The organism is Rubrobacter marinus, from assembly GCF_011492965.1.
Lineage (GTDB): Bacteria > Actinomycetota > Rubrobacteria > Rubrobacterales > Rubrobacteraceae > Rubrobacter_F > Rubrobacter_F marinus.
On record NZ_CP045121.1, the window covers coordinates 1,236,626 to 1,293,311 of the forward strand.

General features: G+C 69.4%; 52 protein-coding genes, 1 tRNA gene and 3 pseudogenes (2 of these 56 cut by a window edge). 31 read left to right on the forward strand and 25 right to left on the reverse strand.

Annotation, left to right across the window (positions count from 1 at the left end; all coding sequences use genetic code 11):
- The 4 genes from GBA65_RS06425 to GBA65_RS06440 form a co-directional block, all read left to right on the forward strand.
- On the forward strand, window positions 1-457 hold the 3' portion of the coding sequence (locus tag GBA65_RS06425) for an MBL fold metallo-hydrolase (RefSeq protein ID WP_166395860.1). Its footprint begins 536 nt before the window's first position; the window shows 457 of its 993 coding nt (coding positions 537-993); the start codon falls outside the window, past its left edge; it ends in the stop codon at window positions 455-457.
- Window positions 458-493: 36 nt separating this feature from the next.
- Window positions 494-1,093, forward strand: coding sequence for a glutathione S-transferase family protein (locus GBA65_RS06430; protein ID WP_166395861.1), 600 nt, complete (start codon window positions 494-496; stop codon window positions 1,091-1,093).
- A gap of 38 nt (window positions 1,094-1,131) precedes the next feature.
- Complete coding sequence (gene trhA, locus GBA65_RS06435; protein WP_166395862.1) at window positions 1,132-1,764, forward strand: PAQR family membrane homeostasis protein TrhA; 633 nt, start codon at window positions 1,132-1,134, stop codon at window positions 1,762-1,764.
- An 80-nt stretch (window positions 1,765-1,844) separates the two neighbouring features.
- Entirely contained in the window at window positions 1,845-3,428 is a 1,584-nt protein-coding gene (locus GBA65_RS06440) for a succinic semialdehyde dehydrogenase (RefSeq protein ID WP_166395863.1), read from the forward strand.
- Here GBA65_RS06440 and GBA65_RS06445 read toward each other — a convergent pair.
- Complete coding sequence (locus GBA65_RS06445; RefSeq protein ID WP_166395864.1) at window positions 3,421-4,812, reverse strand: hypothetical protein; 1,392 nt, start codon at window positions 4,810-4,812, stop codon at window positions 3,421-3,423. The two genes, GBA65_RS06440 and GBA65_RS06445, sit on opposite strands and share 8 nt — an antisense overlap.
- A 494-nt stretch (window positions 4,813-5,306) precedes the next feature.
- Between GBA65_RS06445 and GBA65_RS06450 the strand changes: the two genes are divergently transcribed.
- Window positions 5,307-6,176 carry a sigma-70 family RNA polymerase sigma factor gene (locus tag GBA65_RS06450; protein WP_166395865.1) on the forward strand — a complete coding sequence of 290 codons (870 nt, stop codon included), beginning with the start codon at window positions 5,307-5,309 and terminating at the stop codon, window positions 6,174-6,176.
- 109 nt (window positions 6,177-6,285) lie between these two features.
- Here the strand turns inward: GBA65_RS06450 and GBA65_RS06455 are convergent, their stop codons facing one another.
- The 5 genes from GBA65_RS06455 to GBA65_RS06475 all read right to left on the reverse strand — a co-directional run bounded on the left by GBA65_RS06455 (window position 6,286) and on the right by GBA65_RS06475 (window position 10,362).
- Window positions 6,286-6,555 carry an ATP-dependent Clp protease adaptor ClpS gene (locus GBA65_RS06455; protein WP_228281714.1) on the reverse strand — a complete coding sequence of 90 codons (270 nt, stop codon included), beginning with the start codon at window positions 6,553-6,555 and terminating at the stop codon, window positions 6,286-6,288.
- A 79-nt stretch (window positions 6,556-6,634) separates the two neighbouring features.
- The gene (locus tag GBA65_RS06460; protein WP_166395867.1) at window positions 6,635-7,429 is read right to left on the reverse strand and encodes an enoyl-CoA hydratase; all 795 of its coding nucleotides are present in this window, start codon (window positions 7,427-7,429) and stop codon (window positions 6,635-6,637) included.
- Between the two features lie 31 nt (window positions 7,430-7,460).
- Window positions 7,461-8,018: a DUF1697 domain-containing protein gene (locus GBA65_RS06465; protein ID WP_207956198.1), complete on the reverse strand. Its 558-nt coding sequence runs from the start codon at window positions 8,016-8,018 to the stop codon at window positions 7,461-7,463.
- 88 nt (window positions 8,019-8,106) lie between these two features.
- Complete coding sequence (locus GBA65_RS06470) at window positions 8,107-8,781, reverse strand: PhzF family phenazine biosynthesis protein (protein ID WP_166395868.1); 675 nt, start codon at window positions 8,779-8,781, stop codon at window positions 8,107-8,109.
- A 6-nt stretch (window positions 8,782-8,787) separates the two neighbouring features.
- Window positions 8,788-10,362 carry an acyl--CoA ligase family protein gene (locus GBA65_RS06475; protein WP_166395869.1) on the reverse strand — a complete coding sequence of 525 codons (1,575 nt, stop codon included), beginning with the start codon at window positions 10,360-10,362 and terminating at the stop codon, window positions 8,788-8,790.
- Between the two features lie 127 nt (window positions 10,363-10,489).
- Here GBA65_RS06475 and GBA65_RS06480 point away from each other — a divergent pair, with 127 nt between their 5' ends.
- The 4 genes and pseudogenes from GBA65_RS06480 to GBA65_RS06495 all read left to right on the forward strand — a co-directional run bounded on the left by GBA65_RS06480 (window position 10,490) and on the right by GBA65_RS06495 (window position 14,570).
- Window positions 10,490-11,365, forward strand: a complete 876-nt coding sequence (locus GBA65_RS06480; protein WP_166395870.1) for an aldo/keto reductase — start codon at window positions 10,490-10,492, stop codon at window positions 11,363-11,365.
- A 198-nt stretch (window positions 11,366-11,563) separates the two neighbouring features.
- Window positions 11,564-12,926 (forward strand): annotated as a pseudogene (locus GBA65_RS06485) (GH1 family beta-glucosidase).
- A gap of 388 nt (window positions 12,927-13,314) precedes the next feature.
- On the forward strand, window positions 13,315-13,926 hold the full coding sequence (locus GBA65_RS06490; RefSeq protein WP_166395871.1) for an SRPBCC family protein: 612 nt from the start codon (window positions 13,315-13,317) through the stop codon (window positions 13,924-13,926).
- A 176-nt stretch (window positions 13,927-14,102) separates the two neighbouring features.
- Window positions 14,103-14,570 (forward strand): hypothetical protein, encoded by a 468-nt coding sequence (locus GBA65_RS06495; protein ID WP_166395872.1) that lies wholly within the window; start codon window positions 14,103-14,105, stop codon window positions 14,568-14,570.
- Between the two features lie 38 nt (window positions 14,571-14,608).
- Here the strand turns inward: GBA65_RS06495 and GBA65_RS06500 are convergent, their stop codons facing one another.
- The 7 genes from GBA65_RS06500 to GBA65_RS22870 form a co-directional block, all read right to left on the reverse strand.
- Window positions 14,609-14,887, reverse strand: coding sequence for a hypothetical protein (locus GBA65_RS06500; RefSeq protein ID WP_166395873.1), 279 nt, complete (start codon window positions 14,885-14,887; stop codon window positions 14,609-14,611).
- Between the two features lie 28 nt (window positions 14,888-14,915).
- Complete coding sequence (locus tag GBA65_RS06505) at window positions 14,916-15,176, reverse strand: hypothetical protein (protein WP_166395874.1); 261 nt, start codon at window positions 15,174-15,176, stop codon at window positions 14,916-14,918.
- A gap of 82 nt (window positions 15,177-15,258) precedes the next feature.
- Entirely contained in the window at window positions 15,259-15,597 is a 339-nt protein-coding gene (locus tag GBA65_RS06510) for a 4a-hydroxytetrahydrobiopterin dehydratase (RefSeq protein WP_166395875.1), read from the reverse strand.
- Between the two features lie 10 nt (window positions 15,598-15,607).
- Entirely contained in the window at window positions 15,608-16,066 is a 459-nt protein-coding gene (locus GBA65_RS06515; protein WP_228281914.1) for an MOSC domain-containing protein, read from the reverse strand.
- A 114-nt stretch (window positions 16,067-16,180) separates the two neighbouring features.
- Window positions 16,181-17,554, reverse strand: coding sequence for a sensor histidine kinase (locus GBA65_RS06520; RefSeq protein ID WP_166395877.1), 1,374 nt, complete (start codon window positions 17,552-17,554; stop codon window positions 16,181-16,183).
- Between the two features lie 9 nt (window positions 17,555-17,563).
- Window positions 17,564-17,845: a winged helix-turn-helix domain-containing protein gene (locus tag GBA65_RS22865; protein ID WP_207956199.1), complete on the reverse strand. Its 282-nt coding sequence runs from the start codon at window positions 17,843-17,845 to the stop codon at window positions 17,564-17,566.
- On the reverse strand, window positions 17,842-18,258 hold the full coding sequence (locus tag GBA65_RS22870) for a response regulator transcription factor (protein WP_207956200.1): 417 nt from the start codon (window positions 18,256-18,258) through the stop codon (window positions 17,842-17,844). Before GBA65_RS22870 ends, GBA65_RS22865 begins: the two co-directional genes overlap by 4 nt.
- A 181-nt stretch (window positions 18,259-18,439) precedes the next feature.
- Here GBA65_RS22870 and GBA65_RS06530 point away from each other — a divergent pair, with 181 nt between their 5' ends.
- The 6 genes from GBA65_RS06530 (at window position 18,440) to GBA65_RS06550 (ending at window position 24,885) form a co-directional block, all read left to right on the forward strand.
- The gene (locus GBA65_RS06530; RefSeq protein ID WP_207956201.1) at window positions 18,440-20,722 is read left to right on the forward strand and encodes an HAD-IC family P-type ATPase; all 2,283 of its coding nucleotides are present in this window, start codon (window positions 18,440-18,442) and stop codon (window positions 20,720-20,722) included.
- Window positions 20,719-20,943, forward strand: coding sequence for a hypothetical protein (locus GBA65_RS22875; protein ID WP_207956202.1), 225 nt, complete (start codon window positions 20,719-20,721; stop codon window positions 20,941-20,943). Before GBA65_RS06530 ends, GBA65_RS22875 begins: the two co-directional genes overlap by 4 nt.
- A 410-nt stretch (window positions 20,944-21,353) precedes the next feature.
- Window positions 21,354-22,472, forward strand: a complete 1,119-nt coding sequence (locus GBA65_RS22880) for an intradiol ring-cleavage dioxygenase (RefSeq protein WP_207956203.1) — start codon at window positions 21,354-21,356, stop codon at window positions 22,470-22,472.
- Window positions 22,473-22,586: 114 nt separating this feature from the next.
- On the forward strand, window positions 22,587-23,036 hold the full coding sequence (locus GBA65_RS06540) for a hypothetical protein (RefSeq protein ID WP_166395878.1): 450 nt from the start codon (window positions 22,587-22,589) through the stop codon (window positions 23,034-23,036).
- The gene (locus GBA65_RS06545) at window positions 23,033-23,920 is read left to right on the forward strand and encodes an FAD:protein FMN transferase (protein ID WP_166395879.1); all 888 of its coding nucleotides are present in this window, start codon (window positions 23,033-23,035) and stop codon (window positions 23,918-23,920) included. Before GBA65_RS06540 ends, GBA65_RS06545 begins: the two co-directional genes overlap by 4 nt.
- The gene (locus GBA65_RS06550) at window positions 23,917-24,885 is read left to right on the forward strand and encodes a ferric reductase-like transmembrane domain-containing protein (protein ID WP_166395880.1); all 969 of its coding nucleotides are present in this window, start codon (window positions 23,917-23,919) and stop codon (window positions 24,883-24,885) included. Before GBA65_RS06545 ends, GBA65_RS06550 begins: the two co-directional genes overlap by 4 nt.
- Here GBA65_RS06550 and GBA65_RS06555 read toward each other — a convergent pair.
- A complete protein-coding gene (locus GBA65_RS06555) occupies window positions 24,882-25,535 on the reverse strand; it encodes a hypothetical protein (RefSeq protein ID WP_166395881.1) in 654 nt (217 codons plus the stop codon). The genes GBA65_RS06550 and GBA65_RS06555 overlap by 4 nt on opposite strands.
- Before the next feature lie 178 nt (window positions 25,536-25,713).
- Window positions 25,714-25,953, reverse strand: coding sequence for a hypothetical protein (locus GBA65_RS06560; protein ID WP_166395882.1), 240 nt, complete (start codon window positions 25,951-25,953; stop codon window positions 25,714-25,716).
- Window positions 25,954-26,271: 318 nt separating this feature from the next.
- Between GBA65_RS06560 and lexA the strand changes: the two genes are divergently transcribed.
- Together lexA and GBA65_RS06570 are read left to right on the forward strand one after the other, a co-directional pair.
- Window positions 26,272-26,880: a transcriptional repressor LexA gene (gene lexA, locus GBA65_RS06565; protein WP_166395883.1), complete on the forward strand. Its 609-nt coding sequence runs from the start codon at window positions 26,272-26,274 to the stop codon at window positions 26,878-26,880.
- A 285-nt stretch (window positions 26,881-27,165) separates the two neighbouring features.
- A complete protein-coding gene (locus tag GBA65_RS06570) occupies window positions 27,166-28,785 on the forward strand; it encodes a glycosyltransferase family 39 protein (RefSeq protein ID WP_166395884.1) in 1,620 nt (539 codons plus the stop codon).
- A 26-nt stretch (window positions 28,786-28,811) separates the two neighbouring features.
- Here GBA65_RS06570 and GBA65_RS06575 read toward each other — a convergent pair.
- Window positions 28,812-28,897: transfer RNA gene (locus GBA65_RS06575), tRNA-Leu, on the reverse strand.
- A 182-nt stretch (window positions 28,898-29,079) separates the two neighbouring features.
- On the opposite strand from GBA65_RS06575, the gene GBA65_RS06580 reads away from it, so the two are divergent.
- The 10 genes from GBA65_RS06580 to GBA65_RS06625 all read left to right on the forward strand — a co-directional run bounded on the left by GBA65_RS06580 (window position 29,080) and on the right by GBA65_RS06625 (window position 40,128).
- Window positions 29,080-30,354, forward strand: coding sequence for a branched-chain amino acid ABC transporter substrate-binding protein (locus GBA65_RS06580; protein WP_166395885.1), 1,275 nt, complete (start codon window positions 29,080-29,082; stop codon window positions 30,352-30,354).
- Between the two features lie 78 nt (window positions 30,355-30,432).
- Entirely contained in the window at window positions 30,433-31,527 is a 1,095-nt protein-coding gene (locus GBA65_RS06585) for a branched-chain amino acid ABC transporter permease (protein WP_166395886.1), read from the forward strand.
- Window positions 31,524-32,723: a branched-chain amino acid ABC transporter permease gene (locus GBA65_RS06590; protein WP_166395887.1), complete on the forward strand. Its 1,200-nt coding sequence runs from the start codon at window positions 31,524-31,526 to the stop codon at window positions 32,721-32,723. Before GBA65_RS06585 ends, GBA65_RS06590 begins: the two co-directional genes overlap by 4 nt.
- Window positions 32,716-33,510: an ABC transporter ATP-binding protein gene (locus GBA65_RS06595; protein WP_228281716.1), complete on the forward strand. Its 795-nt coding sequence runs from the start codon at window positions 32,716-32,718 to the stop codon at window positions 33,508-33,510. Before GBA65_RS06590 ends, GBA65_RS06595 begins: the two co-directional genes overlap by 8 nt.
- A 3-nt stretch (window positions 33,511-33,513) precedes the next feature.
- Complete coding sequence (locus GBA65_RS06600; RefSeq protein ID WP_166395888.1) at window positions 33,514-34,221, forward strand: ABC transporter ATP-binding protein; 708 nt, start codon at window positions 33,514-33,516, stop codon at window positions 34,219-34,221.
- 96 nt (window positions 34,222-34,317) lie between these two features.
- Window positions 34,318-34,869 (forward strand): hypothetical protein, encoded by a 552-nt coding sequence (locus tag GBA65_RS06605; protein WP_166395889.1) that lies wholly within the window; start codon window positions 34,318-34,320, stop codon window positions 34,867-34,869.
- Between the two features lie 67 nt (window positions 34,870-34,936).
- On the forward strand, window positions 34,937-37,444 hold the full coding sequence (locus tag GBA65_RS06610) for a DNA polymerase I (RefSeq protein ID WP_166395890.1): 2,508 nt from the start codon (window positions 34,937-34,939) through the stop codon (window positions 37,442-37,444).
- A 95-nt stretch (window positions 37,445-37,539) separates the two neighbouring features.
- Entirely contained in the window at window positions 37,540-38,898 is a 1,359-nt protein-coding gene (rpsA, locus tag GBA65_RS06615) for a 30S ribosomal protein S1 (RefSeq protein ID WP_228281717.1), read from the forward strand.
- A gap of 38 nt (window positions 38,899-38,936) precedes the next feature.
- On the forward strand, window positions 38,937-39,545 hold the full coding sequence (gene coaE / locus GBA65_RS06620; protein WP_166395891.1) for a dephospho-CoA kinase: 609 nt from the start codon (window positions 38,937-38,939) through the stop codon (window positions 39,543-39,545).
- Window positions 39,517-40,128 carry a lytic transglycosylase domain-containing protein gene (locus tag GBA65_RS06625; RefSeq protein WP_228281915.1) on the forward strand — a complete coding sequence of 204 codons (612 nt, stop codon included), beginning with the start codon at window positions 39,517-39,519 and terminating at the stop codon, window positions 40,126-40,128. The genes coaE and GBA65_RS06625 overlap by 29 nt, the downstream gene beginning before the upstream one ends.
- A 238-nt stretch (window positions 40,129-40,366) precedes the next feature.
- Here the strand turns inward: GBA65_RS06625 and GBA65_RS06630 are convergent, their stop codons facing one another.
- Together GBA65_RS06630 and GBA65_RS06635 are read right to left on the reverse strand one after the other, a co-directional pair.
- The gene (locus GBA65_RS06630) at window positions 40,367-40,750 is read right to left on the reverse strand and encodes a calcium-binding protein (RefSeq protein ID WP_166395893.1); all 384 of its coding nucleotides are present in this window, start codon (window positions 40,748-40,750) and stop codon (window positions 40,367-40,369) included.
- A 161-nt stretch (window positions 40,751-40,911) separates the two neighbouring features.
- Window positions 40,912-41,235, reverse strand: coding sequence for a hypothetical protein (locus GBA65_RS06635; RefSeq protein ID WP_166395894.1), 324 nt, complete (start codon window positions 41,233-41,235; stop codon window positions 40,912-40,914).
- Between the two features lie 401 nt (window positions 41,236-41,636).
- On the opposite strand from GBA65_RS06635, the pseudogene uvrB reads away from it, so the two are divergent.
- Window positions 41,637-43,566 (forward strand): annotated as a pseudogene (uvrB, locus tag GBA65_RS25800) (excinuclease ABC subunit UvrB).
- A 35-nt stretch (window positions 43,567-43,601) separates the two neighbouring features.
- Here uvrB and GBA65_RS06645 read toward each other — a convergent pair.
- The 3 genes from GBA65_RS06645 to GBA65_RS06655 all read right to left on the reverse strand — a co-directional run bounded on the left by GBA65_RS06645 (window position 43,602) and on the right by GBA65_RS06655 (window position 44,916).
- Window positions 43,602-43,805, reverse strand: coding sequence for a hypothetical protein (locus GBA65_RS06645; RefSeq protein WP_166395895.1), 204 nt, complete (start codon window positions 43,803-43,805; stop codon window positions 43,602-43,604).
- A 55-nt stretch (window positions 43,806-43,860) separates the two neighbouring features.
- Entirely contained in the window at window positions 43,861-44,157 is a 297-nt protein-coding gene (locus GBA65_RS06650) for a hypothetical protein (protein WP_166395896.1), read from the reverse strand.
- A 498-nt stretch (window positions 44,158-44,655) separates the two neighbouring features.
- Window positions 44,656-44,916: a hypothetical protein gene (locus tag GBA65_RS06655; protein ID WP_166395897.1), complete on the reverse strand. Its 261-nt coding sequence runs from the start codon at window positions 44,914-44,916 to the stop codon at window positions 44,656-44,658.
- A gap of 233 nt (window positions 44,917-45,149) precedes the next feature.
- Here GBA65_RS06655 and GBA65_RS06660 point away from each other — a divergent pair, with 233 nt between their 5' ends.
- Entirely contained in the window at window positions 45,150-46,484 is a 1,335-nt protein-coding gene (locus tag GBA65_RS06660) for a helix-turn-helix transcriptional regulator (RefSeq protein WP_166395898.1), read from the forward strand.
- Window positions 46,485-46,532: 48 nt separating this feature from the next.
- On the opposite strand, the gene GBA65_RS06665 is transcribed toward GBA65_RS06660, so the two are convergent.
- The 3 genes from GBA65_RS06665 to GBA65_RS06675 all read right to left on the reverse strand — a co-directional run bounded on the left by GBA65_RS06665 (window position 46,533) and on the right by GBA65_RS06675 (window position 50,405).
- A complete protein-coding gene (locus GBA65_RS06665) occupies window positions 46,533-46,817 on the reverse strand; it encodes a PH domain-containing protein (RefSeq protein ID WP_166395899.1) in 285 nt (94 codons plus the stop codon).
- A 124-nt stretch (window positions 46,818-46,941) separates the two neighbouring features.
- On the reverse strand, window positions 46,942-48,351 hold the full coding sequence (locus GBA65_RS06670; RefSeq protein WP_456115079.1) for an ammonium transporter: 1,410 nt from the start codon (window positions 48,349-48,351) through the stop codon (window positions 46,942-46,944).
- 323 nt (window positions 48,352-48,674) lie between these two features.
- Entirely contained in the window at window positions 48,675-50,405 is a 1,731-nt protein-coding gene (locus GBA65_RS06675) for a PucR family transcriptional regulator (RefSeq protein WP_166395900.1), read from the reverse strand.
- Window positions 50,406-50,579: 174 nt separating this feature from the next.
- On the opposite strand from GBA65_RS06675, the pseudogene uvrA reads away from it, so the two are divergent.
- Window positions 50,580-53,428: pseudogene (uvrA, locus tag GBA65_RS06680) on the forward strand (excinuclease ABC subunit UvrA).
- 122 nt (window positions 53,429-53,550) lie between these two features.
- Here the strand turns inward: uvrA and GBA65_RS06685 are convergent.
- The gene (locus GBA65_RS06685; protein WP_166395901.1) at window positions 53,551-56,037 is read right to left on the reverse strand and encodes a sensor domain-containing protein; all 2,487 of its coding nucleotides are present in this window, start codon (window positions 56,035-56,037) and stop codon (window positions 53,551-53,553) included.
- A gap of 275 nt (window positions 56,038-56,312) precedes the next feature.
- Between GBA65_RS06685 and GBA65_RS06690 the strand changes: the two genes are divergently transcribed.
- Window positions 56,313-56,686: the 5' portion of an alkaline phosphatase family protein gene (locus GBA65_RS06690; protein ID WP_166395902.1), read on the forward strand. The gene runs 7 nt beyond the window's last position; only the first 374 of its 381 coding nucleotides appear in the window; it begins with the start codon at window positions 56,313-56,315; its stop codon lies off the right edge, out of view.

A 56,686-nucleotide genomic window follows, 5' to 3' on the forward strand; every position in this document is an offset into this window, starting at 1 on the left:
GGGGCACGCGGATCACCAGGTCGTGCTGCACGACGAGGGGCGCAGGATCCTCTTCGCCGCCGACCACGTCCTCCTGAAAATAACGCCGAACGTCGGCCTCTGGCCCGAGACCGCCCCGAACCCGCTCCTCCGCTACGAGGAGAGCCTCCGCTCGATGCGCGACCTGCCCGTCGAGCTCGTCCTGCCGGGGCACGGCCCGATCTTCCACGACCTGCGTGGCCGGGTGGACGAGCTTCTGGCCCACCACGAGGAGCGCCTCGGGGAGATGCTCCGGGAGGTCGAGGACGGGCCCAGGACCCCCTTCGAGGTCTCGCGCAAGGTCTTCCGCTACGGCCTCTCGATCTACGAGCGCTGCTTCGCCCTCGCAGAGACGCTCGCCCACCTCGACCACCTCGTCCTGCAGGGACGGGCGGAACGCGTCGAGTCCGAAGACCTCGTCCGCTTCCGGGCGTCGTAGGATAGGGAGGTTTCGGACCCGGCGTAGGGGACAGCCATGATCCGCCTGCACGACAACCTCTCCTCGGGCAACGGCTACAAGGTCCGGCTCCTCCTGGCGCAACTCGGCGTCGCGTACGAGCGGATCGAGTACGACATCGACCGCGGGGAGACGCGCACCCCGGAGTTTCTCCGGGGGATCAACGCCAACGGCCGCGTCCCCGTCCTGGAGACCGAAGGGGGAGAGTTCCTCCCGGAGTCGAACGCCATAATCTTCTTCCTCGCGGAGGGCACGTCGTATCTGCCGGACGACCCGATGGGGAGGGCGCGGGTGCTCTCCTGGCTGTTCTTCGAGCAGTACAGCCACGAGCCGAACGTCGCGACGCCGAGGTTCTGGGCGACGCACGGCATAGAGATGACGGAGGAGCGCCGGATCTCGCTGCGGCAGAAGCGGGAGCTGGGCCGCGCCGCCCTCGGGGTGATGGAGGGCCACCTCGCGGAGAACGATTTCTTTGTCGGGGGGCGCTACACGATCGCGGACGTGGCCCTCTACGCCTACACCCACGTCGCCCCGGAGGGCGGCTTCGACCTCGAGCCGTACCCCTTCGTGCGCGCCTGGATCCGGCGCGTCGCGTCCCAGCCCGGGTACGTCCCATAACGGAGGGCTAGCTTGGGCCGCGGGACACGGCCCCTCCCGTGGTGGTCCGGGAGGAGGTCGCCAACAGCGTGACGCACGGGCTGGGGCTCCTCGCGAGCATCGTGGGCGCCGTCGTGCTCGTCGCTCTGGCCGCCGAGAGGGGGGAGGGCTGGCACGTGGTCAGCGCCGCGGTCTACGGCGCGACGCTGGTGGGGCTCTACGCCGCCTCGACCTTGTATCACGCGCTCAAGGGGACGAGGGCGAGGGACGTTCTCAGGCTGCTCGACCACTGCGCGATCTACCTGCTCATCGCCGGCACCTACACCCCCATAACGCTCGTGAGCCTGCGCGGGGGCTGGGGCTGGGCGCTCTTCGGCGCCGTGTGGGCGCTGGCGGTCGCCGGGATCCTCTTCAAGGTCTTCGCCACCGGCCGCTTCGGCTACCTCTCGACCGTCGCCTACGTCCTTATGGGTTGGATCTGCATCCTCGCCCTGAGGCCCATCCTGCTCCTCCTCTCGCCGGGCGCCATCGCCCTGCTCCTCGCCGGCGGCCTGGCGTACACGGTGGGCACGATCTTCTACTCCTGGGAGCGCATCCCGTACTCCCACGCCGTCTGGCACCTGTTCGTGATCGCGGGCAGCGTCTGCCACTACCTCGCCATCGCCCTCTACGTCCTGGCCCCGTCGGCCTAGGGGGTGGGGGAGAGGTTTCTGCCGCCGCGCCCCGGGCAACATGACCGGGACGCGACGAACGCGAAGAGAGGGCCATTCACATGCAGGTCGGACGAGCGGCTTACGGTACGAGAGGACGCATAGACGCGGCGCTCCTGGAGCGCCTCGGGGAGCGGGTCACCCTAGCGGGCGGCGACCGCGAGGAGATCGAGGTCGAGGCCCCGTTCACCGGCGAGGTCCTCGGGAGCGTGCCCCGGGGGACCGGGGACGACGTCCGGGAGGCCGCCCGCCGGGCACGCGCGGCGCAGAAGTCTTGGGCCCGGACGAGCTTCGAGGAGCGCGCCCGGATCTTCATGCGCTTCCACGACCTCGTGCTAAAGCGCCAGGACGAGGTCTTGGACCTCGTGCAGCTCGAGAGCGGCAAAGCTCGCGGCCACGCCTTCGAGGAGGTGCTGGACGTCGCGATCGTCGCCCGCTACTACGCCCGCACCGCGAAGGGCCACCTGCGCCCCCGCCGGAGGCAGGGCGCCTACCCGCTCCTCACCTCGACGCGGGAGTACCACCACCCCAAGGGCGTCGCCGGCTTTATCGTGCCGTGGAACTACCCCCTCACCCTGGCCGTCACCGACGCCATCCCGGCGCTTATGGCCGGCAACGGCGCGGTCGTCAAGCCGGACGCCCAGACCCCGTTCGCGGCGCTGTGGGCCGCGGAGCTTCTCCTCGAGGCCGGCCTCCCGCGGGACCTGTTCGGCGTCGTCACCGGACGGGGGGCCGAGCTCGGGGCTCCCCTCATCGAGAGCGTCGACTTCCTCATGTTCACCGGCAGCACCCGGACGGGCCGCACGGTCGCGGCCCAGGCCGCCGAGAGGCTCATCGACTACTCCATGGAGCTCGGCGGCAAGAACGCCATGATCGTGCTCGGCGACGCCGACCTGGAGAAGGCGACGGAGGGCGCGGTGCGCGCCTGCTTCTCCAACGCCGGCCAGCTCTGCATCTCCATCGAGCGCCTCTTCGTCCACGACGGGGTCTACGAGCGCTTCGCCGAGGCCTTCGCCCGGAAGACCCGAGCCCTGAAGCTCGGCGGCGCCCTGAACTACTCCGCCGAGATGGGCTCCCTCGTCTCCGGGAAGCAGCTCGAGACGGTCGAGGGTCACGTCCGCGACGCGGTGGAGAAGGGTGCCGCGGTCCTCGCCGGCGGCCGCCCCCGCCCCGACCTCGGCCCCTACTTCTACGAGCCCACGGTCCTCGCGCAGACCACCGCCGGGATGACGCTCTTCGCCGAGGAGACGTTCGGCCCGGTCGTCTCCCTGCAGCGCTTCTCCTCCGTCGACGAGGCGGTGGAGAGGGCGAACGACAGCCCCTACGGCCTGAACGCCAGCGTCTGGACCGGCGACGAGGCGCGCGGGCGAAGCCTCGCCACCCGCCTCCGGTCCGGCACCGTGAACGTGAACGAGGCCTACGCCGCGGCCTGGGGCTCGACCGACGCCCCGATGGGCGGCTTCGGGGACTCGGGGGTCGGGCGCCGCCACGGGGCGCACGGCATCCAGAAGTACACGGAGGCCCAGACCGTCGCCGCGCAGAGGGTCCTCCCGGTTGCGCCGCCCCCGGGGCTCGGCGCCGAGCGCTACGCCCGGGTCGCGACGGCGGCCCTCAGGGTGCTCTCGCGCCTCCCCGGCCTCAAGTAGCCCCGAGAAGGAAGGTCAGGAGCGTGAGGTAGGCCGCGCTCGCGACGGTGAGGACGATGGCGAACTTCCAGTTGCGCTTCGGCCCGATCTCCAATGGGTGCAGCTCCGAGAGCCGGGCGAGCATCGTCACGGAGTTCGAGAAGGGCGTCAGGAGCAGGGCGCACTGCGACCCGAGCAGGATCGCCACGGCCCACAGCGCGGGCGACGGTCCCTCGCTCAAGGGGAAAGCGGTGTTGATGAGCAGCACCAGCGGCACGACGTGTATGCCGGCCATGAACCCGAGCCCCAGGATGAGCGCGAGCGCGGGCGCGACGAGCGATGGCGGAAGGGCCCCCAGGGCTTCCCCGAGCGGGGCGAGCGCGCCGAGCGCCTCCAGCGAGAGCACCAGGATGCCCGCCGAGACGAAGATGGCGAACTCCGCGTGCGAGGAGACGAGAGAGCCGCGCACCTCGTCGTTCAGCCTCTGCAGGGGGGACGTACTCCGGAGCAGCACGGTCGCGAGGACCGCGATGGACGCGACCACCACCGCGACGGTGATCGCGATGGCGGCCGTCAGGGAGAGCCCGGGGAGGAGCCGGTTCGCCACCGCGACCGCCGCGACGAGCAGCACGGGGTAGAGGAGCACCGCCGCCGCCCCCCGGTTCAGCGGCGTATCCGGGATGTCCTCGATCTCCCGCTTCCCGCGCTGAGCGACGACGAGCAGCACGACCATGCCCACCACCACGAAGGGGAGCGAGACGGCCAGGAGCGCCCCGTAGGCGACCCCGGTCAGCTCGATGGTCGTCGCGGTCAACAGGTTCAACGTGGTCCACAAAGGGACGAAGGAGAAGGCGCGACCCGCCCACGTCAGCGCCTCCAGGCGCGCGGCCGGCGCCCCGCGCCGTGAGATCACGTCCACGAGCACCAGGGAGCCGACGTCGAGGACCGCGCCCAGGACGTGCCCCAGCACCCCCGCGGTCGGGCCGGGGCCCACCCCCCTCCGCGTCAGCGCGCCCATGAGCGCCCGGATCTGGGCGGTGTAGCGCGCCGCCCGGATCGGGTACCCCGCCGCGCTCAGGACCAGCAGCACCGCGACCACCCCGAAGTACGCCGGGAGCCCCCCGACGAACTCCCCGGCGTCGAACTTCCCCGTGACGATCGCCACCCCCAGCGCCGCGAGAGCGACGAGGGCGAGCCCCTTGTGGAACGAGCTCGAGAAGGGCACGGACGCCGCGTAGAGGATCAGGCCGGACCCCAGAAAGACCGCCGTCGCGACCCCCCAACCCGGCGCGAAGGCCGCCACCGCGTAGGCGACCAGAAACACGGCCCCGAGCGGCGCCCGCGCCGCGTCGAGCCAGCGCCGCACCGCCCCCGAAGAAGCCGGCCTGTCGCCATCCTCCGTCACCCTCACCTCCGTCCGTCGCGCAAATCCTTCGACCTACCACGCGATTCTACAGGCGGATGCCAGGCCCCACGCGAAAGTGATCGCGGTCACGAGACCACCAGCGAACCGGCAGCGCTTGATGTAGGCTGCTCCCAATACCGGCGACCCCGGACGCCGCATCCCGGTGCCCGAAACAGTGCGCAACCAGCAGGTTTGAAATCGGTGATTGTGGGTAAGAACTATTATTGTTATGGTTCTCATGGCGAGCAAGGGGTTTGGCCGATGGGCAGGATCGAGGGGTCAGCCGGGGGTTGACGTATCGGCGGGAGGGTGTATACTTCGTGAGTGGAGTTAGCACTACAATCTGTTTTTTGTTTCCCTAAACCCGGTTAAACAAATCAGGGCGGTACCAACCAGGTAGTGTGCTTTCGGATGGGTTCGTGAGCGAGCCATCTGGAGACGGTGCGGTTGAGGTGTCGTGGGCCGGGCGGGGCAGTTTCTCAGGAGGAGAGAGTATGGCAGCTAAAAATGACAAGAACGCGGTGCGTGACGCCGAGACGCCGGAGCTTCTGGCGAAGTACCTGGCGCACATCGGCCAGGGCGACCTCCTCACGCACGCCGAGGAGATCGACCTCTCCAACAGGGCCAAGGCCGGGGACAGGAGGGCGCGCCAGAAGCTGATCGAGAAGAACCTCAGGCTCGTCGTCAGCGTCGCCAAGAAGTACCGCGGCATGGGGCTCCCCTTCGAGGACCTCATCCAGGAGGGGAACATCGGCCTGATGAAGGCCGTCGAGAAGTTCGACCCCGACCGCGGCTTCCGGTTCTCCACGTACGCCACGTGGTGGGTGAGGCAGGCGGTGCAGCGGGCGGTGGCCGACAAGGGGCGCACCATTCGGGTGCCGGTGCACATGACCGAGAAGATCCGGAAGATGGCTCGCGCCTACAACGAGCTCTCCGCGGAGCTCGATCGGTCGCCGACCGACGCCGAGGTCGCGGGCAGGCTCGAGTGGAGCGTGAGTGACGTGCGCGACGTCAAGGACGCGATGCCGGACGCGACGAGCCTCAACCAGCCCCTGGGCTCCGACTCCGACGCCTCCGAGATCGGCGAGTTCGTCGAGGACGAGCGGGCCTCGGACACGGCCGGTGAGGTCATGCGGGAGATGGAGACCGAGGGCCTCGGGGCCGCCATCGAGCGGCTCCCGGAGCGCCAGCGCTACGTCCTCGTGCGCCGCTACGGCCTCGACGAGCGCGACCCGGCCACCCTCGCGGAGCTCAGCGATGAGCTGGGCGTCTCCCGCGAGAGGGTCCGCCAGCTCCAGCGCGAGGCCGAGCGTATGCTCAAGAGCGGCGAGTACGGCCATCTCCTGGCCGGCGCCGCGGCGTAACCTCGAAGCACAGATGATTTGCGAGAAGGGAGTCCCTTGCGGGGCTCCCTTTCTCTTGCCCGGCGGAGTTGTTGGAGCATCGCCGGTCGGGCGGGGGCGGCTCTGGCGTCTAGTCCGAGGCGGGCTCGACGGTCGCGGACATCGAGCCTTTGGAGCGTGGGATAAGGGGGTCGGGGCCGAAGGCGTGGATCTGGTCGCGCTTGAGCTCGGCCTGCTCCAGGTTCGTGGTCGCCACGACGACCCGGCCGGTCAGGTGCACCTGCATCGCCATCTTCAAGCCGCGCCTCAGGGGGTGTCCGAAGATCGACTTCAGCATCCGGACCACGTAGTCGAAGCTGTGATCGTCGTCGTCTAGCAGGACGACGTTGTAGGGCGGCATCCCTTCCGTCTTCCGCTTCGTCTCTTCCCGAGGTCTGGTGATCGTGTCCGTCATCGTCGCTTGAAGGGGCTTGCGGGGGCTAGCGGCCCTGCCACTCCGGCTTGCGCTTCTCGAGAAAGGCGCACATGCCCTCCTGGGCGTCGGCGAAGGTGGCGTTAAACGACATGACCTCCTTCGTGTAGGCGTAGGCCCCATCCGTGGGCATCTCCGACTGCTTGTAGAAGGCGGCCTTGCCGACGCCGACGACGAGCGGGCTGGCCTCGGAGATCTTAGCGGCCAGGGCGTCCACCGCGCCGTCGAGCTCCTCGGGGGGGACCACCCTGTTGACGAGGCCGATGCGCAGCGCCTCGTCGGCGGGGACGAAGTCGCCGGTGAGGAGCATCTCCATCGACTTCTTCTGTCCGACGGCGCGGGAGAGCGCGACCATCGGGGTCGAGCAGAACAGCCCGATCTTGACGCCCGGGGTGGCGAAGCTCGCCTCGGACGACGCGACGACCAGGTCGCAGGTCGCGGCGAGCTGGCATCCGGCGGCGGTCGCGATGCCGTGGACGCGCGCGATCACGGGTTGCGGGACGGACCGTATGGCGTCCATCAACTCGCAGCAGACGTCGAAGGTGTGGCGGTAGAAGTCCGGGTCCTGCCCGACCATCTCCGACAGGTCGTGCCCGGCGCAGAAGCCGGGGCCCTCGCCCGCGAGGACCACGACGGAGATGCTCTTGTCCTCGCCGATGGCCTCGAAGCAGCTCGTGAGCTCCCTCATGTGGTCGAGGGAGAGCGCGTTGCGCCTCTTCGGACGGTTCATGGTGACGCGAGCGGTGCTGCCGTCCCTCTCGTACAGGATGTGCTCGTAGGCGCCTTGCTCGGCTTCTATCATCGCCGACCTCCTTGTCGTCGGTACGGGGTTCCTATGGCTGGTGTCGTGGGCCGCATCGCCTCGCCATCTCCACGACCTTGCGGACCGTCCGCCAGTTTCGGCCGGTTACCGGGATGCCGAGCCCCTTCTCTACCCTTGCGGCGAGCCTGGACCTTCCTATGCCGTCGGGCGCGTGCAGGTAAAAGACGCCGTCCTCGAGAGCGAACCGCTCGCGATCGCTCCTCGCCACATCGAGGGCGTCGAGGTCCGGGTCCGTCGGCGTCGAAACCGGAAAGTACAGGTGCAGCGTCTTGGCCTCCGGTTCCGCTTCGGGGAACGGGTTGGACTCCATGGCCTTCTCCAACTCCTCCGGCCTCAGCAGCATCACTAGAGGCTCGAAACCGTGGCTGCGCCGGATCTCGGCCCTTATCCTTTTCGAGAGCGTCCGCGCGTCTTCTTCGTTCCGAAAGACCGCGTTGCCGCTCTGGATGTAGGTCTCGACGTCCCGTGAGCCGAGGCCCTCCAGCAGGGCCACGAGTTCCTTCATCGGCAGCACGTTGTTTCCGCCGACGTTTATGCCCCTGAAGAGCGCGACGTAAGTGTTCACCACCACACCTTACCGAGCGGCGATCGGTTTGCCTACGCTCGATCCGCAAAGCCGGACCCGGATGTCGACACCTCTCACGCGGGGCAGCCTCCTAAACCTCCTCCTCACGCACCTCGACGGGCTCCACGCGCCCCCCGAACTCGACCGCGCCGTCCGCCAGCGGCCGGGCGTGGATGCGGGAGCCCCTTCCCTGGCGGATGGAGATCGTCCGGCCCAGCGCCGCGCAGAGCCGCGCCGCGAACGACCCGGTCGCCTCGTCCTCGACGATCCCGAGCTCCGAGACGAAGACCCTCACGCGCACCCGCCCCTCCGCCTCGTCCTCCCACGCCCACGCCCCCACGAGCTCCTTCCCCTCCGGCGGCCCGTCGAGGGAGTCCACCTCGGCGGGGGAGGGCAGCTTCAGGAGCTCGAACGGCGGCGACCACTCGGGCCGTCCGGTGACGAAGACGGAAGCGCCCTCCACGCGCACCGCGACCTCGCCTGCGGGCGGCCGGAGCGCGGGAACCTCGTAGCCCTCCCGGAGGAGGGTCCAGGCGGTGCCGACGAGGGGGTGACCGGCGAACGGGAGCTCCGCCGTCGGGGTGAAGATGCGGAGCTTGCCACCCTCCGCGTCGTCCACGAAGACCGTCTCCGAGAAGCCGAGGCGGGTGGCGACGGCCTGGCGGGCGCTCTGGGGGACTGTGGGGCCGTCCAGGAAGACCCCGAGCGGGTTGCCGCCGGAGCCGTCCTCGCCGACAAAGACCTTGAGGACGTGGAGGTTCGGCATCGAGGGTTAGTTCACCTTCCTGTCGCGGCCGGACCACTCCTTGTCGCGAAGGACGAACTTCTGGACCTTGCCGGTCGCGGTCTTCGGGAGGTCGCCGAACTCGATGGCGGCGGGGGCCTTGAAGCGTGCGATCCGCTCCTTGACGAAACCTATAAGCTCCTCTTCCGTCGTCTCCTGGCCCTTCTTGAGGGTGACGAAGGCCTTCGGGCGCTCGCCCCACTTCTCGTCGGGGATGGCGACCACGGCGGATTCCATCACCGCCGGGTGCTTGTCTATCGCCTGCTCGATCTCGATCGTCGAGATGTTCTCGCCGCCGGAGATGATCACGTCCTTGGAGCGGTCCCGGATCTCGACGTACCCGTCCGGGTGCCAGACGGCGACGTCGCCGGAGTGGTACCAGCCGCCCTCGAAGGCTTCCTCGGTCGCCTCCTCGTTGTCCAGGTAGCCCTTCATGACCATGTTGCCGTGCATGACGATCTCGCCCATCGTCTCCCCGTCGCGCTTCACGTCGTTCATGTTCTCGTCGACGACGCGCACGAGGTCGGAGGTGACGTAGCCCTGGCCCTGGCGCGCCAGGAGGCTCGCGTGCTCCTCGGGGTCCTTCTCCTCCCACTCCTTGCGGGGGGCGCTGGTCGTGATCGGGCCGTAGGTCTCGGTGAGGCCGTAGATGTGCAGCGGGCGGATGTTGAGCTCGGCGAGCTGGGAGATCAGGGTGGGCGACGGCGGGGCCCCGGCGATGGCGGCCGTCACCTTCGAGTCGAGCTTCCCGGCCTCCTCGGCGTTGACGATGCCGATCTGCACGGTCGGGGCGGCGCAGTAGTGGGTTATGCCCTCCTCCTCGAACTTCTCCCAGATTCTCGGGGGCTCGACCTTTCTGAGGCAGACGTGCGTCCCCGCGACCGCCGTGACGGCCCACGGGTAGGTCCAGCCGTTGCAGTGGAACATCGGGAGGGTCCACAGGTACTTCGTCTCGTAGCCCATCCCGGTCTCGATGGCGTTGCCCAGGGCGCAGAGGTAGGCCCCGCGGTGCGAGTACATCACGCCCTTCGGCCTGCCGGTCGTGCCGGAGGTGTAGTTGACGGAGATCGTCTCCTCCTCGTCCTCCAGCACGCTCTGGACGGGCTCTGTCGAGCCCCCGGCGAGGTAGTCCTCGTAGGGATCACCGGCCTCGCCGGTGTCGTCTATGCGGACCCTCTCTATGCCCTGGTCCACCCCTTCGAGGAGACCTTCCAGCTCCGCGTCGGCGAAGACCATCCGCGCCCTGGAGTGCTCGACGATGTAGGCGACCTCGTCCTTGCCGAGGCGGGTGTTCACGGCGACGAGGACGAGCCCCGCGGCCGGGACGGCGAAGTGGGCCTCCAGAAGCGGCGGGATGTTCGGGCAGAGGAAGGCGACGCGGTCCCCCTTGCGAAAGCCCGCGTCCTTCAAGCGCGAGGCGAGGCGGTTTACCCGCTCCTCGAGCTCCCTGTAGGTGTAGCGGCGTTCGCCGTGGACGACGGCGGTCTTCTCCGAAAACATGTAGGCGCTGCGCCTCAGAAAGCTCACCGGCGTCAGCTCGGTGCGGTAGACCTTCTCGCTCATGGGGGATCCCCTTCCCTGTCTCACGACCCTTCCCGGGCTCCGCCACAGTATAGGGGCGTGCTCCCGAGCGGGGCCTTATACAAGAGGGGTAAGATGCCGTGGGACACGCGAGAAGGGGGTCGGGGGCATGGAGAAGCGCAGGCTGGGCCGCGTCGGGCGGACGAACTCGGTGCTCGTCTTCGGCGGGGCCGCTCTTTCGGAGGTCACAGAGGAAGAGGCGGACCGCGCGATCTCCCTCGCCCTCGACGCCGGGATCGACCACTTTGACACCGCCGCGGGCTACGGCGACTCGGAGCTCCACTACGGGCGCTGGATGGGGGAGATGGGGCGCAGGATCTTCCTCTCCACCAAGACCGGCGAGCGCGAAGGGGACGCGGCGCGGCGCGAGATCGAGGCCTCCCTCGAACGCCTCCGCGTGGACAGCGTCGACCTCATACAGCTGCACGCCGTCGGCGACCTCGCGGATCTCGACCGGGCAACGGGCCTCGACGGCGCCCTCCACGCCGCCGTCGCGGCGAGGGACGAGGGCCTCGTCCGGGCCATCGGCATCACCGGCCACGGCCACGAGGCGCCCGCCACGCACCTCGAAGCTCTCCGCCGCTACCCGTTCGATTCCGTGCTCACCCCCTGGAACCACGTGCTCGGCCGGGACGAGGCCTACCGCCGGGACTTCGAGGCGCTGGTGGAGGAGGTGAGGCGCCAGGACGCGGGGCTGCTGACCATCAAGACGGTTTCCAGGAGAAACTGGCCCGAGGGGGACCCGCTGGGCGAGCAGCGCTACGCCACCTGGTACGAGCCCTTCGACGAGCGGGAGAAGGTCCGAGCCGCCGTCGCGTGGGCGCTCTCCTACGCGGAGATCACCGGCCTCCCGACCGTGGGCGACGCACGCCTCCTGCCGCTCATGATCGAGGCCGAGAGGGAGCGGATGCCCCTCGAAGAGGCGGAGGAGGTGCTCTCCGGCGCCGCCGGATACTCCTCGCCCTTTATCTCCGTCCCGTTCTAGGTGGGCGCGGACGCGACGCCTGGTAATCTCCGAGGCCGAACGAGAGCTACCCTAGAGGAAGGACGCCGTGCAGAGCCGGGAGCCCGGTAGGCCGCAGGTGCAGACTACGCCCATCGGCGCCTCGGGATGGGCCAATGGACCGGGGCCACGGGATGAGGGGGATGCTACGGCGATCGGGGAAACAGGAACGGGGGCGGCGTGAGCTTTCCGGAGGGATTTCTGTGGGGCGCGGCGACCGCCGCGTACCAGGTCGAGGGGGCCGTGCGCGAGGACGGGCGGGGCACGTCCATCTGGGACACGTTCAGCCATGCGCCGGGCAACGTATTCCACGGCGACACCGGCGACATCGCCTGCGACGGGTACCACCGCCTCGACGAAGACCTGGATCTCATGGCCGAGCTCGGGCTCGGGGCCTACCGATTCTCCGTCGCCTGGCCCGCGTACAGCCGGACGGCTCGGGCCGGCAAACGGCAAGGGCCTCGACTTCTACAAGCGGCTCGTCGAGGGTTTGAGGCAGCGCTCCATCGAGCCGGTGCTCACGCTCTACCACTGGGACCTGCCGCAGGCCCTGGAGGACAGGGGCGGCTGGACGAGCCGGGAGACCTCTTCGAGGTTCGCCGACTACGCAGGCATCGTCCACGAGGCGCTGGGTGACGGCGTGGGGTTCTGGATCACGCTGAACGAGCCCTGGGTCTCCGCGTGGCTCGGTTACGGCGCGGGCGTCCACGCCCCGGGGCACCGCGATCCGGCCAAAGCCCTCGCCGCCACGCACCACCTCCTGCTCGGTCACGGCCTCGCGGTCGAGCGGATGCGCGCCGCCGGGGGCGATAGCCGTATCGGCATAACCCTCAACCTCTCGCCCGTGCGCCCGGCCAAGGCGGAGAGGCCCGCCGACGTGGGCGCCGCCCGGAGGGTGGACGGACACGCCAACCGCCTGTACCTCGATCCCGTCTTCCGCGGCTCCTATCCGGAGGACGTCCTGGAACGCTTCCGCCACGACGCCGATCTCTCCTTCATCCGCGACGGGGATCTGGAGAAGATCTCGGCCCCCCTCGATCTCCTCGGCGTGAACTACTACATGCGCCACACCGTTCGGGAGGCGGAGGGCCCGAGACCGGGGAGCATCCTGTTCCCGGGAGCGCGGGCGCGCACGGTCACGCCGCACGGCGCGGAGACGACGGCGATGGGCTGGCCGATCGAGCCGGACGGCCTCACGGAGATCCTGGTCCGCTTGAAGGACGAGTACACGGACCTCCCGCTCTACGTCACCGAGAGCGGCGCCGCCTTCCACGACTACGCCGACCCCGAGGGCGGGGTGGACGACGAGGAGCGCGTCTCCTACCTCGACGCCCACTTCCGGGCCGCCCTCGCGGCCATCCGCGAGGGCGTAGACCTCGAGGGCTACTTCGTCTGGTCCCTTCTGGACAACTTCGAGTGGGCGGAGGGGTACTCGAAACGCTTCGGCCTCGTCCACGTCGACTACCCCACCCAGCGCCGCACCCCGAAGGCGAGCGCCCGCTGGTACTCCGCGGTGATCCGCCGCAACGGCGTCGCGGGCTGACACCGGCAGGCGGGCAGGAGGTCGAGATCTGGGCCCTTGACCTCCTGCCCGCCCCGGGAACTATTGCCTGGTTGCATATAGTTGCGTCCGGCAGCTTGTTTGACAGAACGAAACTACTTCTTTATTCTCCCCGGTACGGCAGGAGCTTGGGGGCTTTTGCTTGGGGAAAGGAAAAGTGCGTTGGGGGGCGTCGTCCAAACGGCGCCCCCCGCGCGTATCGAGACGGTGGCTCGGGTGAGGGTCGGCGCGCTCTGGGCGTTTGCGCGAGGTTTCGTGGGTCTGGGGTCTACGTCGCCGTTGCCGCTCTTCGCGGGGTGAGCGTCTGTTTTGCAGTTCTCGGGTGCGGGTAGGAGTCAGGGGACGTACGGAAGCTGTGATAGGAGGATGTATGCCTCAGCGGGTGGAATCCAGCGTGGTGGTAGAGGCGCCGGTCTCTCAGGTCTTCAACTACTGGAGGACCCTTGAGAACCTGCCGAACTTCATGAGCAACATCGAAGAGGTGCGCAGCGTGGGCAACCGCCGGACCCATTGGAGGGTCAAGGGGCCCCTGGGCGCCAAGCTCGAGTTCGACGCCCAGACCACCCAGGAGCAGGAGAACCAGACCATCGCCTGGGAATCCCTGGACGGCAACATCGAGACGTCGGGTGAGGTCAGGTTCCAGGAGCTCGGGGAGAACAGGACGCGGGTCGAGGTCTCGATGAACTACGCCGATCCTCCCGGCGGCAGGCTCGGCGAGGTCGGCTCCAGGCTCGTGGCGAACCCGCAGGTCATGGTCGATCAGGACCTCCAGAACTTCAAGGAGATCATGGAAGGCCGGGCGACGCCGGAGGAGATCCAGCAGCGCCCCGCCGCCGCGACCGCCCAGAGCGGCCTGGTCGCGTTCATTACCTCGGGCACGGGCCTCGCGGTCGTGGGCGGGCTGGCGTTGCTGCTGCTCCTGCGCCGCAGGCGCGGCGGCGGTTCCCGGGGCAAGAAGTCCCGCATCGTCTTCGAGTTCTAGCGCGACGGTAGGCTCGTAGCAGCGGCCGGCGCCCCCTTTCGAGGGGCGCCGGCTTTTTCTTGGGCGGGATACAATCCCCGGGTGCACACCGACGCCCACGCCTTCTACACCTGGCTCGTCGCCAAGCACGGCGTCGGGGCCGGTCGGGCCGCCGGGGTCGCGGGGCCGCCGGGGCCGTGCTCCCAGACGTCCCCGCGGGCTTGGCGGCGGTCTACTACGGGACGGTCTACCTGCTCGGCAGGGACGTGCCCGCGGGCGACAGCATGCTGGACGCCGTCTTCTTCAAGGGGCCGTTCGGCGCCACGGGCTCGGCGCTACACTCCGTCGTGCCGCCGGCGGCGGCGCTCCTGGTCTACGCGTTGGCGAGGTCGGGACGGGTGGGCACGGACCCGCGCCGTATTCTGCTGTGGTTCCTCGTGGGGTGGATAGGGCACACGATCGCGGACTTCGTCACACACGTCGACGACACGCGGCCCCTCTTCTGGCCCCTCTCGGGGTGGGAGTGGTCCAGCCCGGTCTCGTACTACAACCCCCGGTACTACGGGCGGGAGTTCTTCTTGCTCGAGCACGGGGGGATGCTCGCGATCTCGCTGTATCTGCTCTACCGGAGGGTGCGCGGGCAACGAAAACGGGGCCCCGGTTGAGGGGCCCCGCGTTCGCTGCTCCCTGCTGAGGCTGGCGTCTAGCCGCCGAGGGAGAGGTTGGAGAAGATCAGGACCTTGCGCTCCATGTCGAAGTAGAGCACGTCCGTGCTGTTGAACAGCTCCATGAGGACGTCCGCGTCCTCGGCCGGCGGCCGGATGGCGTACTCCTCGGCGCCGTTGTCCAGGATAAGCTGGAAGGAGAACTTGCCGGGCTGGCCGCGGCCCTCCTCGTTCCAGTTTGCGTGGACGTCGGTTACCTGGCGGACCTTGATCGCCGACTCGGTGTTACGCTCCGCCTGGGGCTTGCTCTCGGACATGTGTTCGCTCCTTTGGTCGGGTCTCTGTTTAGCCGAGCGGGATGTTGCTCGGGATAAGGACCTTGTTGGTCATGTCGAAGTACACGGTCTCGGCCCTCTTGAGGAGCTCGATGTGCACCTTGGCGTCCTCGGCGGTCGGGGCGACCACGTACTCCTCGGCGCCGTTATCCATGATCAGCTGGATCGTGAAGTGGCCGGGCGCGCCGCGCTCGGGCCCTTCCGTCCAGGATGCCTGCACGTTCGTGACGCGCCGAACCTGGATGTTCTGCTCGACGTTCTGCTCCGACACGAGTTCCTCCCTCTTCCGTCGCTCTTCGTCTCCGCTGTTATTGCCCACAGGCGCGCAACCGAAACCTGCGGGCGGAGCCCCCTCAGGCGGAGCCCGCGCCGAGCGCGTCCACCTTCGCGGCGAGGACGAAATCGTTCTCGCTGAGGCCGTCTATGGCGTGCGTCCACACGCGGATCTCGGCGTAGCCCCAGCCGAGGCTCAGGTCGGGATGGTGCCCCTGCTCCTCCGCGATCCCGCCCACCCGGTTCGCGAAGCGCAGGGCGTCGCGGAAGTTGCGGAAGGAGTACCGGCGCCTCAGGTGATGGCCCTCGACCACCTCCCACCCGGGCACCCGGGCGGCGAGGGCGGAGACCTCTTCTTCCCGGAGGGTCGGCGTCTCTGCGGTGCACGGTACGCACGTCCTGCTCGCGAGGTCGGACACGGGGGCCTCCTTAAAGCACCTCGATGGGATCCTCGGCCCGGATGGCGCCGCCCTCGACGACGCGGGCGCAGATGCCGCCGCGGCGCCTCAGGGCCCTCGTCATCCCCGGCTCCGTAAGCTCCTGGACGTGGCGGCAGGGCGGGCGCGGCCTGTCGTACTCCAGGACGGCCTCCCCGATCCTGAAACGCGTCCCCTTCAGGTCCTCCAGCCGCACCCCGCGGGTGATGAGGTTCCGCCGGTGCTCGCCGTTCTGTACCGCGAGGCCTTCCTCGTCCCGGATCTCGTCGAGGTCCTCCCCCTCGATGAGCGTCACCTCGCAGACGTCGCCGTACTGCGTCCAGTAGCCCGTCCCCTTGCAGTAGCGGTCACCCTCGAGGCCGCCGCCCACGAGCGCCCTGACCTCCGGCACCCGCCGCATGTCGACGTTGCCCTCCGGCGCCACGTAGATTTCCTCGACACTACCAGGCATCACGACCGTCCTTTCCAGGGGTAACCAGCTCGGCTCCATCCTACCCCAGCCCCCGCGCGGGGACCGCCGGAGCGGGAGGAGCGCGGGCCGGCGAAGGAACCGGCCGCGACCCGTCTACCGCGTGGGCAACCGGAGGCGGAAGACGGCCCCGCCGTCGCCCCGCGGTAGGTTCCCCGCGGAGAGGTCTCCGCCCTGGGCGCGCGCGAGGTCGCGGGCGATGGAGAGGCCGAGGCCCGTGCCGCCGCCCGCGCGGGTGCGCGCCTCCTCCGCCCGGTAGAAGCGGTCGAAGATGCGGCCCATGTGCTCGGGCGGGATGCCGGGCCCCGTGTCCTCGACGCTCGCCTCCGCGCGGCCGTCGGTCTCGCGGCCGGAGATCGTTATGACGCCGCCCTCGGGGGTGTGGCGCACGGCGTTGTCGATAAGGGCGGCGAGGATCTGGCCGGTGCGCTCGGGGTCGCCGCAGGCCGGGAGGAGGTCCGGGACGTCCACCTCGAGCCTCACGCCCTCGATCGCGGCCCTCTTGAGGAACCGGCCGGCCGCCTCCGCCGCCACCACCGCGAGGTCGAACGGCTTGTGGTCGACCTCGAGCCGCTGCGCGTCGAGCCGGGCCAGGGTCAGGAGGTCGGAGAGCAGCGCGTTCATCCGGTCGATCTCCGAGAGCTGATCTTCGAGGACCTCCCCGTTCTCGGGCGCCCCGGGGTTGCGCCGCATCATCTCGGCGTTGACCTTGACGAGCGCCAGCGGCGTCTTCAGCTCGTGGGAGGCGTCGGCGACAAAGGTCCGCTGGCGCTCGAAGGAGTCCTCGACCGGCTGCATCGCCCGGCGCGACAGGTAGAGCCCGCCCGCGCCCGCCAGCAGGAGCCCCCCGACGCCGGCCGGGACCAGGACGAACGCGAGATCCCGGACGCTCTCCCAGACCTCCCGCGCGACTGCGCGGCCTGCACGACGACCACCCCGGCGTCCTTGGGGTCGGTTACGGGGACGCTCACCACGCGCATCCTCCCGCCCCGGGGCCCTCGAACGTCTCCCTTCTCGTCTCCCCCTCGCGCGCCGCCGCCTCTGCCGCACCCTCGAACGGGAGGCCGAGCGAGGAGGCGGACGGGCTCGCCTCGAAGGTCCTGCCCGGACCGTCCCTCGGGGGGCGACGGCTGCGACGCCGACGTCCGGGTCCACGGACGCGCGGATCGGACCGATGGGCGGGCTCGGGGGACCATCGCCGCGCTCGCGGTCCCCGTGGTGCTCGCCTCTCGGGGGCCGCTCCCCCGGGGGAGGTTCCTCCGGCTTCCTCTCGTCGCGGTCGGGCGGATCGAGGAGGCGGCTCTGCACGTAGTCTCGCGTTCCGAGGGCCTTCTGCTCCAACAGCTCGTCCTGCTGGGCGGCGACCCTGCCGGCGAAGCTCGCCAGCACGACCGCGCCGAGGATCGTTAGGATCAGGGCGAAGATGCCGACGTAGCCGAGCGTCAGGCGCTTGCGGATGCCCTCGATCACCCCGTCACCTCAGGGCCGCGCGTCGAAGGTGTAGCCGACGCCGCGGATGGTGCGGATGCGGGACGGCTCGCCGGGGCGGTCGAGCTTCCTGCGCAGGTACGAGACGTAGAGCTCCACCACGCTCGTCGAGACCTCGCCGGGGACGTTCCAGACGGCGTCGAGCAGAACGGAGCGCGTAAAGACCTGCCCGGGGCGCTGCATGAGGGCCGCGAGGAGCGCGAACTCCTTGGCCGTCAGGTCCACCCGGTCCTCCCCCCGGCGCACCTCGTGGCGGACGGGGTCGAGGGTCACGTCCCCGACCCGGATGGCCGCGCCGCCGTCTCCTGCGCCGTCCGTGCCCCCCGGGGCCTCCTGGTCAGGGCGCGCACGCGGGCGAGGAGCTCCGGGAGGGCGAAGGGCTTCGGGAGGTAGTCGTCGGCGCCCGCGTCGAGGCCCTCGACCCGGTCCTCCACCTGTGTGCGCGCGGTCAGCATCAGGACGGGGGTGTGGACGTCCGCAGCCCTCAAGCCGCGCACGACCTGGACCCCGCTGCGGCCGGGGAGCATCCAGTCCACGATCAGGAGGTCGAAGGAGTCGTCGAGGGCGCGGGCGAGCCCGGTGCGGCCGTCCCCGACGGCCTCCGCCGCGTATCCCTCCTCCCGCAAGACCCGGGCGAGCGCCCGCGCCATCTTCTCCTCGTCCTCCACTATAAGAACGCGCGCCATCCCCGAATACTAGCCTACCCTCTCCTCCCGAAGCCCTTTCCTATGAAAACTCATAGCGCCGCCAAACGTCCCTCACGGGATGGGGGACCAGACTACTGCCGGACGGACGCTATGCGTTAAAGTGCGGCGTTGCCGAACGGGTAAGAGCAGGGGGCGTATATTCTTGGGCGAGGTCCGGGGTTTGACCGAGGGAGAGGTGCGGGCTCGCAGGGCACGGGGGCTCGGCAACGATGTCGAGGCGAGGACCGGCCGTTCGTACTGGGACATCGCCCGCGCGAACCTGTTCACGACGTACAACAACATACTGTTCGTCATCGGCGTCGCCCTCGTCGCCCTGGGGCGCTACTACGACGCCGCGACCAGCGTGGGGATCGGGCTGGTCAACGCCCTGATCGGGACCGCCCAGGAGGTCAGGGCCAAGCGGCAGCTGGATCGGATCGCCCTGGTCTCCGCCCCGAAGGTCACGGTGGTACGGGAGGGCCGCGAGAGGGACGTCGACCCCGCCGAGCTGGTGGTCGGCGACGTCGTGAGGATCGGCGCCGGGGACCAGGTCGTCGTGGACGGGGCGATGGTCGGGATCGGCGTGCTGGAGATGGACGAGTCGCTCCTCACAGGGGAGCCGGACCTGATCCGCAAACGCGCCGGGGATCGGCTCTTCTCCGGCAGCTTCTGCGTCACGGGAACGGGCTACCTGGAGGCCGACGGGGTCGGCTCGGAGAGCTTCGCCAGCAAGCTCACGGCCACCGCCCGCACCTTCGCGGTCACCAAAACGCCCCTGCAGCGCAAGGTCGACCTCGTCGTCCGCTTCGTGATGCTCGTGGTGGCGTTCTTCAGCGTCATCATCCTGGCGGCCGCGCTCTTCGAGGGGCTGCCGCAGGTGCGCCTCGTCCAGATCGCGGCCGTGCTCAGCGGGCAGGTGCCGTACGGGCTGTTCCTGATGATCACGGTGGCCTACGCCCTGGGCGCCTCGGCCATCGCCCGGCAGGGGGCCCTGGTGCAGCAGGTCAACGCCGTCGAGTCCTTGAGCAACATAGACGTACTGTGCATGGACAAGACCGGCACCCTGACCGCCAACAAGCTGGTCTTCGACGGCGTCCACCCGCTACGGGGCGCCTCCGCCGAAGAGGCCGCGGCGTCTCTGGGCGACTTCGCGCGGAGCGCGAGCGCGAGCAACGCGACTGCCGACGCCCTCGTCGCGGGTCTCCCCGGCGAGAAGCGCCCGATCATCGACGAGGTCCCCTTCGCCTCCGCCCGCAAGTGGAGCGCCCTGGCCTTCGACGAACCGGAGCGTCGCGGGGTCTACGCAACGGGGGCGGTCGAGATGCTCGCGCCCTACCTGCCCCCCGAGGACGCCGCCCCCGATTCTCCCCTGGCGCGCGAGGTGCGCGACCTCTCCTCGCGGGGCCTCAGGGTCCTGCTCTTCGCCCACAACCCGGACGTCACGACGCTTCACGACGAGCGGGGCGAGCCGCATCTGCCTACCTTGCAGCCGCTCGCGGTCGTCTCTCTGGTGGACGAGCTGCGCCCCGGCGCGCGGGAGACGATCGCCGCGTTCGGGGAGCTCGGCGTGGAGCTGAAGGTGATCTCCGGCGACGACCCCCGCACCGTCGCCGCCCTCGCGAAGCGGGCCGGGTTTGGGGAGGACGCGAAGCTCGTCTCCGGCCCCGAGCTCGAGGAGATGAGCCCCGACGAGTTCGACCGGGCCGCCGGCGAGGCGACGGTCTTCGGGCGCATCAAGCCCGAGCAGAAGGAGGGGCTCGTGGACGCGCTCCTCAGGAGGGGCGCGCGGGTCGCGATGATGGGCGACGGGGTCAACGACGTGCCGGCGCTCAAGAAGGCCTCCGTGGGCATCGCGATGAACGGGGGCAGCAGCGCGGCGAGGGACGTGTCGGACCTCATCCTCCTGAAGGACTCCTTCGCCGTGCTGCGCCCGGCGTTCTACGAGGGGCGGCGCATCATCGGCGGGATGAGCAGCGTCCTGTACCTGTTTCTGGCGCGCGTGGCGACGACGGCGATGATCATCGTCGCGGTCACCATGATCGGGCTGGACTTCCCCTTCGACCCCGCCCAGGCCGCCCTGACCACGTTCACCGTCGGCATCCCGGCCTTTTTCCTGACGCTCTGGGCCAAGCCGCAGAAGCTGGCCGAGGGGCTCCTGCCGTCGCTGGCGAAATTCGTCGTCCCCGCCGCCATGCTCACCACGCTGATGGGGGCGGGCATCTACGCGATAGACCACGAGGTGGTTTTAAACAGCCCCCTGGTGCGCGCCGACATCCCCAACGAGTTCCAGGAGACCTACGAGAACTACACCGGGATCACCTTCGGGAGCGAGGGTACGAGGACATCGTCGCCACCGTCACGGCCCAGGGCAGCCTCTCCATCTTCGTCTCATGGACCGCCGTCCTCCTCATCCTGTTCCTGGAGCCGCCCCACCGGTTCTTTCTCGGATGGCGCAAGGAGGTGAGCGCGGACAAGCGCCCGGCCATCCTCGCTGTGGCGCTCTTCGTCGTGCTCATGATCGTCTGGTCGGTAGATCCGATCGGGTACTACTTCGGCGTCCTCACGAAACCCGAGGAGGTCACCGCCGCGATCCTGGGGGCGGTCGTCGTCTGGTTCTTCCTGATCCGGGCGGTCTGGCGGGCAGACCTCCTGGACCGACTCCTGGGGGTGAGGGAGGAAGAGTAGCGCCTCGGGTACTCGCCGGGTAGAACCCGTGCCGAAGCCCCGGACCGCCGAGCGCGACCTCGCGCGCCGGAAGGGGCACGCAAGGTCCTGCCGGAGCCCCTACGCGAGGGAGGATCGCCCGGACGAAGGGGGGATGCTGCTCGCCGGCACGGGCCGCGAGGGTGAGCCGCCGGCGGTAGCGGCACGAGCGGCCACGAGGCGGGGGAGGGGCGAGCCTCCTCGCGACGCCGGCTTCGAGGGGCTCCGTTCCTGCGTCTCCCTAGCGGGGCCGTCCGCCGCTGCGCCCGGGGCGTCCTCGACCTCACCGAAGGCCATTGCTATGAGAATGCATAAGGAGATTCGAGCTTATTCATAGGTTCGTCCCTTAGGCTGTCCGGGCGAACGACGAGAACGATCAGGAGGCGAACGCGATGCAAAGAGATGGTGAGAGGGAGCTTCGGACGTCCCGCAAGCTGAGCCGGCGCCAGATGCTCGGCTTCACGGCGGCCGCGGCCGCGGCGACGCTCGCGGGATGCGGTCCGGTCCGGTCCGGCACGGTCTCGGCCGGCCAGGCCGGCACGACGGCCGCGGGAGGCGCCACCGCGGTGCCCTCGTGCCTCCTGACGCCCGAAGTGACGGAGGGCCCGTACTACCTGGACCTGACTCAGATCCGCAAGGACGTCACCGAAGGCAAGCCCGGGCTGCCCATGCGGCTGCGCACGACCGTGGTCGATACCGCCAACGACTGCCAGCCGCTGGAGAACGCCGCCGTGGACATCTGGCACTGCGACGCCGTCGGCGTCTACTCGGGCTTCACCCAGCAGAGCCTCGGCCAGGGTGGAGCCCCGGCGGGGCCGCCCCCGCCCCCTCCCGGCGGCCAGTACGGCACGCCCCCCGAGGCCGGTGGGCCGGAGGCAGGGAACATGGCCGCCGAGCCGACGGACGACGAGACCTTTCTGCGCGGCGTGCAGCTGACGAACGCCGACGGCATCGCCGAGTTCGACACGATCTACCCCGGCTGGTACGCCGGGCGCGCCCTCCACATCCACCTCAAGGTACACGTCGGCGGCAGAGCCTCCGGCGACACGTACGAGGGCGGTCACGTCTCTCACACCGGCCAGCTCTTCTTCCCCGAGGACGTCACGGCCCAGGTCGCCACCCTCGAGCCGTACAGCAGCCACGGCGAGGTGCCGATCGTCTCGCAGGCGGAGGACGGCATCTTCCAGGGGCCGGAGAGGGCTCCATCGTCGAGCTCACGCAGCTCGGCAGCTCCATCGAGGAGGGCTTCGCCGCCAACATCACCCTCGGCGTCGACCCCAACGCGACCCCGGACCCGGCCGGCATGGGCCCCGAGGGCGGCCCGCCCCCCGGCGGAGACCTCCCGAGCACCGGCGGCCCCGGAACCGGCGAGTAGCAGATCCCGCCCCGTGCGCGGGGCTCCCCTTCGAAGGGAGCCCCGCCCTCTCGCTCTCGGTGGCCGGGGCTCCTGTCCGAGCGCCGATCCCCCTCGGGTACGACGGCCGCTCGCGGGGTCGCAGCTTTTTCTGTGAGGACTCATAAGCCCGTGCAAGGCCCTTCATAGGTATGGAATCCATACTCGCGGAGGAGTGGGGGACCGCCCTCCGCTTCGCAACGAACGCGACTCCAGGAATAGGAAGGCGATCTTGACGCAACCGAATCGCAGAAGGGTGGAGGGGGAAGGTCCCTCCGGCAAGCCGAAGGCCCGTCGGGTCTCGCCCCGCAAGGAGCTGGCCGTGGTAACGCTCGGGATGGTCGCCGCGATCTCGGGCGTCGGCGGCCTCCTGGCGGCGAACCCCCCGTCCTGGGCGAACACCCCCGAGCCCGCCGCCGTGGCCGTTGAGCAGACGACGGTGCAGCAGGAGGCCGCGCGCGAAGCGGCGGCTCGCGCGGAGACCGCGCGCCAGGAGGCCGAGCAGGCGGTCGCGGGGCAGGAAGGGGCAGAGCAAGCGGCGGCGGAGCAGTACGCCGCCGAGCAGGCGGCGGCCCAAGCGGCCCAACAGGCGGCGGCCGAGCAGGCGGCGCTGGCGCAGCAGCAGGCCGCCTACTCCGCCCAGCCCCGGGGCAACGCCGCCGCGGTGAGCCAGGGCTCGTGAAGCTCTTGAAGCTCGTGGCGCGCTCCTGGGAGGACAGGATCATGGGCACGGACGCGCGTCTGGTGGTCGTGACCGACGATCCGGCGTCCGGGCACCGGGCGCTGGTGCGCGCCGCCGAGGACCTCCAGGCCACCGAGAAGGCCCTCTCCAGGTTCTGGGAGCACAGCGAGCTCTCGCGCCTCAACCGCTCCGGGACCGCGGTCTCCGGCGAGAGGTTGCTGATCGCCGTCCGTGAGGCGGCGAGGGCGTACCGGTGGTCCGGAGGGCTGCTGGATCCCCGCGTGATCCTCCCGCTCGAGAGGTTCGGCTACGGTCGCGGCGTCCCCGACGGGGACGTGGGCGAGGTCCGGCCGACCGGGCCCCTGCCCCCCGTCGATATGTCGGGCTGGGCGGAGGAGTCCGGCAGGATCTCGCTGCCCCCCGGGACGCGCCTGGACCTCGCGGGCGTCGGCAAGGCCCTGGGCGTGGGGTGGGCCGCGGCCCACCTTGCGGGGCACGCGGGCCTGCTCGTGGACGTGGGCGGCGACATCCTGGCCCTCGGCACGGACGAGAGGGGCGAGCCCTGGAACGTCACGGCCATGCACCGCGAGCCGGTCGGGCAGTTCTCCGGCACCTCCCTCGCCGTAGCCACCTCGACCACGCGCAAACGCGCGTGGACCGCCGGGGGCCGGGAGGCGCACCACCTCATCGACCCGCGCACGGGGGCGCCCGCGTTCGGGGAGCTCGCCTACGCGACCGTCGCCGCCCCGACGATCCTCGAAGCCGACCTGATCGCCAAGCTCCTAGTCATAGAGGGCAGACCCGCCTTCGAGCGCTTCGGGGGCGAGAGGGTCCGCGCCGTCGTCACCGACCGCGGGGGCAAGACGGAGGTGCTGCAAGCGTGAGCGGCTCGGTCCCGATCCTCGTCTCCATCGCCACGGCCGGCGTCGCCCTGGTCTGCGCCGTCCTCGCCGCCATGCAGGGGAGAGCTCGCCCCTCCCTTGCGTGGACGGCCTCGACCGCGGGCGTCCTCGCGCTCACCGCGACCTCGTTCGGCGGCTCGATAACCCCGCTCGACCTCGCCGCCGTGGCCGGCATCGTGCTCGTCGGCGGCGTGGCCGGCGCCGGATGGTCCCCCCGCGGCGGCACCGTGCTCCTCGCGCTCGGGCTGCTCGGCTTCGCGGTCATGCTCTACGCGCGCCTCGACGCCCTCACGGAGATCCTGGACGGGCGGGCCGCCCTGGACGGGCTCGCCTGGGGGGTGGCGCGCTCCTCGGGCTTCGTCGCCTTTCTCGCCGCGACCGGGGCGGTCGTGCTGGGCGCCCGCCGCCCCTCCGCGCTCCCCATCGGCGGCCTGCCCGCCCGCGTCTACGCCCTGCACCGAGCCCTCGGCATAGCCTCCGTCGCGGCGATGGCCGTCCACCTCGTCGCGCTCTGGACGGACGACTTCGTCGAGTTCACCCCGGAGCAGCTCCTCTTCCTGCCCTGGACCTCGGAATACGAGCCCTTCGCGGTCACCCTGGGCTGGCTCGCCATGATCTCGCTGGCCCTCACGGCGGCCAGCGGCGGCCTGAAGCGCCTCCTCCCCGGGTGGCGCGTCGTGCACGCCCTCGCCTACCTCACGTTCGCGCTCGGCCTCGTCCACGGCCTCCTCGCCGGCAGCGACTCCGGCTCCCCGTGGGCGCTCGGCCTCTACGCCACGACCCTGATCGCGGTGGCATGGACCCTGCTCCGCAGGTTCAAGAACCCGTCCGCAAGGCCCCGCGGGGGAGGCAAGGGCTGGGGCGCGAAGGGCCTCTCGCCGGCGCCGGGCGCCGCCACGAGGGTGCGGGCGAGCGCCCACGGGAGTCCACCCCGCGCCACGGGCTAACGCCCCTCGTCGCGGTGAGCCCACATAGCCGTGTCCACCTCGAAGGGGAGGCGGTGGGAGTTGCCGAGCCTGTCGGTCGCCTCGAACGCGAGCCGGACGTTGCCCTCGTAGCCCTCCCGCTTGAGCACCTCGGCCAGGCGGATCAGGCCGAAGCGGTACCCCACCCCGTCGCCGGGCACGATCTCCACGGGGAGCCTGTCCTCCCCGCCCGAGAAGAGCACGTTGGCCGTCTCCCCGGCGAGCTCGCGGTCGACGATCCCTCGCTCCGTGAGGTTCAGCACCCGCCGGCCTCCAGCCCGGACCCACCCGGACCGCAGCACGAGGTGGACGCCCTCGAGGTAGATCGTCCTCTGCCCCTCGTTGGACAGGGCGAAGCGGACCACGGGCTTGCCCTGAGGGTAACGAAGCCCGTGCTCCCTCAAAAAGTCCCCCAGCCGCAGGTAGAGGCCGGCCTGGGAGTCGTCGTGGATGCGCGCCGGTCGATCCTCGTCGGTCCCGGCCCCCTCTCCCGCCCGGTACTCGTAGCGGACCCTGATCCCGAGCCGCGGACGCCTGTCGCGCCTCTGGAGCCAGAGGTTGAGCAGCGAGAGGACGAGCGCCAGCAGCGACACCGCCGTCGTACCGACCTGGGCCACCGCCTCGCCGCTCATGCCTCTACCCGGCCCTCCCCCGCGACGGGCAACGCCTCGTCCCTCCGCACCCCGTGCGTACCGTCCCGTCGCCCGCGAACCGCGAGTTCCACCGCAGGGCCCGCCGGCCCTTCGGCAGCGCCCCTCCCCGACCCCAGGCAGGGGCGGCTGCGGGCGCGACGTTGGTCGAAGCCGGAGATCAAACGCTCACCCCGACGAGAACCCGTCCCGCAGGACGCCGCCCGAACACACCGATCCCCGACGCACGCGAGACCTCGCCCGTACGTCCCCCGGAGTCGAGATCTCGCATGGGCCGAGGGACCTCCCGCGGGTACTCCGCGACCGTCCTCTCCGGGGCGTTGGCCGGTAACAGGGGCTCCTCGAACCCCTCGGGCGCCGGCGGGTAGCGGCGCATCTTCGGGACACTCGCATCCTCCACGCGGCCCCTCCTCTCTTCGTCGCGGAGGGGCCGGCGCACGGAGTTCTTGCGCGGTCGAGCCGCGTCCCGCCCGGTATACTCGCGGGCAGGACGGGCGTTTCCATCCCCTGAAAACCCCCGAGGACCGCTTCCAGGTTGGCAGCCGGCCGGTCCGCGGGAGGCCCGGGGTGGGGGCGCTCCTCCTTTTCCTCCTGTGTCCGCCTCACTCTACATCCGCCGGATGGCTCTGGTCAAGCAATTGTTTGACTCAGGGGCGAGCAACCTGTAGAGTCTGCGACGAGAGGTTCTGGGGTGGACGAGGTCTTACATCCACGGAGGTTGAAGATACTGGAGGTCCTCGCCCGGGCGTCGCGGGAGGGCGGGGGCGTGCCGGCGGAGAGGGAGATCGGTCATGCCGTCGGCCTCAAGAGCAGCCAGACCGTCCACCATCACCTCCTGGCGCTCGAGAAGGACGGGTACGTCGAGCGGGGCGAGGCCCCGAGCCGCAAGCGCCGGCCCGTGCGGATCACGGCGAAGGGTTGGGAGGCGGTGGGGAAGGTGCCCCTGCTCGGCCGGATAGCGGCGGGTCGGGGCCTCGAAGCCGTACCGACCGAGGACGAGGCCTACTCCCTCCCCTCGGAGCTGCTCGTCACCGGCAACGGGAAGCGGCGCTACCTCCTGAGATCCGTCGGCGACAGCATGGTCGGGGCGAGGATAGAGGACGGCGACATGCTGCTCGTGGAGGAGGACGAGGAGCCGTCCGACGGGGACGTGGTCGTGGCCCTGCTGAGGGGCGGCGACGAGGTTACCGTCAAGAGGCTCTACCGGGAGGGGGAGACGGTGAGGCTCAAGCCGAGAAACGGAGACCACGAGGACATACTCGTACCGGCCGACGAGGTGCGCGTGCAGGGGCGTGTCGTGCTGGTGGTCCATCCCCCCCGCAAGTAGACCTTCCGTAGGTCGTCCGTACGGGGCCGCGAACCCGGTCGAGGTTCGGCTACAATCGCCGGGTCGTTCTGTGCCGGCGGTCGGCCCCGCGCGAGGGCCGGAATCTGGGGTTGTATTCGATGTACGCGACGTCCGGGCGAAAAACACGAACCGCTCGCGCCGCGGGGCGAACGGGCGGGCACCTGCTGGTGCTCCTCTTGTACGGCGTCCTGGCGGCGGTCTTCACGTACCCCCTGGTCCTGAACCTCGACCGGGTGAACGGGTCGGGGACCCGGCGGTGATGGTTTGGAGCATGGCCTGGATCTCCCACGCCCTGATCTCCGAGCCCGCGACGCTGTACGGCGCGAACATCCTCCATCCCACCCCGACGCCCTCGCCCACACCGACCTCCTGCTCACGAGCGCCCTCCTCGCCGCTCCCTTCTTCCTCCTCACCGGCAACGCCCTCCTGGGCTTCAACGTCGTCATGCTCCTCACCTACGTGCTCTCCGGCTACGCGACCTATCTGCTCGTCCGCAGGCTCCTCCCGGGCAGGCCGTACGCGGCGCAGGCCGCCCTCTTCGCGGGGGCGCTCTACGCCTTCTGCCCCTACAAGCTCGCCCACGTCTCGCAGCTCAACACCATGACCACGAACTGGCTGCCCCTGATCCTGCTGTTCATGCACCGCTACCTGGAGGACGGCCGCCGTCCCCGGGATCTCCTGCTTGTCGCGTTCTTCCTCTCCTTGAACGCCCTCTCGGGCCTCTATTACGGCGCGTTCGCGGCCCTGATGGCGGTGCTCTTCTTCGTCCTGTGGTCCCTGCTCAACCGCGAGACGCCGAAGGTGCGCGACCTCCTATATGGCGTCCCCGTCTTCGGCCTCGCCGCGGCCCTGCTGGCCGCCCTCCTCTGGCCCTACCTCGCCCGCAGCGCGCAGGCGGGCCACGCGTGGGACATCGCGAACGTGGCCTACTACTCCTTCGAGCCCGCGGCCCTCCTGACCTCCCCGCCGCAGAGCCTGCTCCTGGGCTGGACGCCGGAGGCCTTCGGCATCACCGCCGAGGAGGGCAAGCCGGCCTACGAGCTCATGCTCTACCCCGGCCTCGCGGCGTCCCTGCTCGCCGCGTACGCCCTGCTCCGGCGCTCCGTCTCCCGGACGGAGGCCCTCTACGCGGCGCTCGGCGTCGCCTTCTTCGTCCTCTCGTGGGGACCGCTGACGACCCTGGGCGGCTCCGTCGTCTCCCTGCCCTACCGGCTGCTCTACGAGTACGTCCCCGGCTTCGGCAGCCTCCGCGTCCCGGCGAGGATGTGGGCGATCGTGATGCTCTGCGTCGCGGTCCTCGCGGCCCTGGGCCTCCGGGAGATCCTGGAAAGGCTCGGGGGCCGCCGCGCGCCCGCCGTCCTCGCCGCCGTCTCCTTCGTCGCGGCCCTGGAGTTCGCCCCTGCCCTCCCGCTCGACCGCTACTTGGACCGTGGCCCCCCGGCCCCCGAGCCCGCCTACGCGTACCTCGCCGGGAGAGCCGGGGAGGACGCCGTGGTGGTCGAGGTGCCGTTCGCGTCGCCCGCGGATCCCTTCCGGGAGACGCCCCGGATGTACCGCTCCACCCACGGCTTCTGGCGCCTCGTGAACGGCTTCGCGAGCTACATGCCGGAGGAGTACTGGCAGAGGCGCAGCATCCTGAACTCCTTCCCGGACGCCAGAAGCCTCGACGAGATGCGCCGCCTCGGCGTCGACTACGTGATGGTCCACCCGGAGGAGTACGCCGAAGACGGCGCGGACGGCCGGGAGGTCATACGCCGGGCGGAGCGAGAACCCTCCCTCGAACGCGTCGCGGGCGGGGACGGGGAGGCGGTGCTCTACGAGGTTTCGGAGCCGGAGGGCGCGGCGGAACGTTTGGCGGCGCCCGGGGAGCAGGCGAGGAAGTGAAGGCCCCGATCCCTCGTAGGTAAAGGTGGTACCGGAGGTGGGACTCGAACCCACACGAGGTTGCCCTCAACGGATTTTGAGTCCGTCGCGTCTACCATTCCGCCACTCCGGCGCGGGGAAAGACGCCGATGATTGTACCATGGGCCATACCGGGGCCGTGCATTTGACTGTAAGATGCGGCGGCGCAATAATTTCGCTCCGATAGAAACTCTTCGCGATCCGGGTCGGCTCGTTGCGGCCGGTCGGGGCGATACGTCCGGTGGCCCTGGTGGCGGGCCCTTAGAAGGAGGCAGGGTGAAGGGGATACGTAAGGTAGGAATGCTTGCGGCGCTGGGGGTTGCTTCGGCCCTGACGGTCGCGGGCTGCGGGGGCGGCGGTGGCGGCGAGGGTCAGGGCGGCGCAGCCGAGGGCCCGACGGCGACCATCGTGAGCGACTTTCCGCTTCAGGGGGCGAACCGCGCCCAGACGGAGACCATGGTCAACGCCATACGGCTCGCGCTCGAGGAGCGGGACGGGATGGCCGGGGAAGTGACGGTCGAGTACGAGTCGCTCGACGACGCGACGGCGCAGGCCGGCCAGTGGGACGAGGCCAAGTGCGCCGAGAACGCGCAGAGCGTCGCGCAGCGCGACGAGGTGGTCGGTTGGATCGGCCCGTTCAACTCCGGTTGCGCGGCCGTGGAGATCCCGATCCTCAACGAGGCGGGGCTCGGAATGATCTCGCCGGCGAACACCGCCATCGGCCTGACGAAGCCCGGGGGTGAGCCCGGGGAGCCGGAGCGGTACTACCCGACGGGCGAGCGCAACTACACCCGCGTGATCATCGCCGACGACAAGCAGGGCGCGGCGGGCGCGACCCTCATGGACGAAGAAGGCTTCGAGTCCGTCTACATCCTCGACGACCGCGAGACCTACGGTCAGGGCCTCGCCGACCAGTTCGAGAGGACCGCGGAGGAGCTCGGCATCGAGGTCCTCGGGCGCGACGGCATCGACGGCTCCGCCTCCAACTACCGCTCGCTGATGGAGAGAATCGCGCAGGAGCAGCCCGACGCCATCTACTTCGGCGGCATCATCGAGAACAACGCCGGCCAGCTTCTGAAGGACAAGGTCGGGGCCGGGATGTCCAACGACGACGTCGCGTTCATCGGGCCGGACGGCATCTTCGTCGACGAGCTCCTCAACCAGGCGGGCGACGCCGCGGAGGGCATCTACGTCACCTTCGGCGGCCTGCCCGAGGAAGAGCTCTCCGACGAGGGGCAGGAGTTCGTCGAGAACTTCGAGGCCCAGTACAACGAGGACATCCAGCCCTACACCGCCTACGCCTACGAGGCCGCCAACGTCATGCTCGACGCCATCGAGCGGGCCTACGAGGCCGACGGCGACGTCACCCGCGAGGGGGTCCTGCGCGAGATCTTCGCGACGGAGGACTACGAGGGCGTGCTGGGCGAGTGGAGCTTCGACGAGGACGGCGACACGACCCTCACGGAGCTCTCCATCCAGAGGGTCGAGGACGGCCAGTTCACGCTGGACCGCACGCTCGACGTCTCCGACACGGTCGCCTCGGTAGAGTAGGCAGAGCAACCTAAGGACGAAGAGGGGGGGACCGGTGCAGATCGACGGCCGGTCCCCCTCTCCTGGAAGGGTATTCAGATGACTACCGGTGAAGCGACCAAGAATCGCTCGGGGGCCCTGCTAGAGGGCATCAGATCCTCGAGCTGGCAGTCGCGAGCGGCGGTGGCCGTGGTCGCGGTCCTGATTGTGCTGTTGCTCGTGCAGGGGGTGCGCGACCCGGGGCAGTTCACCTCGCAGCTCCTCATCGGGCTCACGAACGGGGCGATCATCGCCCTCATAGCCCTGGGCTACACGCTCGTCTACGGGATCGTGGAGCTCATCAACTTCGCCCACGGCGACAACTTCATGATCGGCTCGTTCGTCGGCCTGACCGTGCTCTCGGGCACGCTCTTCGGCCTCGGGCTCTTCTCGCCCATAAGCGGCGACTCGGGGGCCGCCCTCAAGATCGCCGGGGTGCTTATAGCCCTCGTCGTCGCGATGGCGGCGTGCGGCGCGATCAACGTCGGCATCGAGCGCATCGCCTACAAGCCCTTGAGGAACTCGCCGCGCCTGGCGGTCCTCATTACGGCGATAGGCATGTCGTTTATCTTGCAGAACCTCGGGCTCGTGTGGAAGGGCCCCGCCCAGGTCCCGTTCCCGGACCTCATCTCCAGCGCCAACGCGCTGCCCGGGGATACGATCGTGTTCCGCTGGAAGGACGTCTTCGTCATCGCCGTGACGGTACCGCTCCTCCTCGGGCTCTCGTACTTTATAAAGAACACCAAGCAGGGCAAGGCGATGCGGGCCGTCGCGCAAGACAAGGAGGCCGCGGCGATGGTCGGGATCAACGTGAACCGCACGATCTCCATCACCTTCCTCCTCGGCGGCATCCTGGCCGGGGCCTCCGGCGTGATGTACGGCCTCTTCAACGGGATCACGGTCTTCAACGTCGGCTTCACCCAGGGGCTCTACGCCTTCACGGCGGCGGTCCTCGGCGGCATCGGCAACCTGAGCGGGGCCGTCGTCGGCGGGCTCCTCATCGGGGTCATCGGCTCGATGGCCGACCAGTACATCGGGGTGAGGTGGACGGCGATCGTGATCTTCGCGGTCCTGGTCCTCGTCCTGGTCTTCCGGCCTACCGGCCTCCTCGGCGATCGCTCCGCGACGCAGGGCGGCGGGAGCGATCGCGCATGAGCGCCGCCAACGCCACCGGTAGGGGTGCTTCGCCGCTGAAGAGGTTCGGGCTCCCGGCGCTCCTCATAGCGCTGGCCCTCCTGTTCCCGTTCCTCGACGACGGCCTCGGGCTGGGGCTGATGTTCCCGGTCATCGTGATCGCGGTCTACGTCATGCTCGCGCTCGGCCTGAACATCGTGATCGGCTTCGCCGGTCTTCTGGACCTCGGGTTCGTGGCGTTCTACGCCCTCGGGGCCTACGTCGTCGGCTGGTTCGCCTCGGGCCACTTCAACCAGGTCAGCATCTCCTTCCTCTCCACGGCCAGGAGCATCAGCGGGGGCTCCCCGGCGGGGATACACATCTCGTTCTGGATCCTCCTGATCGTCGCGGGGGCGTTCACGGCGCTGTGCGGCATCATCATCGGCGCCCCGACGCTGAGGCTGAGGGGGGACTACCTCGCGATCGTCACGCTGGGGTTCGGCGAGATCATCCCGCGCTTCTTCCAGAACGGGGACAACCTCGGCGGCTTCAACCTCACGAACGGGACCATCGGCATCAAGTCCATCGACTCGCCCGGCATCTCGATCCTGCCGGACTCGCTGAGCACGTGGCAGCGGTTCGGGACGCTGGACCTGAACCCGTGGTACTACACGATCCTCCTGCTCGTCCTGATCACGGTCTACGTCAACATCCGTCTGAGGGACTCCCGGCTCGGCCGGGCGTGGGTCTCCGTGCGCGAGGACGAGACGGCCGCGGCCGCCATGGGCATCAACCCGGTCACGACGAAGCTCTGGGCGTACGCCCTCGGGGCGATGTTCGGCGGGGTGGCGGGGGCTTTCTACGGGGCGTTCATCAAGAGCATCTTCCCGACGAGCTTCTCGTTCAACATCTCGATCCTCGTCCTTTGCATGGTGATCCTGGGCGGCATGGGGAACATCTACGGCGTGATCCTGGGCGCCATCGCGCTCCAGGGCATCAACTTCTACCTCCTGCCCCAGATCAACGACTGGGTCCACGCCATCGGCGAGTCCCTCGGGAGCCCGCTCCTCGCGGGCGCCGACATCCCGAAGTACAACTTCTTTATCTTCGGCATCATCCTCGTCCTGATGATGCTGTTGAGACCCGAGGGGATCATCCCGAACCGCCAGCGCCAGGAGGAGCTGCACGACGACAGCGACGCGGGCGGCGACGCGTTGGGAGGTACGGTCCGTGCCTGAAGAGAACGGCGGTAGCGTGGCGAACGTCCTCGAGGCGCGCGGCATCACGAAGGCGTTCGGCGGCCTCCTGGCGGTCAACGCCGTCGACTTCGACATCCCGGAGCGCGCGATCGTGAGCCTCATCGGCCCGAACGGGGCGGGCAAGACGACGTTCTTCAACATGGTCAGCGGCCTCTACACGCCGACCCGGGGGCGCTTCGTCCTCACGGGCCGCGACATAACGAAGATGAAGCCGCACCAGCGCGCCCAGATGGGCCTCGGGCGCACCTTCCAGAACATCCGGCTCTTCGGCACCATGAGCGCGGTGGACAACGTGCTCGCCGGGATGCACGTCCGGCTCAAGGGCAGCATCCTTGGCGCCGTCCTCAAGATGCCCGGCGTGAGGCGGGAGGAGAAGGAGGCCCGCGAGAAGGCCCACGCCCTCCTCGACTTCGTCGGCTTGAGAGGACGGGAGACCTTCGCCAAGAACCTCCCCTACGGCGACCAGCGCAGGCTGGAGATAGCCCGGGCGCTCGCCTCCGACCCGAAGCTCCTCCTCCTCGACGAGCCGACGGCGGGGATGAACCCGCAGGAGACCGCGCGCCTCACGGAGCTGATCGGGCGCCTGAGGCAGGAGCGGGGGCTCTCCGTGCTGCTCATCGAGCACGAGATGCGGGTCGTGATGAGCATCTCGGACCGGGTGACGGTCCTCGACCACGGCGAGAAGATCTCCGAAGGGACCCCGACCGAGGTACGCCAGGACGAGCGGGTCATCGAGGCCTACCTCGGCACGGCTAGAACGGGTTAAGGCATGCCGCTACTCGAAGTAGAGAACATCCACAGCTTCTACGGCCACATCCAGGCCCTCCGGGGCGTCTCCCTCGTGGTGGAGGAGGGCGAGGTCGTCACCCTCATCGGCTCCAACGGGGCCGGCAAGACGACGACGCTTAGGAGCATCCACGGCGTCCTGCCGCCCAAGGAGGGCAAGGTCATCTTCGACGGCGAGGAGATACAGGGGACGCCGGCTCACGACATGATCTCCCGCGGGATCGCCCAGAGCCCGGAGGGGCGCAAGATCTTCTCGCGCATGACCGTCCGCGAGAACCTGGAGATGGGCGCCTACCACCGCACGGACGACATCCGCGAGGACATGGAGCGCGTCTTCGACCTCTTCCCGCGCCTGAAAGAGCGCATAAAGCAGGAGGCCGGAACGATGTCCGGCGGCGAGCAGCAGATGCTCGCCATCGGCCGCGCCCTCATGAGCCGCCCGAAGCTCCTCCTCCTCGACGAGCCCTCGATGGGCCTGGCGCCCGTGCTCGTCGAGCGGATCTTCCAGATTATCCGGGAGATAAACGAGCAGGGGACGACGATCCTGCTCGTCGAGCAGAACGCGAACGTGGCCCTGGAGATCGCGACGCGCGGCTACGTCCTGGAGACCGGCACGGTCGTCAACTCCGCCCCGGCGGAGAAGCTCCGCCAGGACCCGAAGGTCCGGGAGGCTTACCTCGGGGAGATCTAGGCGTCGAGCCCCCGCGGTTCTCAAAGCGGCCCGTCCGCGCTATCATCGTGCAAGCACGATGCGGAGACGCTCCGCGGCGAGGGGAGGTGTAGACGGATGCCGCTTTTCAAACGCAGCACGCTGGCCGACCAGATGGCGGCCGAGATCCAGCGCGAGGCCGAGGTCTACAAGGCGCGCTGCAACGAGCTGCACGAGGAGTTCCGCGAGAGGCTCCGGCGTCGGGACGAGACGAAGGCCGAGCTCGCGGGGTTCGACGCCGAGCTGAGCAGGCTCCAGGGCCGCGGCGTCTCCCTGCTGGGCCAGCTTAACGCCGCGACGCGCGGCGGGGACGACGAGAGGCTCAGGGAGATGGAGAAGAGCTACGGGAGAAACTCCCGCGAGCTCGACCGGGTCGGGCGCCGCCGCGAGAAGGCCGCCCGCCGCTTCGCCGCCGCCGACCTCGACGAGGAGGAGACGGCCCGCGAGCTCGCCCGCGTCGCCTCCGACCTCCTGGACGAGCACGCCGCCCGCACCCGCGAGCTCAAGGGGCGCCTCATAGAGCTCCTCGACGCCCTCGACGTGCAGAAGGGCGAGGTGAACCGGGCCGCCGCCCCGCTCATCGAAGAGCACGACCTCCGCCGCTCGCCGGGAGACGCGAACAGGGGGTAGGATCGTCCGGCGGCGGGCGTGTTTTCGGGCACGGTAGCCCGGCGAGACTCGGGTATACTACGGAAGAATGCGCGTCTACCTTATCGACGGTTTCTCTCTGCTCTACAGGGCGTTCTACGCCTTGCCGCAGAGCATATCCACTTCTTCCGGGTTGCCGACGAACGCCCTCTACGGCTTCACGAGCATGATCCTGAAGATCCTGGGCGAAGACGAGAACGCCGGCATCGGCGTCGTTTGGGACAGCGGCAAGCCCCAGTTCCGGCTGGAGGTATACCCGGAGTACAAGGCCCAGCGCTCCTCGATGCCCGAGGAGCTCAAGGTCCAGCTTACCCACCTCGACGAGATCCTCGCGGCGATGAACATCCCGGCGGTCCGGGCCGAGGGCTTCGAGGCCGACGACGTCCTCGCCACCCTCTCCAGGCGCGTCCCCGACGAGGTCGAGAAGCTCCTCATAGTGACCGGCGACCAGGACGCCATGCAGCTCGTCGACGGCAAGGTCAAGGTCCTGCGCACGACCCGCGGCGTCTCCGAGACGAAGGAGTACGGCAGCGACGAGGTCGTCGAGGAATACGGGGTGAGGCCGGAGCAGATCCCGGACTACAAGGCCCTCGTCGGCGACTCCTCGGACAACATCCCCGGCGTGAGGGGCATCGGGCCGAAGGGGGCCGCGAACCTCCTCCAACAGTTCGGCACGGTCGAGAACCTCTACGAGAACCTCGACTCCGTGAAGGCGAAGGGGACGCGCGCCAAGCTCGAGGATGGGCGCGACCTCGCGTTCGTCTCGCTCTCCCTGGCCCGGATGCGCTTCGACGCGCCGGCCGAGTTCGACGCCGAGGCCCTGCGCTTCGAGGGTATAAAGCCCGAGGTCCGCGACGTCTTCCGGCGCTACGAGTTCCGGAGCCTGGAGCCCCGCCTCAACGGCCTACCCGTGGCCGGCGGCGAGGAGCTGCCCCCCACCGAGAGGCTCGAGGTCCGCGTCACCGAGGGGCCGGCGGAGCTCTCCTTCGAGCCGGCCGCGGCGGCGCCCGTCGGGGACGGGCGATGGTGCGTGGCCGTGGAGGACGATGAGGTACGCCTCGTGGACGGGCTCCCCGACGGCACGCTGCGCGTCCACGACGCGAAGGGGCTCGGGGTCAGGGGCGCGGCCTTCGACACCTACCTCGCCGGCTACCTCGTCAAGCCCGGCCTGGGGAGCTACGACCTGGACTCCCTCGCCGGACCCCGGGGCCTCGCGGAGGTGGACGTCGAGCACGAGGATCTCGGGGTGCGCGAGGCGGCCCGGAAGGCGGCGCAGATACGCGCCCTCTCGCCGAAGCTCGACGAGGAGCTCAGGGAGATGGGCCTCTCGCAGCTCTACTACGACGTGGAGCTCCCGCTCGCGGACGTCCTCGGGGAGATGGAGGAGATCGGGATGCCCGTCGACGTCTCGACCCTCGAGGAGGTCGGGGAGGAGATAGAGGGCAGGATCGAGGAGCTCCAGGCCAAGATCTACGAGGAGGTCGGCCACCCGTTCAACATCGGCTCGCCGAAGCAGCTCGGGGAGGTCCTCTTCGAGGAGATGAGCATCCCCCCGACCCGCAAGACGAAGACCGGCTACTCGACCGACGCCAAGGTCCTGCAGCAGCTTGCGAACCAGGGCTTCACCATCGCGGAGAAGATAGTCACCTACCGCGAGCTGGCGAAGCTCAAGGGCACGTACATCGACGGTCTCGTCGGTCTCATCCGCGAAGACGGCCGCATCCACACGCGCCTGAACCAGACCACGACGGCGACCGGGCGCATCTCCAGCGACTCGCCGAACCTCCAGAACATCCCCATTCGGACGGAGCTCGGCGCGCGCATCCGGGACGCGTTCACGTCCTCTCCCGGGCGCAGGCTCGTCGTCGCGGACTACTCGCAGATCGAGCTCAGGATCCTCGCGCACATGACCGGGGAGCCGGCGCTCGTCCAGTCGTTCACCACGGGCGAGGACGTCCACACCCGCACGGCCTCCGAGGTCTTCGACGTGCGCCTCGAGAGCGTGACGCCGGAGCTGAGGCGCCGGGCTAAGATGGTCAACTTCGGGATTCTCTACGGGATCTCGGGCTTCGGGCTCGCCTCGCGGCTCGGGAACGTCCACCCGGCCGAGGCCGAGCGGTACATCAAGCGCTACCTCGAGCGCTACCCGAGGGTCACGGAGCTTATGGAGGGCACGATCGCCGAGGCCGAGGAGACGGGTTACTCGACGACGCTCTTCGGCCGGAGGCGTTACGTGCCCGAGCTCAAGAACCCCAACAAGAACGTCCGCAAGCTCGGCGAGAGGGTGGCTTTCAACGCGCGGGTTCAGGGGACGGCGGCGGACATCATCAAGGTCGCGATGATCGACCTGCAGCCGAGGCTCCGCTCCCTGGGCGCGGACATGCTCATGCAGGTCCACGACGAGCTCGTCTTCGACGTGGAGGAGGAGACCGTCGACGAGGTTGCGGCCCTGGCGGCCGAGAGGATGGTCGCGGCGTACGACCTGCACCCGCCGCTCGAGGTAGAGGTGAAGGTGGGGGATCGCTGGGGGAGGGTCGAGCCTTGGGCCGTGAGGTGAGCGCGGTGTAAGTTCCGGTCGCCGCGGGGGATTGTCACCCTCTCGAAACCTGTATAATAACTTTTGTAAGCAAAGAGAAGGAAAGCAACTGCTACATGGCTAACACCACCGAGAACGTGTCCCGCACGCTGACGATGAGGGACTTCTTCAAAGAAGAGAACGGGGAGATAGTTCCCGTCGACGAGGCCGTCCTCATCGATTTCAAGGACGGCGACATCGTCGAGGGTGACGTCGTCCGCATAGACAAGGACGAGGTCCTCGTGGATATCGGGTACAAGTCCGAGGGGCTCATACCTTCCAACGAGCTCTCCATCCGCAAGGGCGCCGACCCGCACGACATCGTCGAGCTCGGGCAGCACGTCGAGGCGTTGGTCTTGCAGAAGGAGGACGCCGACGGGCGCCTCATCCTCTCGGCCAAGCGGGCGGCCTTCGAGAAGGCGTGGAAGCGCATCGAGGAGGCTCACTCCGAGCAGCGCACCGTCGAGGGTCCGGTCATCGAGGTCGTCAAGGGCGGTCTGATCCTGGACATCGGCCTCCGCGGCTTCCTCCCGGCGAGCCTCGTGGACATCCGCCGCGTCCGCAACCTGGACGCCTTCCTCGGCCAGAAGCTCGAGTGCAAGGTCATCGAGCTCAACCGGAGCCGCAACAACGTGGTCTTGAGCCGCAGGGCGGTCCTGGAGGAGGAGCGCAAGGAGGAGCGTCACCGCATCCTCACGGAGCTCCAGGAGGGCGACATCGTCGAGGGGACGGTCTCGAACCTCGTGGACTTCGGCGCGTTCGTCGACCTCGAGGGGATCGACGGCCTCATCCACATCTCGGAGCTCTCCTGGAACCACGTCGACCACCCCTCCGAGGTCGTCGAGGTCGGCGAGAAGGTCAAGGTCAAGGTGCTGGAGGTCGATCGCGACCGCGAGCGGATCTCCCTGGGCCTCAAGCAGACCCGCAAGGACCCGTGGCAGGAGATCGTCGAGCGCGTCAACGTCGGCGAGCAGATCCAGGGCCGCGTCACCAAGCTGGTCTCCTTCGGCGCCTTCGTCGAGGTGGCCGAGGGGGTCGAGGGCCTCATCCACATCTCCGAGCTCGCCGAGCACCACGTGGAGACGCCGGACGAGATCGTGCGCTCCGGCGACGAGGTCGACGCCCGCATCATCGACGTGGACGCGAAGCGCCGCCGCCTCTCCCTCTCCCTCCGCCCGAAGAAGGAGGAGCGCGAGGAGCGGGCCGACCGCCCGGAGCGGGCTGACCGCGGCGAGGAGCCGCGCGGCGACCGTCCGGAGCGTCCGCGCCGCGAGGACCGCTTCCGCCGCGACTTCGAGCCGCGTGGTGGCGACCGTGACCGGGGCGGCCGCGACCGCGACCGGGGCGGTCGCGACAGGCAGGACCGGGTCGGCGACGGCCTCAGGACCGGCGCCTTCGACAAGCTCTCCGACCTCGACCTCGGGGATCGCGAGTAGCCTCGGCAGCAACGAATAGCGAGCCCAAGAGGGGGCCGGTGACCATCGCGGTCACCGGCCCCCTCGCCTGTGGTAAGAGTACCTTCGTCCGCATTCTCGGGGAGCTCGGGGCCGAGACGGTCTCCGCCGACGCGCTCGTCCACGACCTTCTCCTCGGCGACGAGAAGACCATCCGGCGCATCGCCGGCCGCTTCGGCGACGGGGTGCGCGGCGAGGAGGGGGGCATCGACCGCCGGGCGCTCGCCGGGGTCGTGTTCGGGGACCCCGAGGCCCTCAAGGACCTCGAAGATATCCTGCACCCCCTCGTGCGGGAGGAGACGGATCGCAGGGTCTCGGCGTCGGACGCGGAGGTCTTCGTCGCGGAGATACCGCTCCTCTTCGAGGGGGAGCGGAGCGGGCAGTTCGACCTCACCGTCGCGGTCACGGCGCCGGAGGAGAGGCGCAGGGCGTGGGCGGCGGAGCGGGGGATGGGCGAGGACCAGCGCCGGGCGATAGAGGCGCGCCAGCTCCCGCAGGAGGAGAAGGCCCGTCGGGCCGACGTGGTGGTGGAAAACGACGGGGACCTCGATAAACTCAGGGGACAGGCGGAGGGGCTCTTCGAGAGGTTTCGGGGTGGGAATGGTCGGCGCGAGGGCGAAGAAGGGTAAGCGTTACTACGGGCGCTCGCGCGAGCGCCGCCGCCGCCTGGCGCCGTGGCTGATCCTCCTCGCGATCCTGCTCCTCGCCGTGCCGGTCGTCCTGCGCGTCCCCGACGTCGTGCAGAGGGCCCTGCATCCCCTGAGGTACGAGGACCAGATACGCGCGGCGGCGGCGGAGAACGGCCTGGAACCCGCGTTCGTCGCCGGCGTGATCTACGTGGAGAGCCGCTACGACCCCGACGTCCGGTCCTCGCAGGGGGCCTACGGGCTCATGCAGGTGCTGCCGCAGACCGCTACGTTCATCTCCGAGAGGAGCGGCATAACCGGCGACTACCGGGACCCGGGGACCAACGTCAGGATGGGCGCGTGGTACCTGAGCTACCTTCTTGGCCGGTACGACGGGAACGAGGCGCTCGCGCTCGCGGCGTACAACTCCGGCGAGGGGCAGGTGGACTCCTGGCTCGCCGAAGGGCGTAGCCTCCCCGAGGGGATACCGTTCGAGGAGACCCGGGATTACGTGACGAACGCGGCGGAGGCCCGCGACACCTACGCCGAGATCTACGGCAGCAACCTCGACCGGGACGCCCGGTAGCCCCGCAACCGAAGGGACGGCTCGTCCCGCCGACATGCGCCTGCATCTCGCGCGAGGCGGGGGCGAAGGCCGGTTACGCTCCGAACGGGCCCTGCAAACCTTTGTCTACCGATGTCGACGGGCAAGGCGCTCGGCGCGGCTCTCCCGCCGGGCTACGCCACTCGGCGCGAGAACGCGACGAGGGAGGGCCGGGACCATTGGAGGTCTCGGCCCTCGCTCGCCTCGAGTAGGAGGCGTCTTACCTTCTGGTGACCCTCTCGCAGTCGTCGAGGTCGTCTACGCCGTCGGCGCGGACCGTGTCGAAGCCGGAGCCGCAGTCGATGACGTCCCTCCGACCGTCGTTCCCGTCGCTGATGAAGTCGTTGCCGGAGCCGCCGGAGATGTTGTCGCGACCGGAGCCGCCGAAGATGTCGTCGGAGCCGGAGCCACCGGAGAGGACGTCGCCCCCGCCGAGGCCGCGGAGGACGTCGGAGCCGGAGCCGCCGGAGAGGACGTCGCGCCCGTCGGTGCCCCGCAGGGTGTCGTTGCCGCTGCCGCCGCTCTTCGTGACCGCCAGGGCCAGGCCGGCCGTCAGGACCAGCAAGGCCCCCATCGACGCCACCAGCAGAACCATCTTCCTCATGCCGCGTCCCTTTCTCTTCGGGTTATCTGGCGCCGGGGACCTTCGAGAATCCGTCCGTTCGGCGCTACTTCGGTGGACCGGAGCCCCGTCGGGGAGCCGGGCCCGCGTCGCGACCCGGCCGCGGTCCGGGGAACCGCGGCCGGGTCGCGCGGGCTAGATGCCTACCAGAACAGCAGGTTGAAGCCGCCGAAGAGCACGTTCGCGTTGAACTGCTCCTGCTCGGCGCTCACGCCGTTGCCGCCCTGGGCCACTTCGTTGTCGTCGCCGTCGATGTTGACCACGGGGTTGTTGTACTGGAAGACCGTCTGGTCGAGGGACTGCGAGGAGTCGTTGAGCGCGACCTGGCTGTTGTCGCCGGCAAAGAGGAAGATCTCCTCGGTTACGCTCTCGTCGTCGCCCTCGATCGTGGCGTCCTGGGCAAACGCCGGGACTGCCGTCGCCAGCATCATCGCCAACACCGCCGCCAACATCATGAGCTTTCTCATTGCCTTCCTCCTTCTGCTCGCAGGGCACCCGCACCTTTTTCGGCGCCCCTCTGGTCTGCTAGCAACCTACAAAGAAGCGGCGGCGTAGGAACGATCCGTTTGCGTCAAATCTTCCTGAGCAATCTGTCCTGCGTTTGAGTGGCTCAAAAGTGAGGGGTCGACGCACCGCCGGCCCACGGGTACCGGCGGCGGGCTCCGTCGTCAGCGGCGCCCCTCGCGCTTCCCCGATGAAAGGGACGGGCTCTGTCGTATACTCGAACGGTGGGGGAGGGCGGTCTCTCCCGCGCGGGCGGGGTATCCGGAGAAGGCACAGGTGTTTGCGCGTGGAGAACTCGACGCAGAATAGCTTCAAGGTAAACAGCGAGTACAGGCCGACCGGCGACCAGCCGCGGGCCATCGAGATGCTGTCCTCGGGCCTGGAGAGCGGGATGAAGGCCCAGACGCTGCTCGGGGTCACGGGGAGCGGCAAGACCTACACGATGGCGAAGACCATCGAGCAGATCGGGCGGCCGGCGCTCGTGATCGCGCACAACAAGACTCTTGCGGCGCAGCTCGCTAACGAGTTCGCCGAGTTCTTCCCGAACAACGCCGTCGAGTACTTCGTCTCGTACTACGACTACTACCAGCCCGAGGCCTACGTCCCCCGGACGGACACCTTCATCGAGAAGGACGCCCAGATCAACGAGGACATAGACCGCCTCAGGCACTCGACGACGAGCAGCCTGTTCACGCGGCGCGACGTGATCGTGGTGGCCAGCGTCTCCGCGATCTACGGCCTCGGATCGCCCGAGGAGTACCGGGACAAGATGGTGCTCCTGGAGGAGGGCGGCTTCTACGACCTCGACGACATCCTGCGGGGCTCGTCAAGATCCAGTACACGAGGAACGACTACCAGCTCGCGCGCGGCACCTTCCGGGTGCGCGGCGACGTGCTGGAGGTGCACCCGGCGTACCAGGACACGGTCTACCGGGTCTCCTTCTTCGGGACGAGGTCGAGGGGATCGCGGAGGTCGACCCCCTCACCGGCGAGGTCTTGAGGGAGCAGAAGGTCCTCGCGGTCTATCCCGCGAGCCACTTCGTCACGAACGAGGATCGGCTGCAGGTCGCGATCCAGAACATCGAGTCGGAGCTCGACGAGCGGTACGCGGAGCTCGAGCGGGACGGGAAGGTGCTGGAGGCGTACCGCCTGAGGCAGCGCACCCTCTACGACCTGGAGATGATCCGGGAGCTCGGGTACACGAGCGGGATCGAGAACTACTCGCGGCACATGGACGGGCGGGCCCCGGGCTCGACGCCGTTCACGCTGCTGGACTACTTCCCGGACGACTACGTGACGTTCGTGGACGAGTCGCACATCACGCTTTCGCAGATCGGGGGGATGTACAAGGGCGACCGCAGCCGCAAGACGACGCTCGTGGACTTCGGCTTCCGGCTGCCGTCGGCGCTGGACAACCGGCCGCTGAAGTTCGAGGAGTTCCTGCTCAAGACGAACCAGATGGTCTGCGTCTCGGCGACGCCGGGGCCGTGGGAGCTGGAGCACTCCGAGCAGATCGTCGAGCAGATCATTCGCCCGACCGGCCTCGTCGACCCGGAGGTCGAGGTCCGGCCGACAAAGAACCAGATCGACGACCTCCTCAACGAGGTCGCGGTGCGCGTCGAGCACGGCGAGCGGGTGCTGGTCACCACCCTGACCATCAAGATGGCCGAGGACCTGACGGACTACCTCCTGGAGCACAACGTCAAGGCGCGCTACATGCACGCCAACATAGAGACGCTGGACCGGATCCAGATTATCCGGGGGCTACGGACGGGCGAGTTCGACGTGCTCGTCGGCATCAACCTGCTCCGGGAGGGGCTCGACCTGCCGGAGGTCACGCTCGTCGCGATCCTCGACGCGGACAAGGAGGGCTTCCTGCGCGGGGAGCGCGCCCTGATCCAGACGATAGGCCGCGCCGCCCGCAACGTGAAGGGCCGCGTCCTCATGTACGCCGACAGAATGACGGACTCCATGAAGGCGGCCATCGGCGAGACGGAGCGCCGCCGGGAGATACAGCAGGCCTACAACGAGCGCAACGGCATCGAGCCGAGGACGATCAGCAAGGGCGTCTCCGACATCCTCATCGCCGCCGAGGCGAAGGGCCTCTACAGGACGGACAAGAAGAAGGGCGCCGCGCGCGAGGCGCCGCGCGACCCGGACGAGCTCCGCACCCTCATCGCCGACCTCGAGGCCGAGATGATGCAGGCGGCCGAGGACCTCAAGTTCGAGTACGCCGCGAAGCTCCGGGACGAGATCAAGGACCTTGAGAGGCAGCTACAAGAGGTGGCTTCTTAGCCCGGGGGAGGGGCGCCCCTCCCCCGTAGCTTCTTCTAGCCGCTCCCTCCCGAACGTTCGGCGCCGGGCTCGTCCACGCTCTCGTCGCTGCCCTCTGCCGGCTCTTCGGTGTGCCGCGTGGAGGGCGCCCCTCCCGTGTCCCCATCGGTCTCGGTGGCCTTCTCGGCGCCCCTGGCCTCGACGTCCTCGTCCGCGCCCTCGGCCGGCTCCTGGGTGTGCTGCGGTCGCTCTTCGCTCATCCCTCTCCAATCTGCGTCGCACCGGGCCGTAGAGCCCGGCCGTCGATGTGCTTCCTTACGTGCTGGGCGGCGGGGCGGACGACATGCCCCCGCCGCCGCCCCCGACCTCCTGGTAGGCCCGGTGGGCCTTGAAGACCCAGCGGACGGGGGAGTCGGGGTTCTGGTCCTCGCGCACCTCGAAGTGGCCCTCGACGTTGATCGGGAGTCCTTCGAGGCTCCGGTCCAGGCCCTGTACCTCGGACATGTCCACCTCTATGGCGACGTGGTCCAGGTAGTAGCCCGTCGCCTCGCTCGGGGGGGCGGTGTCGTTGACCCCGAGGATGCCTTTCATGGTGACGTCCGGATCTGCCATCCGGTCCTCCTCGCTCGCTCGATACCCCGGTTACTTACCTGCTGCGGCCCGCGGCGAAACGCCGGTGTTGTGTTGCCAGGGCGGCGTCGCGGGCGGTGAAGGGGCGAGCGCGGGCGTGCTAGGATGGGCCATGGGTAAAGGGGCCGGTCTAGCTGCCGGATCGGCGAGCGCGGATGGGGTGCGAAACCTCTTCGGAGGGCGCCTGTTGCTGCTCGCGCTGGTGGCCTGGGGCCTTCCGGCGACCCTGGCCGTGCTCTCCCCGCAGGGGACCGAAGCGCGCGCCCTCGCCACGCTGGGCGCCTCGTGGGCCGCGGAGGTCTTCGCGGGGTCGATGCTCTACCTGGCCCTCACGCGGGGCGGAGGGACCGAGCGGCGGCCCTGGCTGCTGTTCGCCGCCGCGGTGGCCCTGCGTCTCGTGACGGACGTGGCGTGGGTGGGGACGAGGGCGTTCGGGCTGGGGCCTGCGGAGGCCTTCCAGGTCGCGGTCCACGCGCTCTCCTACGCGCTGTTTTTCGCCGTGCTCCTGTGGCTGATGAGCACCCTGCGCAAGGAGATGGTCTCCGTCGCCGCGCTCGACACCATCGCCGTGATGCTCACCTCGGGCCTCATCGTCTGGTACTTCGTCCTCGGCTCGGGGACCGGGCTCGACGGGGTCTCGGTCCTCGCCCGGCTGGCGCGGCCGGTCCTGGACCTGGGCCTCCTCTTCCTGGGCCTCGCGGCGCTCCTCTCCGTGAGACGGCCCCCGTTCGTGGTCGTCATGTCCGGGGGGCTCCTGCTGCTGCTCGCGGCGAACGGGGCGTATTTGTGGACGCGGGCGCGGGGGCGTACGAGCCGGGGGCCGCGGAGATGCTCTGGTCGGCGGGCGTCATGGTGCTCGCCTACGCGGCCCTCTCGTGGGGCGGGGAGAGGGTGCGACCGGCCGAGCACGTCGGCGGGTACGGGATCGCGCTGTTCTGGTTCGGGCCGCTCTCGCCCTCCTCCAGTACGGGTTCTTGCTGCTGTGGGGGCCGCGAGGGAGGGCTGCCCCGGTACGTGCTGCTCGGGGCGTCGTGCTCGCGGTGCTCACGTGCGCGAGGATGTTCGCCATCAACCGCGCCCTCAGGCGCCAGTCCGCGAGGCAGGAGGCGCTCGCGCGCCAGGCCGAGGGGGGGCGCATCATGCGCGAGCTGCACGACACAGTCAAGCAGGGCGTACATGGCACCTCCCTGATGATCGAGGCCGCGTCCCTCGCCGAGAAGAAAGGCGACGGCGCGGCCGTGCGCGACCTGCTCGAGAAGGCGCTGGAGACCTCCCGCGAGACGGGTCACGAGCTCTCCAAGCCGATGGACGAGCTCAGGCTCCTCTCGGGGCACGCGGGGGACCCGGCGGCTCTCTTCGGGGAGAAGCTCCGCCGGTTCGGCGACCGCTTCGGGATGGAGACGCACCTGGACCTCGCCGCGCCGCTCTCGGAGCTCTCGCCCGAGGAGCTGCGCGTGGCGCATCGCGTCTTCGTCGAGGCGGCGTGGAACGCCGCCAAGCACTCGGGGCGCGCAACCTCTGGCTCCGGACGAGTCGAGGAGCCGGCGGCTTCGTGCTCGCCCTGCAGGACGACGGCCACGGCTTCGATCCGGCGGCGTCGAAGGACGGTTACGGCTTACACTCCATGCGCTCCCGGGCCGAGGAGGCGGGGCGGAGCTGCGGATCTCCTCGGCCCCCGGCGCGGGGACGACCGTCGAGCTGGGGTTCGGCGGGTGAGGATCCTCCTCGTGGACGACCACCCGGCGATGCGCTACGGCGTGAAGTACCTGCTCGACGCGGCCGAGGGCATGGAGGTGGTGGGGGAGGCCCAGACCGCCCGCGACGCCGTCCGGCTCGCCGACGAGCTCGCGCCGGACCTGGTCCTGCTCGACCTCAGGCTCGAGGGCGAGGACTCCGGCGTCGAGGCGTGCCGCGAGATCAAGGGGAGGTCCCGCCCCCCGCTCGTCGTGCTGTTCACCGCGCACACCGGGGCCGAGGACGTGGCGGCGGCCGTCCTCGCCGGCGCCGACGGCTACCTCCACAAAGGGATAGGCGGCTCGGAGCTCCCCGAGGCCCTGAGACGCGTCGAGGACGGCGAGAAGGTCTGGCTCCTCTCCACCGCGGACGACGAGGCCAGGGAGCGCGTCGCGGGTGCCGCCGACGAGGCCCGGCTGACGCCCAAGGAGCGGGAGGTCCTCGCGCTCATGCTCAGGCGCTACACCAACGCGGAGATCTCCTCGGAGCTCTACATAAGCCTCTACACCGCGAAGAACCACGTCTCAAGCATCCTCAGAAAGATGGGCCTCAAGAGCCGCCGGGACCTCGTGTAGCCCGGCCGGCTATCCTCCTCGCGGCTTCCCGCCCCGGCAAACGGGGCCCTACTCGTAGAGCCCTGCGGTCTTCTTCTGCCGTTCGATGGTGGCTTTGATCTGCCGGGCGTCGGGGAGGGCCATGCGTTCGACGTTGATCCGGCGCCCGTCGTTCGTCTCGACGGTGAGGGTGGCGTTGATGACGCCGCGCACCGCGGCGTCGACCACCTGCCTGAGCCCCACCGCCACGACGGTCTGGCCCTGCCAACCGGAGACGAACTCCACCCGGTCGTTGTAGACGTTGACGACGAGGTTGGTTCCGGCGCCTTGCGCCAGGGGTCTGTTCTGTTCCATGCCCGCTTTCTATCAAGGTTGCTCGGGATCTGCACCGGACGAGACGCCCGGAAGCCCCGGAGATCGCCCCGGGGCCTCGGATGCGGTCCGGCGGGGACGAGCCCCGCCGGACGGACTTTTACCGCTAGGCCGTGCCCCCCGCGGTCCTCCTGCTGTTTATCGGATCGGGGATGCTGCTGCCGCCGCTGCCGTTCTGGTAGTCGGTGGCGATAAGCTGCTCGGAGTAGCCGTAGACGCCGTGCTCGGAGATGTCGAGGCCGTCGAGCTCCTGCTCCGGCTTGACGCGGAGGCCGATGGTCGCCTTGAGGGCGGCGAAGACGCCGTAGGAGACGAGGAAGACGAAGCCGCCGCAGGCGACGATGCCGAGGGCCTGCACGCCGAGCTGGGCGAAGCCGCCGCCGTAGAAGAGGCCCGGGTTGCCGACGCCGGTCGACTCGACGAGGGCGGGGGTGGCGAAGAGGCCGGTGGAGAGGGTGCCCCAGATGCCGCCCATGCCGTGAGCGGCGATGGCGCCCAGGGGATCGTCGACGCCGATGCTGTCCACGAAGATGAGGACGGAGTACATGATGATGCCGGCGACGAAGCCTATGACGATGGAGGCCCAGGGGTCGACGAAGGCGCACGCGGCGGTGATCGCGACGAGGGCGGCGATCGCGCCGTTGCCCGCCATCCCGACGTCGACGTGGCGGCGGTACGCGTAGCTCATGAGCATGGCCCCGAGGACGCCGGCGCCGGCCGCGAGGTTGGTCGTCAGGGCGATGTCGGCGAAGGAGGCGCCGACGGCGGCCATCGTGGAGCCGGGGTTGAAGCCGAACCAGCCGATCCACAGGATGATGACGCCGAGGACCGCGAGCGGCATGTTGTGGCCGGCGATGCTCTGCGGGCGGCCCTCATCGTCGTACTTGCCGATGCGGGGGCCGAGGAGAAGGGTGCCGGCGAGGGCGGCCATGGCGCCCGAGAGGTGGACGACCGTGGAGCCCGCGAAGTCCTGCATGCCGAAGCCCGCGAGCCAGCCGCCGCCCCAGATCCAGTGCCCGACGATCGGGTAGATGAGCCCGGCGAAGACCACGGCGAAGATGCAGTAGACGGCGAACTTGGTCCGCTCGAGCATGGTCCCCCACACGATGGCCAACGAGACGAGCGCGAAGGCGACCTGGAAGAGGAACTTGGCGGAGACGGGGACCGCCGTCCACGCGAGGCCCGCGTAGGTCTCGGCGTCGCCGGTGAGGAAGAAGCCCCCGGTGCCGATGATCGGGTTGAGGCCGCCGCCGTCGGAGAAGGTGAGGCCGAAGCCTATGGCCCAGAACATGACGATGCCTATGCCCATCATCGCCAGGATCTTGGCCACCACGCTACCGACGTTCTTCATGCGCGAGAACCCGACCTCCAGCATCGCGAAGCCCGCCTGCATGAAGATGACGAGCATCGCCGCCACGATCACCCATAGGGTGTCTACCGCGAGGACCATCTCTTCGACCGTCGGCGGCGCCTCTTCCTGCGCCAGCGCCAGCCCCGGCACGGCCGCCACGAGCATTAAGACCGCCATCGTCAATAAAACGAACCTTCGCACGGGTTCCCTCCTTCTTACAGAGTGTGTACTTGGCACGTAGTCTAGGCACGGCCCCAGGGGTGGTCTTTGGCCCGTTGTACAAAGATGGACCCGGAAAACTCCGGCCTGCTTGTACAGCCGCGCGGCTCGCCGGGCCCCTCCCGCGCCGAATGCCCCGCGACGGTCCGACTCTCGCCGCCAGCTTGTCCCGGTGGCGCAAGATCCGCCGCAACGGGCGTCGTCGAGGCGGGCGGCCCGCTGGTGGACCGGCGAGCGGGCCGTCCGGTCGCGGCCCGGGCGGGCGGGTTCTAGCGGTCGCTGAAGCTGGAGGGTTTCGACGGGGAGCGGCCGAGGAGCTGCATGGCTTTTATGCCGAGGGTGAGGCGCTCGCGGTCCTCGCTCTTGTCCACGTCGAGGCGGGTGAGCTCGCGGACGCGGTCGAGGCGGTAGCGGATGGTGTGGCGGTGGGCGAAGAGCTCGGAGGCGGTCCTGGCGGTGGAGGCGTCGTTGCCGAGGTAGGTTGTGAGGGTGTGGACGAGCTCGGTGCCGTAGCGGGAGTCGTAGCGGACGACGGGCTCGAGGGTCTCGGCGTAGAACGTCTCCAGCTCCTCGGGCTCTTCCTGCAGGACGCGGAAGAGGAGCTTGTAGGTGCCGGTCTGCTCGAAGGTCGAGACGGAGGAGGGACCCTGGATCCTGTGCCCGATCTCCAGGGCCACCTCGGCCTCGGAGTAGGCGTCCGAGAGGGCGGAGGGGTTCCCCTTGAAGCGCCCGACCCCGACGGAGACCGTCAGGTCCGGCAGGAGCCCCTTGACGTAGCGCTGCACGCGCGCCGCGAGGTCGAGGGCCATCCCCGGCAGCTCGTCCGGCGCGACCCCCTCCGAGGGCCCGACGAAGAGGATGACGTTGTCCGAGCGGGGGCCGAGCAGGAAGTTCGAGAAGAGGTCGCGGGCCTGGAGGCGCACCGCGTCGGCCAGGCGCCGCTTGAGCTCCTGGATCGCCGGCTCCTTCAGCCGCCGCCGCCCCAGGTACCCCGCGAAGTCGTCGATGTCGACCACGACCGCCATCGCGCCGTCCGCCAGGTCGGCGCCGAGGTAGCGGGCCCTCTGCAGGAGGAGGTCCATGTTCCCGTGGTGGCCGGAGATGACGTCGTCCACGAAGTCACCCCGGACGCCGAGCTCGGTCTCCAGGCGGACGCGCTCCTTGCCGAGCTCCGCCTCCAGCGCCCGCACCGACCAGTACAGCACCACGATGTCCTGGGGCTCCAGGGGGCCGCCGTCGAGGTCCATCCACAGGTAGCCCGCCGGCGTTCCGGTCCCCACCGGCGTCCAGAAGAGCTCCCTGTCGCCTACCCGCCAGCGCTCGACGGTGACGGAGAGGAAGCCGCCCGGGAGGCGGGCGTAGCGGTCGCGGCGCTCGCGGCGGGAGTCGTCGAGCCCCGAGCCCCGGGAGGCCCTGAGCCCGTTCTCCTCCAGAAAGTCGTGGAGGGAGGGGGCCGCGCCGGGGGGAACGCCCGAAGGGGCGGCCTCCGCCAGCAGGCGTCCCACCGGGTCCTCGACGACCACGGGGCGCCCGAGGAGCCCCGCGAGCCTCTCCGTGAGCGCCTCCACCGAAGACGTGGCGCCCGACGGCTCCAGCAGGGCGCGCGCCGCGCCGTGGGAGTAGCGCAGGAGCCCGTCCCCGGCGCCGTTCGCGGCGGACTTCGCCCGTTCCCTGGACAGGGAGGTCACCCTTCGCAGCGGCACGCCGGGCGGGAGGATCGCGAGCCCCATCCCCCTCTCCTCGAGCATGAGGACCGTCTCGGCCGCGGGCTCCGCCTTCGTGCGCCAGACCACCGCGGGGGCGCCCGCCCCGACGACGTCGTCGAGGAAGCCGTCGTCGAGGGTCTCGCGGGCGGTGACGACGACCTCGTCGGGGCCGAGCCACCCCGCGGCGTCGTCCTCCGGGGCGATCCCGCGGACCGCGCGGGAGGGTTCGCCCGGGACGATGCGTCGCCCCTTCAACTCGCCTACGAGGTTGTCGAAAAACTCTTCGAGGGTCATCTCTCTCCAGACGGGTCCGGCAACGGAAGCCCCGGGGTGGGGGCGCATCCACTATAAACGAGCGATGGGCGGATGGTAAAATCAGGGCATAGGTTTTTCGTACTTGGCCTCCCCCGAGGGGGCCGTATACTTTTGCGGAGCAGGCTCGGTCCGTCTAAGAAGGGGTAGCCGGAAATTTCAGAGAACCAGATCGTCGTCCGCGGGGCGCGCGAGCACAACTTGAAGGACGTAACGGTGAGCATGCCGCGCGACGTGATGGTCGTCGTGACGGGGCTCTCCGGGAGCGGGAAGTCGTCTCTCGCCTTCGACACGATCTACGCCGAGGGACAGCGGCGCTACGTCGAGAGCCTCTCGGCCTACGCGAGGCAGTTTCTCGGGCAGATGGACAAGCCCGACGTCGACCACATCGACGGGCTCTCGCCGGCGGTCTCCATAGACCAGAAGACGACGAGCAACAACCCGCGCTCGACGGTCGCCACGGTCACGGAGATCTACGACTACCTCCGCCTCCTCTACGCCCGGGCCGGCCGCCCCCACTGCCACGTCTGCGGTTTTCCGGTGGCCTCCTCGACGCCGCAGCAGATGGTCGAGAAGGTGCTGGCGCTCCCGGAGAAGACGCGCTTCATGGTCCTCGCACCGGTCGTGCGCGGGCGCAAGGGCGAGCACGGGAAGATGTTCAAGGAGTTCGCCGAGGCGGGCTACGCGAGGGTGCGGGTCGACGGCGAGCTCCACGAGCTGCCGGTGGACCTGAACCTGGACAAGAACAAGAAGCACGACATCGAGGTCGTCGTCGACCGGCTCGTGGTGCGCGAGGGGATCGAGCGGAGGCTCAACGACTCCATCGAGACGGCGTTGCAACTAGCCGAGGGGCTCGTCCTCGTCGAGACGGTGGAGAAGGACGGGGCGGGCGAGTCGATGCTGTTCTCGGAGAACTTCACGTGCACGAACTGCGGCGCCTCCATCGCCGAGATTCAGCCGAGGACGTTCTCGTTCAACAACCCGCACGGGGCCTGCCCCCGGTGTGACGGGCTCGGGAGCAGGCTGGAGATTGACCCCGATCTTGCGGTTCCGAACGAGGACTTGAGCGTGAACGAGGGCGCGATCGTGCCGTGGGCGAACTCCCAGACGGAGTACCACGCGAGCGTGTTGCAGGGGCTCGCCGAGAAGTACGGCATCGACCTCGACGCGCGCTGGTGCGAGCTCCCCGAGGAGCACCGCAAGATCATCCTGTTCGGGACGGAGGGGGAGAGGATCTACGTCTCCTACCGCAACCGCTACGGGCGAAAGCGCCAGTACATGACCCAGTTCGACGGGGTCGTGGGCAACCTCGAGAAGCGCTACGCGGAGACGGATTCCGAGTACCAGCGCGAGAAGATCGAGGAGTTCATGAGCCACGTCCCGTGCCCGAAGTGCCACGGCGCGAGGCTCAGGCCCGAGGCGCTCGCCGTCACCGTCGGCGAGAAGAACATCCACGACTTCACGACGATGAGCGTCACGGACGCGCAGGGGTTCTTCGGGCAGGTCGAGTTCACCGCCCGCGAGTGGATCATCGCCGAGCGGGTGGTCAAGGAGATCCGGGAGCGCCTCGGCTTCCTGGTGGACGTGGGCCTGGGCTACCTGACCCTCAGCCGCTCGGCGGGGACCCTCTCGGGCGGCGAGGCGCAAAGGATACGCCTGGCGAGCCAGGTCGGGAGCGGGCTCGTCGGCGTGCTGTACGTCCTCGACGAGCCTTCCATCGGGCTGCACCAGCGCGACAACCGGCGGCTGCTCGCGACGCTAGAGAAGCTGCGCGACCTCGGTAACACGCTCATCGTCGTCGAGCACGACGAGGAGACGATCCGGGCGGCCGATCACCTTATAGACGTCGGGCCCGGGGCCGGGGTACACGGCGGCGAGATCATCGCCCAGGGCACGGTCGAGGATATAGAGGCCGAGGCGCGCTCCGTAACGGGCCAGTTCCTCTCGGGGGCGCGGCGGATCGAGCCGCCGGAGGTCCGGCGCGAGCCGACGGGCGAGATCGAGGTTCTCGGGGCGATGGAGAACAACCTCAAGGACGTGGACGCGAGGTTCCCCTGGGCATCCTCACGAGCGTCACGGGGGTTTCGGGCTCCGGCAAGAGCACGCTGGTCAACGAGATCCTGTACAAGGCGCTCGCCAACGCGGTGGGGCGGGGCAAGCACCGGCCGGGGCGCCACGCGGGGCTCAAGGGCACGGACGGCGTCGACAAGGTCATCGACATAGACCAGAGCCCGATCGGGCGCACCCCCCGATCCAACCCCGCGACCTACACGAAGGTCTTCGACCACATCCGCGGGCTCTTCGCGGCGACGCCGGAGGCCAAGATCCGGGGCTACAAGCCTGGACGGTTCAGCTTCAATGTGAAGGGCGGGCGCTGCGAGGCGTGCCGGGGGGACGGCCAGATCCGCATCGAGATGCACTTCCTGCCGGACGTGTACGTGCCGTGCGAGGTCTGCAAGGGCCGCCGCTACAACGCCGAGACCCTGCGCGTGACGTACAAGGGCAAGTCGATCTCCGACGTCCTGGAGATGACGGTGGACGAGGCCTGCGGGTTCTTCTCGCCCGTGCCGGCGATCGCGCGCCGCATGGAGACCCTGCGCGACGTGGGCCTGGGCTACGTGCGCCTCGGCCAGCCGGCGACGACGCTCTCGGGCGGCGAGGCCCAGCGGGTCAAGCTCGCCAGCGAGCTCGGCAAGAGGGCGACCGGCAAGACCGTATACATCCTCGACGAGCCGACGACGGGCCTCCACTTCGCCGACGTCGAGAAGCTCTTGCAGATCCTGCACAGGCTCGTGGACGCGGGGAACACCGTGATCGTCATCGAGCACAACCTCGACGTGATCCGCTCCTCCGACCACGTGATCGACCTCGGACCGGAGGGCGGCGACGGGGGCGGCGAGATCGTAGCGACCGGTCCCCCCGAGGAGATCGCGCGCGTCGAGGCCTCCCACACCGGCCGGTTTCTCCGCGACCTCCTCCCGGAGGTGGCGAGGGCCGCAAGCTAGCCCGGCGCCAGAGCGCCGCCGTTCTCCCGCTCGCCGCACAGTGGTCTACCGGGCGTAGGGCCGCGCTCCTTCGGAAGCGCCGGGGAGGCGGGCGTCGCGGTCCTCGGGAGGCCCGGGAGCCCTCAGGCAAAGAGGGCGGCGAGGGATTCCGAGGCGGTGTCGCGGGGGAAGGGCTTCTGGAAGAAGAACCCCTGGGCGAGCCCGCAGCCGAGGACGCGCAGCCTTTCGAGCTGCGAGGCGGTCTCCACGCCCTCGGCTATCGCCTCGAGGCCCAGGGCGTGCGCCAGCTCGATGGAGGCCGAGACGATGCCCTCGTCCTTCGGGTCGCGCCCGAGTCCCTCGACGAAGGAGCGGTCGATCTTGAGGTAGTCCACGGGGAAGCGCTTGAGGTAGGAGAGCGACGAGTAGCCCGTGCCAAAGTCGTCCACGGCGATCTTGACGCCGAGGGCCTTCAGCTCCCGGAGCGTGACGAGGGCGGCGGTCACGTCCTCCACGACCATGCTCTCGGTGATCTCCAGGATCAGGTCGCGCGGGTCGAGCCCGGTGTCGTCCAGCACCTTCGCGACGCTCGCCCCGAGGTCCGGGCGCTTGAACTGGGCCGCCGAGAGGTTGACGCTCATCGCGAGCGGCGGGTCGGTGGGGTACCAGCTCTGCCACTCCTTCGCCTGCCGGCAGGCCTCCCCGAGGACCCAGCGCCCGAGGGGCACGATGAGCCCCGTCTCCTCGGCGAGGGGGATAAACTCGGCCGGCGGGACCAGGCCCCGCTCGGGGTGCTCCCACCGGACCAGGGCCTCGTGCGCGACGATCCGTCCCGTCCTCACGGAGACCTTGGGCTGGTAGTGGACCCTGAACTCCTCCCTGTCGAGGGCGCGGCGCAGGTCGGCCTCCATCCCGAGGCGCTCCAGGGCCCTCTCGTTCATGCCCGGCTCGAAGACGGCGTGGTTGTTCTTGCCGCCGTCCTTCGCCCGGTACATCGCGAGGTCCGCGTTGCGCAGGAGGTCGCCGGCTCGCTCCCCGTCGGTCCCGCCGAGGGCGACCCCGACGCTGGTGGTGACGAAGAGGTTGTGCCCGCCGACCCAGAACGGCGCCCGGAGCGCCTCCTCGATCCTGGTTGCTACGCGCGTCGCCTCCTCCGGTCCCTCCACGTCCTCCAGCAGCACCACGAACTCGTCGCCGCCGAGGCGGGCGGCGGTGTCCGCGGGTCTCAGGCACGACTGGAGGCGGCCGGCGACGGAGACCAGGAGCTCGTCGCCGACCTCGTGGCCCAAGGAGTCGTTTATGACCTTGAAGTTGTCCAGGTCCATGAACAGGACCGCCACCCCGTCGCCGCGCCGCTTCGCGCGCTTGAGCGCGTGGTCCACGCGGTCGAGGAACAAGCTGCGGTTGGGCAGGTCGGTCAGCGGGTCGTGGAAGGCCTGGTGCGCCAGCTTCTCCTCGAGCTCCTTGCGCTCCGTCACGTCCTTCTGCACGCCGATAAAGTTGACGACGCGGCCGTCCTCGTCGCGCACCGGGGCTATGTACAGCTCGTTCCAGAACGGCGTGCCGTCCTTTTTGTAGTTGCGCAGGGGGCCCGACCACTCCCGGCCCTCGCGGATCGCGATCCTCAACTCGTCGAAGCCCGGCTGCCCCCTGTCGCCGTTCGCCAGGAAGCGGCAGTTCTTCCCCACGGCCTCCGCCGCCCCGTAGCCCGTGATCTCCTCGAACTTCTGGTTGACGTAGATGATCGGGTTGTCGGGCCGGTTGGGGTCGGTGATGATGATGCCGTTGGAGCTCGCGGCGATGGCCCGGTCCCTGAGCTTGAGCTCGTCCTCGACCAGCTTGCGCCCCGTGACGTCCCAGGCGTTGACCACGACGCCGCGCACGCCGGGGTCGTCGATCATGTTGGTGCCCACGGCCTCGAAGTATCGCCAGGTGCCGTCCTTGTGCTTGACCCGCAGCGCGACGGGCTTGCTGCCCACGCCCGGGCCGGCGAGCACCTCCCCGAAGGCGCCCAGCGCCTCTTCGGCGTCGTCGGGGTGGACGTAGAGGGAGACGTCGGTGTCGACGATCTCCTCGGGACGGTAGCCCAGGGCGTTCACGAGCGACGGGCTGCCGTAGCGCACGCTGCCGTCGGGCCCGACGATGAGCACGACGTCGGAGGCCTGCTCGGCGAGCGCGGCGCGGAACGCCGCCTCGCTCTTGCGCCTCTCCTCCTCCTCGCGCTTGCGCTCGGTCACGTCCCGCTGCACGGAGACCCAGTGCGTGTACAGCCCGTCGTCGTCCAGGACCGGCACTATGTTGAGCTCCACCCAGAAGTCGGTGCCGTCCTTGCGGTAGTTCAAAAGCTCCACGCGCACCGACTGCCACCGCTCCAGCGCCTCGCGGATCTTGCGCCGCGGCTCGGGGTCGGTCTCCGGCCCCTGCAGGATGCGCGGGGTCTTGCCCCTCACGTCGTCCAGCGTGTAGCCGGTCATCCTCGTAAAGGTCTCGTTGACGTAGACGATCCGCGGCCCGGGCTTCTCGATCGGGGTGCCCTCCGTTACCAGGATCGCGTCGTTCGCGTTCTCGACTATGGAGCGCAGAAAGCGCAGCTCCGCGTCCCGCTCCCGCATCCCGTCGTCCTGGCTCATTCTCGTCCGCTCTCCAGCTTGAAGTCGATAGGTTAACCGCGCCGCTGCGGGGCCCGTACACGCCCCGCGGCCGACAAATTATCGGCACGACAGTATGAAAACTTTAGCAGGCGATGTACCTACCCGGACGTGATGAGTTCAACGCTCCGGGGATGGGGGTGCGTGGACGTTTGCGTTGTGACCGGGCGCGCGACGGGCCCCGGACCGGCGGGTCTTATCGGTTAGAATCACTTCGCCCTAAAGAAAACAGCGGTATTTCGGAGGATGATCGGGCCTTGCCCAAACCTGTTCTGATGATGGTGCTCGACGGCATACGGCCGGACGTGCTGCGTGCCGCGATGGAGGACGGCGAGGCGCCGTTCTTGGCCAGTCTCGCCGGGGCGGGGGAGGCGGTCTGGGACGCGGTCTCGGTCTTCCCGAGCATCACGCCGGCGGCGACGGCGGCGATCGCGACGGGCCGGCCGCCGTCCGGGAGCGGCATCCTGGGCCACGCCTGGTACGACCGGGGCGAGGGGCGCCTCGTCGTCTACGGCGCGACCAGGGAGACCGTGATGTCGACCGGACCATTAAAGGTCTTCCACAACAACGTGTGGCGGATGAACCGGGACGACCTGCTCGCCCCGACGATCTTCGAGGGCTGCACGAGCGC

Coding starts and splice junctions, on each gene's coding strand:
- GBA65_RS06675 (WP_166395900.1), bottom strand. CDS start 50,405: ATGACCCTCGAAGAGTTTTTCGACAACCTCGTAGGCGAGTTGAAGGGG.
- GBA65_RS06625 (WP_228281915.1), top strand. CDS start 39,517: ATGGTCGGCGCGAGGGCGAAGAAGGGTAAGCGTTACTACGGGCGCTCG.
- GBA65_RS06635 (WP_166395894.1), bottom strand. CDS start 41,235: ATGAGAAAGCTCATGATGTTGGCGGCGGTGTTGGCGATGATGCTGGCG.
- GBA65_RS06585 (WP_166395886.1), top strand. CDS start 30,433: ATGACTACCGGTGAAGCGACCAAGAATCGCTCGGGGGCCCTGCTAGAG.
- GBA65_RS06440 (WP_166395863.1), top strand. CDS start 1,845: ATGCAGGTCGGACGAGCGGCTTACGGTACGAGAGGACGCATAGACGCG.
- GBA65_RS06515 (WP_228281914.1), bottom strand. CDS start 16,066: ATGCCTGGTAGTGTCGAGGAAATCTACGTGGCGCCGGAGGGCAACGTC.
- GBA65_RS06665 (WP_166395899.1), bottom strand. CDS start 46,817: ATGGAACAGAACAGACCCCTGGCGCAAGGCGCCGGAACCAACCTCGTC.
- GBA65_RS06600 (WP_166395888.1), top strand. CDS start 33,514: ATGCCGCTACTCGAAGTAGAGAACATCCACAGCTTCTACGGCCACATC.
- GBA65_RS06655 (WP_166395897.1), bottom strand. CDS start 44,916: ATGACGACCACGAACGGGGGCCGTCTCACGGAGAGGAGCGCCGCGAGG.
- GBA65_RS06630 (WP_166395893.1), bottom strand. CDS start 40,750: ATGAGGAAGATGGTTCTGCTGGTGGCGTCGATGGGGGCCTTGCTGGTC.
- GBA65_RS06605 (WP_166395889.1), top strand. CDS start 34,318: ATGCCGCTTTTCAAACGCAGCACGCTGGCCGACCAGATGGCGGCCGAG.
- GBA65_RS06450 (WP_166395865.1), top strand. CDS start 5,307: ATGGCAGCTAAAAATGACAAGAACGCGGTGCGTGACGCCGAGACGCCG.
- GBA65_RS06610 (WP_166395890.1), top strand. CDS start 34,937: ATGCGCGTCTACCTTATCGACGGTTTCTCTCTGCTCTACAGGGCGTTC.
- GBA65_RS06475 (WP_166395869.1), bottom strand. CDS start 10,362: ATGAGCGAGAAGGTCTACCGCACCGAGCTGACGCCGGTGAGCTTTCTG.
- GBA65_RS06500 (WP_166395873.1), bottom strand. CDS start 14,887: ATGTCCGAGAGCAAGCCCCAGGCGGAGCGTAACACCGAGTCGGCGATC.
- GBA65_RS06650 (WP_166395896.1), bottom strand. CDS start 44,157: ATGGCAGATCCGGACGTCACCATGAAAGGCATCCTCGGGGTCAACGAC.
- GBA65_RS06590 (WP_166395887.1), top strand. CDS start 31,524: ATGAGCGCCGCCAACGCCACCGGTAGGGGTGCTTCGCCGCTGAAGAGG.
- GBA65_RS06460 (WP_166395867.1), bottom strand. CDS start 7,429: ATGATAGAAGCCGAGCAAGGCGCCTACGAGCACATCCTGTACGAGAGG.
- GBA65_RS06455 (WP_228281714.1), bottom strand. CDS start 6,555: ATGCCGCCCTACAACGTCGTCCTGCTAGACGACGACGATCACAGCTTC.
- GBA65_RS06490 (WP_166395871.1), top strand. CDS start 13,315: ATGCCTCAGCGGGTGGAATCCAGCGTGGTGGTAGAGGCGCCGGTCTCT.
- GBA65_RS06555 (WP_166395881.1), bottom strand. CDS start 25,535: ATGAGCGGCGAGGCGGTGGCCCAGGTCGGTACGACGGCGGTGTCGCTG.
- GBA65_RS06480 (WP_166395870.1), top strand. CDS start 10,490: ATGGAGAAGCGCAGGCTGGGCCGCGTCGGGCGGACGAACTCGGTGCTC.
- GBA65_RS06670 (WP_456115079.1), bottom strand. CDS start 48,351: ATGCTCGTGGCGGCCGTGCCGGGGCTGGCGCTGGCGCAGGAAGAGGCG.
- GBA65_RS06470 (WP_166395868.1), bottom strand. CDS start 8,781: ATGCCGAACCTCCACGTCCTCAAGGTCTTTGTCGGCGAGGACGGCTCC.
- GBA65_RS06645 (WP_166395895.1), bottom strand. CDS start 43,805: ATGAGCGAAGAGCGACCGCAGCACACCCAGGAGCCGGCCGAGGGCGCG.
- GBA65_RS06430 (WP_166395861.1), top strand. CDS start 494: ATGATCCGCCTGCACGACAACCTCTCCTCGGGCAACGGCTACAAGGTC.
- GBA65_RS22870 (WP_207956200.1), bottom strand. CDS start 18,258: ATGGCGCGCGTTCTTATAGTGGAGGACGAGGAGAAGATGGCGCGGGCG.
- rpsA (WP_228281717.1), top strand. CDS start 37,540: ATGGCTAACACCACCGAGAACGTGTCCCGCACGCTGACGATGAGGGAC.
- GBA65_RS06685 (WP_166395901.1), bottom strand. CDS start 56,037: ATGAGCCAGGACGACGGGATGCGGGAGCGGGACGCGGAGCTGCGCTTT.
- GBA65_RS22880 (WP_207956203.1), top strand. CDS start 21,354: ATGCAAAGAGATGGTGAGAGGGAGCTTCGGACGTCCCGCAAGCTGAGC.